Here is a 56,155-nt window from a genome sequence, read left to right on the forward strand (position 1 = left end):
ATGATCCGCAGCAAGGTGGACTTGCCGGAGCCGGAGCGGCCGAGCAGGCCGACGATCTCGCCCGAGCGGATCGTCAGGTCGACCTTGTCCAGCACCAGGAGCTGTTCGCCGCTGCCTTTCGGGAAGGATCGGCAGACACCGCGGATGTCGATGAGCGGAGAGGGTTGATCGAGCATGAGGGTCTCCTCGTCAGCCGAGCCGCAGGCGACGCTCGCCGAAGGCATAGAGCGGCCGCCAGACCAGACGATTGAACAACGTCACCAGAATGCACATCGTTGCAATTCCGAGCACGACGCGCGGGAAGTCACCGGCTTCCGTGGCGGAAGCAATATAGGCACCGAGCCCGGTGGCCTTCAGATGCGTGTCGCCCCAGCTTGCGACCTCCGCGACGATCGACGCATTCCAGGAGCCGCCGGACGCCGTGATCGCGCCGGTGATGTAATAAGGAAAGACGCCGGGCAGTATCACCTTGAACCACCATCGCCATCCCCGGAGATGGAAGCTGCCGGCGGCTTCGCGCAGATCCGTCGGAAAGGCGCTCGCGCCCGCGATCACGTTGAACAGGATGTACCACTGCGTGCCCAGGATCATCAGCGGGCTCAGCCAGATGTCTGGATTGAGCTTGAAGCTGACAATGGCGACGACAAAGACGGGGAAGGCGAGATTGGCCGGGAAGGCCGCCAGAAACTGGGCCAGCGGCTGGATTCGTTCGGCGAGCTTCGGGCGTAGCCCGATCCACACGCCAACCGGCACCCAGATCAGCGTGGCGAGGGTGATCAGGATGGCGACGCGCAACAACGTGATGAGCCCGTCCCTGATGACGACGAGAACGTCGGACATTCCGAGACTGGCCGAGAGATAGCGATAGGTCAGCCAGGCGGCATAGGCCGTGCCGGCGAGGATCAATGCGATCCAGACCGTATCGACGAGGCGTGACGTCTGGTCTTTACCTGGTGCCGCGGGCGGCAGCTTCGGCAGCGGAATGCGCAAGTTCGAGACCGCGCGGTTCAGCGCCGCGAAAGGAAGGGTCAGCGCACGCAGCGCCCGGGTCCGGCGGAACAGGTCGAGCATCCAGGAGGCCGGCGCCTCGCCTGAGGCGGTCTGCTCGAAGCGGAATTTGTCGGCCCAGGCGACGATGGGGCGGAACAGCAGCTGATCATAGGCGATGATCACGAGCAGCATCGCCAGCATGGCGTAGAGGATCGCCGGCAAATCCTGCTGCTGAATTGCCATCGCGACATAGGAGCCGATGCCCGGCAGCGTCACCGTGGTGTTGCCGACCGTGATCGCCTCCGAGGCCACCACGAAGAACCAGCCGCCCGACATCGACATCATCGCGTTCCAGATCAGGCCGGGCATCGCGAAGGGGACGTCGAGGCGCCAGAAGCGCTGCCAGCCGGACAAATGGAAGCTTTGCGTGGCCTCTTCCAGATCCTTCGGAACGTTGCGGATCGACTGGTACAGGCTGAACGTCATGTTCCAGGCCTGGCTGGTGAAGATCGCGAACACCGAGGCGAGCTCGGCGCCGAGCACCTGCCCCGGAAACAAATTCATGAAGAACACGACGGTGAAGGTGAGGAAGCCCAGGATCGGGACGGATTGCAAAATATCCAGCAGCGGGATCATCACCAATTCGGCTCGCCGGCTCTTGGCTGCGATCGCCGCGTAGATGAAGGTGAAGACCGTCGAACAGACGATGGCTAGAAGCATCCGTAAGACGGTACGCAAGGCGTAAAGCGGAAGGTTTGCCGGATCGAGCGTGACCGGTGCGCGCTCGAGCTCGGACAGCGGCACCGTGGTCTGCTCGCCGCCATAGACGATCAGGACCATGGCGCCGATCACGAGGATCAGCGCCGCGACGTCCCAGACATTGGGGAGTAGCGCCCGGCCGATCGCGGCCGTGCGGATATCTCTCGGCTTCATAGGCCCGCCCTTGGGCTGGAATTTTGGGCTAGAACTCTGCGTGCAGGCGGCCCGAGAAGATCGAGACCGGCCCGCGGTCGGCGTTATAGGCCGGGTTTGTGATCAATTGATAGTCCGCGGTCAGCGTGACGTTCTTGATCACCGAATAGGCATAGTAGGCCTCGAGAATCCGCTCGTTGTTGTAGTTGAGACGGCCGTCGCCGATCAGGAGGCCGATGCCGCCGGCGGCAAGGAAGTCGCGATGCCCGGCCGACAAGCCGTTGATGGCGCCGCCGATGCCGACCGTGTCGTCCGGCCGTCCCCAGCGGCTGCCCTTGATCGACAGGCCGCCGGAGAGACTGCGGTCAATGTCGGTGAATGACAGAATCTGGTTCTGGCCGTCGTTCCAGCTCGCGCGGGCGAATAGCCCGACGTCGTTGACGATCTGTTGCTCGAGATTGACGTAGAAGCCGTATTTGGAGCGGATGCGCTGGGTTGCGGTGGCGATGTCGTTGATGTTGAGCGCAGGGTTGGCGGCCGCCAGTGTCAGGACTTCGCGATAGTTCGCGGTGTTGCCGCCATTGGCAAAGACGCCGACACGCAATTTGCCCGGCTGCTCGAAGATCGAATGGCGCTCTTCGAATTCGACGACCGCGCCGCCCATCTTGTAGACCAGTGTATCGCTGTTGGGCGCATCGGGGACCTGGAACAGTCCGCCGCGCACCGCCCAGTCCTTGCGATTGAGCTCGACCACGGCGCCGCGTGTATAGCCGGGCAGGTCGGCGGGGAAATCGTACGCCCCCGACGACCACATCGCCCAGTTCATGAAGTCGGCGCGCGGGTCTTTTGCATATGAGTTGCCGTCGAAGAAGTCGCCGACGGCAAAGCGGCCGACGATCACGGTCACGCGGTCGATGTCGCGCTTGCCGGCGAGCTGGTTCGGCGCGTCGGCCACCTCTTCCTGCTCGCCGCCGAGGCCGAAGGTCTGCTTGAAGTAGTAGCGCTGCGGACGGATTTTCGGGAACGGTGCGCCGGCCTTCTGGGCTTCGCCGTTGGAGAAGCCGGCAAGTCCGAGCGTGCCATTGAGACCAAAGCCCTGCGCCAGCTCGGGATTGAAGTAGAATTCGCCGCCGTCCCACAGCCGCGCGCCGAGGAACGCGGTCGTCGTCCACGTCGCCTGAAACTGGCCGCTGCCGGGAAGGCTCTGCGGGCTCGCATAGGGCGAGTGGATCGGCCCGTAGCCCTGCGGCAGCACGGTCGTCTGCGCGTGGACATTCCAGTCGCCGGACTCCGGCAGTTTCGTCTTGCCGTTGATCGGCGCCATCCAGGGCGTATCGCCGAAGTGGTAGTTGAGGCCGAGCTTGAACAGGTGGACGCGTGGTTCGACATCGACATTGGCGAGGCCAAAGCCGCTGAGGTCGTAGGTTCGTCGCGACAGCGCGACGTAGTCGTATTCGGCCTTTGCGGTCCAATTGCCGCTGACGGCGAATTCAAGGCCGAGGCCCGCCGTCCACCCGGTTTGATACTTTCCGACCGGAAACAGCTCCGAGACACCGTCGGCATCGTTGATGTTGATATGCGTATGGCCCCAGGCGAAACCGCCGGTGACGAAAGGCATGAAGCGGTCGAAGGCATAGCCGATGCGGCCGCGCACGGTGCCGACATAGTCGATCGTGGTGTTGAAGGGGGTCGGTGACCGTTCATGCGCGACGACGTCGCGCGGACCGGTGAAGGTGGAGTCCGCCTCGATGCCCACCACGACACGGTTTGCGAGCTGGCGATTGTAGCCAAGCTGGTAGCCGCCGGAGAGGCCGGTCGCGCTGGACGGCAGGATCATTCCCTGCTCGGGCAGCGGGTAGGTGCCGGGCCCAAAGCTCGCATCGCCGTAGCCGAAATGGCCGCCGACATAGAAGCCGGTCCAGTCGTAGAGGGTCTTCGCCGTTCGTGCCTTCAACGGCAGATCGGCGGCAAAGCCTGCATCGGGAAGAATCAGCACGCCCGAGGCAATCGCCGCGGCCGTTCGCAAATACCGGTGTCGGTGACCTCTCAACTTCAAAACGCACGCCCCCAAACGCGAATGTGTCCCATTCGCCGCGATATCCCTGCAGATTCGCGGCGACCCTGTCACGAAGTCTTGGTTGTTCACGCGATCGGACCAGACGATCCCGATTCGACGCGATTTCTTCCCAAGCCCCTGTGCTTGTTACAAACCTTATTGCGATTAATTCGCAATAGCAACTGGCACGGATTGCCGCAGCGGATGGTTCGCACTCTTGTGTGACGGAGCTGCAACAAATTCTCAGGTGCAAAATGAATGACCCGCCCGGGGGGACAGCCGGGCGGGTCGGGGGCACGACACGGGGTGGATGAGGCGCCCGTGTCGAACGCGGGATCCACGTGAGATCGGCCTCAGGTACTCAAATCAGTAGCAAGTACGAACGCGGCCAACGTACTGGCCGAAGGCGTTGTACTGGGCGACCCAGCCGCAGCGGTGATAGCCGTAGTAATAGGGGTCGTTGCTGGCGGCGATCGCGGAGCCGACGACGGCGGCGGTGGCGATGCCGGCACCCACACCCCAGACCCAGCCGGGCTGCTTGGCTTCGGCCGAGGAGGTGGTGGACACGATGCTGCCGGTGACGGCGAGGGCAGCGAGCGCGACGGCGGCAATCCTGGTCTTGATCGACATGTGAAACTCCATCCGGGTTGAGGCGGTCCGTTGTGGTCCGCGTGCCCAGTTGGACGGAGGCTTGTCGCGTCCGGTTCGAATCCCGCAAAAGCGGGCGTGCAGCCAGGATGTTTCCTGAATGATTCCAGTCGGATGCGAGCTAGCCGAGAGGCCCTTTGGCGAGCCTGTTCACGTCGAAGTTATCGACCTCGGCCAGCAGCTCGCAGAAAGCCGCCGCGCCCTGATCGAGCAGCTGCGCGCCCTTCTCGGGGACGGCCAGCGTCGCGTTGCCGATCGCGCCGCTCGTGTGGAGATCCTGCGCCTGCCAGGCGAACGGCGCGGGCCGCTGTGTCGACAGCCAGCGATACTGCTTTTCCATGGCGATGCTGCTCGCGGGAAAATCCGCGATCGCATCCTTGCGCACCTGATCGGGATAGCGTGCCAGCATGATCGACGTCTCGACGGCGCCGCCGTGAATGCCGTGGCGCACCTCATCGGCCGGGAACAGTTTCTCCGCGCCCGACAGCCGCGACCACGACGTCGTCACCACAAAGAGCTTGTGATGCGCGCGAAGATCCTGCGCGACCAGCATCATTGCCGCGCTGTTGCCGCCATGGCTGGTGATGATGACGAGCTTCTTCACGCCGCGCCGCGCGATGTCCTCGCCGATTGCGGTCCATCGCTTCAGCGCCACCTCGGTCGGCAGCGTCTGCGTGCCCGGATAGTCGATATGCTCGGTGGAAATCCCGACCGGTTCAACGGGCAGGAACGTCGCCGGAACATTTGCGGGCAACAGCTCGCGCACGCGCGCGAGATACGCGTCCGCGATCAGCACGTCGGTCTCGAGCGGCAGATGCGGGCCGTGCTGCTCGGTCGCCGCCAGCGGCAGCACCGCGATCCAGCGCGACACGTCCGCAAGGCTCCCATCGGCCCAGTTGATGTCGATCCAGTCGCGAGACGGCGTCATCGTGGTTTCTTTGCCCGAATTTGTCGCGTATTTTGGGGTTATCAGGGGACGCGGGCCTGGCCGGCTCGCGTCCCCGAACTTCATGCGGTTCTATCGCGTTGCCTTCACATCGGCCAGCCACGATCGACGGAGTGCCATCATGACCCCCTCTCATCTGCGGCGAGCGTTAACGGCGGGCTTGATGGCCGCTTTCGTCTCTCTCGCGCCGGTGCGCGCCGAGACGCTGGACAAGGTCACCTTCGGCACCAACTGGGTCGCCGAGGCCGAGCATGGCGGTTTCTTCCAGGCGGTCGCCGACGGCACCTACAAGAAATACGGGCTCGACGTCACCATTGTTCCCGGCGGTCCGAACGAGAACAACCGGATGCTGCTGATCGCCGGCAAGATCGATTTCTTCATGGCCGCGAACACGCTGATGTCGTTCGACGCGGTGGCGAATAACGTCCCCGTCGTCACCATCGCAGCGGTCTTCCAGAAGGATCCGCAGGTGATGCTGACGCAGCCGGACGCCAAGGTCGCCAAGATCGAGGATCTCAAGCCGCTGACCTTGTTCGTCTCCAAGGAGGGTATGACCAGCTACTTCCAGTGGCTGAAGTCCGAATACGGCTTCAACGAGAAGAACGTCCGTCCCTACAATTTCAATCCGCAGCCCTTCATCGCCAACCCCAAGAGCGCGATGCAGGGCTACGTCACCTCCGAGCCCTTCGCGGTCGAGAAGGCCGCCGGCTTCAAGCCGAATGTGCTGCTGCTTGCCGATTACGGCTTCAACACCTATTCGACCCTGATCGAGACGCGCCGCGACATGGTCGAGAAGAAGCCGGACCTGGTGCAGCGCTTCGTCGATGCCTCCATGGTCGGCTGGTACAATTACATCTACCGCGACAATTCCGCCGGCAATGCCATGATCAAGAAGCTCAACCCGGAGATGACTGACGAGCTGCTCGCCTATTCCGTCGCCAAGATGAAGGAATACGGCATCGTCGATTCCGGCGAGTCCTTGAAGAACGGCATCGGCGCGATGAGCGACGAGCGCTACACGTCCTTCTTCAACAAGATGGTGAAGGCCGGCGTCGTGAAGGCGGATCTCGACTTCCGCAAGTCCTATACGCTGCGCTTCGTCAACAAGGGCGTCGGCGTCGAGCTGCGCCCGAGCAAGCCGTAGCGCAAGGTCCATGTCATCCGCCAAAAGCTCGTCCGGGGTCGAGGCCGGCCTGACGGCTCTCGCCGTCAGCCTGCGCGGCGTGACGAAGGCGTATGACAATAGCGTCATGGCGCTCGGCCCGCTCGACCTTGCTGTTCGCAAGGGCGAGTTCATCTCGCTGCTGGGCCCGTCCGGTTGCGGCAAGTCCACTGCGCTGCGCCTGATCGCAGAGCTCAGCGCGCCATCGTCCGGCATCGTGCGGGTGGCGCGCCACGAGGGCGATGTGCTGCCGGGTCATGGCATCGGCTTCGTGTTCCAGGAGCCGACGCTGATGCCCTGGACCAGCGTGCGCGAGAATGTGCGGCTGCCCTTGAGGCTCGCAGGCGTTCCGAAGGCGGAGGCGCGCGCGCGGGCCGATGAGGCGTTGGCCAGCGTGGGTCTTGCCGATTTCGCCGATGCTTTCCCGCGCGAGCTCTCCGGCGGCATGAAGATGCGGGTGTCGCTGGCGCGTGCGCTCGTCACCGACCCTGATATCCTCCTGATGGATGAGCCGTTCGCCGCGCTCGACGAGATCACGCGCTTTCGCCTCAACAACGACCTGCTTGCGCTGTGGCGAGCCCTGGGCAAGACCGTCATCTTCGTCACCCATTCGGTGTTCGAATCCGTCTATCTGTCGCAGCGGGTCGTGGTCATGACCGCGCGGCCCGGCCGCATCCAGGCCGATATCCGCATCGAGACGGTCGAGCCGCGCGGTGAGGAGTTTCGGACCTCGGCCGCCTATTCCAATTATTGCCGGAAAGTGTCGGCCGCGCTGGCGCCGTCCTATTCGGGGCAATCGATGCTATGAACGCGCAAGCTACCGTCACCGCAAAACCATCCGGCGCGCAACGCGCGATGCGCTTCGTGCTTCCCGTCATCGTGTTCGCAGCCGGACTCGCGGCCTGGGAACTGGTCGTCCGCATCAAGGACATCCCGCCTTACGTTCTGCCGGCGCCCTCCGTCATCTTCCTGACGCTGATCAAGGACTGGGCGGTGCTGTCACAATCGCTCGCGACCACGCTGCTGACCACGCTCGAAGGTTTTGTCGCTGCCAGCATCGGCGGCATCGCGCTGGCGCTGCTGTTCAACCAGTCGAAATGGGTGGAATATTCGCTATTCCCCTATGCAATCGTCCTCCAGGTGACTCCTGTCATCGCGATTGCACCGCTGCTTCTGATCTATCTGGAGCAGCAGACCGCGGTCGTGGTCTGCGCCTTCATCGTTGCCTTTTTTCCGGTGCTGTCCAACACCACGCTCGGGCTGAATTCGGTCGATCGCAACCTTGCCGGCCTGTTCCAGCTCTATGGCGCCTCGCCGCCGCAAACCCTGCGCTTCCTGAAGCTGCCGGCGGCGCTGCCCTATATCCTCGGGGGCCTGCGCATTGCCGGCGGCCTGTCGCTGATCGGCGCGGTTGTGGCCGAAATCGCGGCCGGCACCGCCGGCGCGGGCTCCGGGCTCGCCTACAGGATCGCCGAATCCGGCTATCGATTGAACATACCCCGCATGTTCGCAGCGCTGCTGCTGTTGTCGCTGGCCGGGATTGTCATCTATGGGGTGCTGGCGCTAGTTTCCCACCTCGTTTTACGGCGCTGGCACGAGAGCGCGCTTGGAAAGGAAAACTGATGACTACCGGTTCGATTTCGTCCGAAAAGATCGACCTTCTGATCTATGGGCCGGTGCGGCCAATTCTCGACAACGGTTTTTCCGATCATTTCGTCGTGCACAAGGCGGAGACCCGGGGCGATCTCGAGCGGCTGACACCGGCGATCCGCGAAAAAATCCGTGGCGTGGCGGTGACCTATCACACGGTGCGCGCCGACAGGGACTCGCTGTCGCAATTGCCCAAGATCGAGATGGTGGCGAGCTTCGGCGTCGGCTACGACCATATCGACGCCAAATACGCGGCTGAGCACAACATCATCGTCACCAACACGCCCGACGTGCTGACCGAGGAGGTCGCCGACGTCGCGATGGGCCTTCTGATCTCCACCGTGCGTGAGTTCATCAAGGCCGACCGCTACGTCCGCTCCGGCCTCTGGCAGACGCAGAACTATCCGCTCAGCGTCGGCTCGCTGCGCGACCGCAAGGTCGGCATCGTCGGCATGGGCCGGATCGGCCAGGCGATCGCGCGCCGGCTCGATGCCTCGCTGGTGCCGGTGGTCTACCACTCCCGCAATCCGTCGAAGGATGTCTCCTACAAGCACTATCCCGATCTGATCGAGATGGCGAAGGCAGTGGACACGCTGATGGTGATCGTGCCCGGCGGCGCCTCGACCAACAAGATGATCAATGCCGAGGTGCTGAAGGCGCTCGGTCCGCGCGGCGTGCTGGTCAACGTGGCCCGCGGTTCGGTGGTCGACGAGGCGGCGCTGGTCCAGGCGCTGAAATCAGGCACCATCCTCGCCGCCGGTCTCGACGTGTTCGCGGCCGAGCCGAGCGTGCCGGACGAGCTCAAGACCATGCAGAACGTCGTGCTGCTGCCGCATATCGGCTCGGCGTCGGTGGTGACGCGCAACGCGATGGATCAGCTCGTGGTCGACAACCTCAAGTCCTGGTTCGCCGGCAAGGCGCCGTTGACGCCGGTTGCGGAAACGCCGTTCAAGGGGCGCTGATGAGAGGTCTTCGGGTCGTTGCATTCGCCGTCGCGGCCGGCGTGGCCGCGATCGGCATCGCGCATGCGCAGGATGCGACGACCCTGAAGAAGACGATGCCCGGGCAGTGGGAGCTCTCGACCACCGAGCGCAGCAAGACCTGCGTCGTCACGATGAAAGGCGATGCCGCGGGGCAGGGCTTCAAGCTGGAGCTGGAGCCGGCCTGCAAGACCACGCTGCCCTTTACGAAGGACATCGTCGCCTGGAGCGTCAGGGGCCTCGACATCGTTCGTTTGCAGGACGCGACCGGTGAAGCCGTGATCGACTTCACCGAGGTCGAGGCCGGCTTCTTCGAAGGCCTGCGGCAGGGCGAGGGCGTCTACATCCTCCAGGACCTCGCCGCCGCCCGCTCGATGGCCAAGTCGATGGACCAGATGATCGGCGACTGGTCGATGGTGCGCGGCAACGGCCAGCCGGTGTGCGGGCTGACGCTGACCAACACGGAAGCCGGCCCGGACAATTTCCAGGTCTTCGTCAAGCCGAAATGCGATCCGGCGATTGCTCAGTTCAATCCGGCGCAATGGCGGCTCGAGCGCGGCCAGATCGTCCTGATGTCGAAATCAGGCGAGGCCTGGCAGTTCGAGGCCGACGACAACGCGCAATGGCGGCGCGTCCCCGATACCGCCGATCCCCTGATCATGCTGCGGCAATAATTCTTCCGGTCGATGTCGATTTAGCCAAGGCTCAATCGTCACATCCATAGCGAGCCGGTTTGCAGCCGGAGCGGCTGCTGCTCGCCAAGGGAGTTTTTCATGCGCTTCATGTACATCGTCACCTCCAGCCAGCCGATGGCTGCCCCGAGCCCGGCGCTGATGGAGGCTATGCAGAACATATCCGAGCGGGAGATCAAGGCCGGTCGAATGATCGACAATGGCGGCCTGATGCCGCTTGCGACCGGCGCACGGGTGCGAATCGTCGACGGCGAGCTCAGCGTCATCGACGGCCCCTTCGTCGAGGCCAAGGAAGTGATCGGCGGCTATGCCATTTTCGAGCTGCGCGACAAGGCGGAAGCCGTGGCCATGGCGAAGGAATTCATGCAGCTGCACCTCGATCACATGCCGGGCTGGGAGGGGACCTGCGAATTACGGGCATTCGCCACGCCGGGCGTGGAGATCGCCTGCCAGGTCGACGCGCAGTCCAGGGTGGCTGCCCACGCCTGATGGACACCACCGCTCGTCCTGGAGCGTTTTCGAGCGAAGTGGATACCGGTTCGCGCAAAGAAAACGCGTCAAAACAAGAATCTAGAGCCCCGTTCCGATTCCATCGGAACGGAAAGGGCTCTGGTCGGCGGCGATGACGACCGCCGACATCGATCGCGAGATCCGCGCCGCGATTCACGCAACCTGGCGCGTCGCGCAGCCACGGCTGATCGCCACGCTGTCGCGTATGCTGCGGGACGTGCCGCTGGCGGAGGAATTGACCCAGGACGCACTGGTCGCAGCGCTGGAAGCCTGGCCGCACAGCGGGGTGCCGGACAATCCCGGCGCCTGGCTGGTTGCGACGGCCAAGCGCCGCGGGCTCGATCATCTGCGCCGGGCAAAAATGCTCACCCGCAAGCAGGACCTGCTGACGCACGAGCTGATGCAGGAGCAGGACGCGATGCCGGATTTCGACGCCGCCCTCGACGACGACATCGGTGACGAATGGTTGCGGCTGATCTTCACGGCCTGTCACCCGCTGCTGCCGCGGCAGGCGCGCGCGGCGCTGGCCTTGCGTATGATCTGCGGCCTGACCACCGACGAGATCGCGCGCGCCTTCCTGGTCACGGAGGCAACCATCGCGCAGCGCATCGTCCGCGCCAAGCGCACGCTGTCGCGGTCGGGCCTGAGCTACGAGATCCCGAGCGGCGAGGCGCTTTCGGAGCGTCTCGCCTCGGTGCTCGAGGTCGTCTATCTCATCTTCAACGAGGGCTATTCGGCCTCGGGCGGCGAGGAGTGGCTGCGGCCGCAGCTGTGCGACGAGGCTCTGCGCATGGGGCGGGTGCTGGTCGGGCTCGCGCCTCTCGAGCCCGAGGTCCACGGTCTCATGGCACTGATGGAGCTGAGCGCCGCGAGGAAGCAGGCGCGCACGGGCATCGATGGCGAGCCCATCCTGCTCATGGACCAGGACCGCAGGCTGTGGGACCGGCGCCAGATTGGCGGCGGTCTTCGCGCGCTCGATCGCGCGCGCGAGCTCGGTGGTGCCGGCCGGTTCTATACGCTGCAGGCCGCGATCGTCGCGTGCCACGCGACGGCGGAGACGGCCGTTGCCACCGACTGGCGCCGCATCGCGGAGCTCTATGGCCAGCTCGCGGCGCTGGTGCGCTCGCCGGTGATCGAGCTCAACCGGGCGGTCGCGCTTGGCATGGCCGAAGGGCCGCAGGCCGGTCTCGATCTCGTGGACATGATCGCGGACGAACCGGCGCTCGGGACTTACCACCATCTCCATTCTGTCCGCGGCGACCTCCTGGAGAAGCTCGGTCGCTTCGCCGAGGCGCGACGATCGTTCGAGACCGCAGCGCGTCTCACGAACAATGCGCGCGAGCGCGTGTTGATGGAGCGGCGAGCGGCAGCCATTGCCGATGCCGACGGCTGAAGACGCAAACGGCTTTACGTCGTCGGCTTCGGCGGCGGCGCGGTGCCTTGCGCCCACTTCTCGAACTTGCCGAGCACGCCCCAGGCCGTGAGCGCCAGCGAGATCGGCATCGCGAACTGGCCGAGGCCCGGCACCGCCGATACGATCGTTCCGAGCAGTCCGGCAATACCGCCTGCATTCGGGCTCGCGGTCACCGAAGAGAGCAGCGCAGTGAGCACCGAGCCGCCGATGCCGAGTGCCGTCTTCTTGCCGTCGAGCAGCTTGCCGATGGTCTCGCCGAGCGCGCCGTTGACCTGGCCGAGCACCGGCTTGCCGTCCTTGTTGAGCAGCGTGCTGAGCAGGTCGACGACCTGCTTCAACTGATCGACGGGGGTTGGATTGGTCGGGCTGACCGGTCCTGGCACGGGCGCCGTCTTGTTGATGAGGGAGAAGAGCCGTTCGAACAGGCTGATCGGATCGTTGGTGGCGGGCAGCGTGTTGCCCGGTGTCGTCGTTCCCGGTGTTACGCCGCCGGCTGACGGTCGCAGCAAGTGTGCGAGGTCCTCCAGCCGCTTCAGGATCTTGGACAGATCGCCGCTCTGCACGGAACCTCCCGCCTGCGTTGCACGCGTGAGCGCCGCGACCGTGGCCCCGTCGAGAAGCCCGGTATCCCTCAGGCCGTTCTGCTGCTGAAACTGCGAAACCGCGGCCCCGGTCTTCGGTCCGCTGATGCCGTCCTCGGCGAGCGGCGGATTGGCGCCGAGCTTGTTGAGCGCCTGCTGCATCAGAACAATCGTCGACGCCGCATCGTCCTCGGGCTCAGTGCGGCCGGCGAATTGCGGGCTGCCGTCGAGGGTGATCGAGGAATCGAGCGACATCATCGCATGCAGGATCACCGCCGTGCCGAGCTGGGAATCGACGTGGTTCGAGTCGAACACGTGGTCGCGGACGAATTTGCCGGCCCTCGCCTCGGGCGGGCCGTACAGTGTCGAACCGCCATAGAGGTAAGGCGAATTGCAGCCCTTCGAGTGATAGCCGAAGCCGTTGAACGCCTCGAGCCGGAACAGCATCCGCGCGATGCCCCAGTCGTGGGCGCCGATGAAATTCTCGATTCTGAACGCGTCCACGGCGCCGTCCACGAACGTGGTAAAGGGGCCGCGCCCCTTCGGAACGATGGTCGTCACGCGATGAAGCGTTTCGCCGTTGCCGAGATAGGTGTCGAAATCGAAGTTGGATTCGCGGTAGTGGCAGAGCGCGGCAAAATACCAGGGGACTCCGGTCAACCGCTCGATCTGCTGATAGGTCGCCTTGCCGTTGATCGCCTTGCGCGCGACGCCATTCGCGTCGCCGAGGCGGGAAGGCCGGATCTCGAGATCGGCCCAATTCCGCTCGTACTCGCTTTTCAGACTCTCGAATGAGACCATCTTCCGCTCCCGAAAATTGATGAATTATCGAAATTTCGTGCAAGTCAGATATGGACCAGGTGCCGTGATCGGGTGTGACTCCAACGTGATCAACGGCAAATGTGGCAGGTTGCCGGCCCGGCGCATGTGAAATGGCTTACAGCCTGGGCGGGAAAATGTGCCGCAGGGCCGGACCCGCGCCGTCGCCGGCAGCGCGAACCGCCAGTGGGGGAACCGGCGTGTTCGTTCGTCCGTTAGCATTTTAGACGATGCGGTAGGGAGCCCTGCATGGCCAAGCGTGTCCTCGCGATCGGCATCGAACCCGGCAGTGCGGATTACAACGCATTTCCGCAGCTCACGCCGGAGCTCGTGCGCCATTACATCGAAGCGCAATTGCTGCGCCTGCGTGATCTCGGCTACGAGGTCACGAGCTGCCTGATCGATCTCGACGCGACCGCGGAAGCCGGCGTCACGGCCGCGCTGCGCGACGAGCGCTTCGACTGCATCGTGATCGGCGCGGGGCTGCGCGAGCCGAAAGAGCGCCTGCTGCTGTTCGAGAAGGTGCTCAACCTCGTCCACCGCGTGGCGCCTGACGCTGCGATCTGCTTCAACTCCACGCCGGCCGACACCGCCGAGGCCGTGCAGCGCTGGATCGATCCCTGACGTCCGATCGGCCGGCCTGTGCATCGCTCGCGGCATGGTTTGAGCCGTCTTCGCGCTGCGCCTCCGGCGCCATCGCGTAGGCGTCGCGAGCCGCGCCGCCGGCTATTTGTCTGGTCCGAATCCGCTTCCGGCGCTATGACTGGCTCATCACAGGGAGGGCGAGCATGCTTCGAGGTCTTCGCATTGGAAGTTTTGGAATCGCGGCATGTCTGACGGTCGCGATGGCGATGCCGGCGCATGAGGCTGCGGCCCAGGATGCCATCGGCGGCGCGATCATCGGCGGTGTCGGCGGGGCGATCCTCGGCGGCGCGATCGGCGGCGGACGCGGCGCTGCAATCGGCGCGGTCGTCGGTGCCGGCACGGGCGCTGCGATCGCCTCCGAGGGCGAGCGTCGCCGCTCCGGCTACTACGCCTATCAGCGCGGCTGCTACATGCAGCGTCCCGACGGCTATTACGTCCAGGTCAGCCAACGCTATTGCTATTGATCGATCAGCCGCCGGCGTCGCAGGATCGATGGCGGCCGGCAGTAGATTGGACGCGGAGGGGTGAGTATCGGCCGGCGAGCCGCTCTCCCGAGCCGGTGGTTCGCATGAGCATCCGATCTCGCATATGCCGGTGGCTGATCGCCGCGGTCGTGGCCAGCGATCTGGTCGGGGCCGGGACTGCCCGGGCGCAACAGATTCCAGCCGACGAACCGGCGTTTACGGCTTTCGTGGCCGAGCGCATCCGCGCCGAGATGCGTGACACCCCGGTCGTGATCAAGGGACCGCTGACGCTGTCGGTCGGCCCTCTGCAAACCAACCTCGACCGCATCTACGCCTTCTGCAAGGCCAACACCGGCGGCTGCGCCAGGGAGATCGGCGCCTATGTCAGCGGCGTCAAGGCAACGGCGAGCAGCCGGAACGATCCGCCGACCCGAGCAGCCCTTCGCGTGGTCGTACGCTCGGCTGACTACATGCGGCAGGCGCTTCGGGAGGTCGATGCGCGCGGCCCGGCGCTGACGCGGCCCCTGGCGGAGGGGCTGGTGATCGTCCCGGTGCTGGACTCGCCGCGGGCGGTCAAGGTGTTCAACGACAAGGATCGTGCCGCGCTCGGCTTGACGCAGGACCAGGTCTTCGACATCGCCATCGCCAATCTGCGCAGCAGCGTGAAGCCGCTCACGACGGTCGCAAAAGCGGTCCCATCAGGACAATTCGGCACGTTGACGGGGGACTATTATCAGACCAGTCGGCTCGCGCTGGTCGACAGCTGGGCGCCGCTCGCGCAGGCTCAGGGCGGTGTCCTGATCGTCGCGGCGCCGTCGGCCGATCTCTTGCTCTATGCAAGCGAAGACAGCAGTGCCGCGATCGACGCGCTGCGGACGCTGGCCAGGAACATGATGGCGCGCGCGCCGAAGCCGTTGTCCGGTAGCTTGCTGCGCTGGACGCCGAAGGGCTGGCAGTCCGTTCGGTGAGATGCTCTCTCGCGGGGCCGGCCGCTCTGCTCAACTCTTGCCGGGGTCTGCCGGCATGATCTGGAGCAGCGGCTCCGGTTGGATCGAGATCTGGCCGGCGAACGGCCGGTCGTGCGCAGCGATGAGCAGGACGGAGGTGGCGACGCCGGTGGCGAACAGGCCCATCGCGATCGCCGATCCCAGCCGGTTGTCGCAATGAACAAGGCCGATCACCAATAGCGCGCAGGCCGCCTGGAGATACAGGCACCACCATTTGACCGGGTTCACCGCGGCGAGGCTGACGATGATCCGCTGCCGCCGCGCATCCAGGGCCTGCTCCAGCGCGGCGATGAGCTCGCGCTGCACATTCGCCTGCCCGGGGCCTTGCGGCGTCATCGCAACGACGAACTGCAGGGCTTCGGCGAGCGCCGGCGGCGTGACCTTCAGCGACACCTCCTGATGCGCCATCATCGGCCATTCCACCGCGACGGCCTGCCCGACATAGTCGCGCACCAGGCCGCGCAGCTTCGTCTCCTGCTCCGCCGGCAGGCCGGCGGCCAGCAGCACGGCGCTGCGTAGCGCACTGGCCTCGCGGCTCACCGCGGCGCTGGCGCGGTCGCTGTCGCCCCAGACCTGCGCGGCGATGAAGGCGACGAACAGGCCGAAGATGATGCCGAGCACCGGCAGCATGCCCGGCGAGATCGCCTTCAGCGACTTCGCGCGCTCCTCCGTTGCAGCCCTCGCGATGCCTGCGAAGATGGCCGCGGCGAGCAGGTACGTGAATCCAAAGATCACCAGCGCCATTGCAGGCACCGGCAGATTGTGCAGCCAGTCGCTCATGCTGCTGTTGTCACTTGATTCGAAGCCCTAGATCAACCGCATCCGCGCAGGCCGGCGTGGCCGCTCGTGCCGACGACGAACCACGATGCAGCCCGGAATTGTCGTCATTTGAGCTGCGCGCAACAATTAGCACGGCGCGGCTGCGGCGCGATCAAGGGAGACGGAATGAGGACCCTTCGAGAATTTCTCGCTCCGGTCTACGGCTGGTTTACCGAGGGCTTCGACACCCGTGACCTGAGTTGAGCAAAGGCGTTGTTGGAGGAGTTCGCGACGCCGTAAGTGGAAATAGCGCCCGCTTGCTCATTTCGTAAACGGGCGCTGTCTTCCATTACAAAGATGTTAGTTCTTTGCTTCTTTGGGTGCTGGCGGATTCTGCGGAATAAAGGTGTGGGCCTTGGTCTTCCAGTTCCCGTCAGCTTGTTTAAGCAGAACGCGCAACGTGTGCCCGCTCATCGCCCGTACCTCGCCCCCGCCCTTGACTTGATTCACAGTCCAACTCGACAGGAGGTACGCGAGATTTCCATCGGCGCGGGTCTCAATTATCTCGAAGGTGTGATCCTTGAAGCCCGCTTTGATGGCACCCTCCCAAAATTGCTTGATTGCCTCAGGCCCAACTGCGACCGGGGAGCCTCCTGGTACCAAGATAGCATCGTCAGTGTACATGGCTGGAAATGCCGCGGTATTTGGAGTGTTAAATGCGTTCAGCCATTGTTGGTTGGAAACTTCCATCGCTGTACGAAGATCATCCGCCCTTGCAGATGAGCCCCACATCAGAAGCGGGAGAAGCAATGCGAAGACCAATGATTTCGCACTCATTTTCCTCTCCTATTGTCTGCCATTGAGAAAATGAAGTCAGGAAAACAGACAGAGGTTATCCCATGCCGTTGGTTCGCGAAATGCCAGAAATGTGCGGGAGACTCACCCGGTGAAGCTAGTTTATCCGGTGGCAATATAGCCGCGCGCGCCTCGTCGAGATGCAGGAACAGCTATTTCTGATCCAGACGAACAGCGCCGAAATCCCGGAAGCGGATAGCAACGTCAGCAGTTCTGACGGAGCTAGTGATCGGGTTAGTGCTTAGGCGACTGGCAGCACGAAGACCGCCGCCCGAGGCCAAGCTGAACGGTCTCAGAGAGCCGCTCCAAAGAGAGCCCCGACCGTACCAGTCGGGGCTCCAGGCCAGATCCGCGCGGCCGGGAGAGCAAGCCGCGCAATTTCGGAGTATGCCTGAGTCCATGCTGTCTCCTGTGATGGAAGTGCGGCGGTCCACAGGAAAGGCTCCTCAAAGCAATCCGCTCGCCACGAACCTGCAACGAGTGGCCGCCACCGCGTAACAAGTGAGGTGAACTCCAGAACGCCACTGCCGCGCCACCAAATCGCCTAACGACTCAACGACGCATGTTGCATCGGGCCGGGGCGATGCGCATGGGTGGTGTAGTGATGCGCAATTGGTCCAATGTTTATGTGACTGCGTCCGTGAGCGGGCTGATGGTCACGATGCTTTTGCTTGGCGCGATCCTCGCTCGAAATGTCGGACTGGCGGAGAAGAAAGGCGACCGGGTCATCGCTGTGTCAGCGCACAGCGAGGCCCGCACCCAGACGACTTCTGAGAACGGTGGCGGAGCCACGGTAGATTTTGGTGTCGCGGACCTTAGAGGGTCGCTGCCGTAAGGAAGCGATCATCGCCCTGCCGAGCCCGCTGAGAGACCTTCCGGCTGGTCAGTCATCTTGCCTAAAGCGCGATGAGATTGGGATGAATCGTCATCGCGCTTTAGGTTGTTGTTTGAGCATGATCTCCGCGCAAACGCGCTCCGCGTTTGTCGCGAGGGAAAGCCGCTGCGCACTTTTCCGGATCATGCTTTGGCCGAGACGATCGGCGCGTTGTAGGCTGCCAATCCGGGTCATTCGTGACCAAGCGAAGACGGCCGCATGGAAGCGGCCTGCCTTGTGCGCTGGCCACTTCCGGTCTTCCTCGGTTCGCGGACATTCTCAAGGTCGGTCGGCATGTCTCAAACAGGGCCGCATCCGGACATGCACATAGTGTATACGGCAGGCCGCGGAATGCGGGCCTCGCTGCGCGTAGAGATCGCAAGCAGCTTGATGGAACCCAATTCACCAGCTGTAGCGTATGCCCGCGGTGCCTTTGGCGCCTTGCGGGCCCGCGTTGACCGTGCTGCCGACCTCGAATTGATAACCGAATTGAGCATAGACGCTGTAGCTCTTGTCGAGCTTGCCGGTGAAGCCGACGAAAGTTTCGACCGTCTGCATCTTCTGCAGCAGCAGCACTTGATCGATGCCAAAAGTGGTGTCCGCTCCCGCGCCCCAGCTGCGCCAGTAATTGACGCCTGCATAAGGCTGCAAGAGCATCCCGTTGCTGCTGGCAATGTTCCACTGCCCGCGCAGGCCGAGCCGTCCGATCGGACCCGACGTCGTGCCCAGCCCGACCGGGCCCAGACCGTCATTGGCTTCGTCGAACGATACCCGTTGCCAGATGATCTGGGCCTGCGGCTCGAGCACGAAGCCTGGGCCAAGCGGCAGCGGGATTGGATAGCCCGTCTCCAGCGAGGCAACGAAGCCGGCGCCCTTGAGCGGCAATTGCGTGAATTGCGTCGTCGCGTTGCCGCGATAGAGCGTCCCCTGCAGGATCGCGTCGAGGTACCAGCCGGTCGGACCGTAGTGCGTCCAGTAGCCGCCGGCCGAGTAAGCCTGGATGTCGTTGGTCCCGGTGTGGGTGAGCATGTAGCCAGTGGCCGCCGGGTTTGTGACCAGCCCGGTCACGTCGGCCCGCGCCTGGGTATAGGCGAAGTAAAGTCCAGCAGAGTCGCGGTGACCGGGGATGGTGCTGCCGCGCCAGAGATCGATTCCGCCTTGGAAGCCCGCCAGCCAGCCATCGGTGCGCGGGTCGGCGAAGGCCTGGTAGTGGCCGTTGATCTGCTGACCGAAAACGCGCGCCCAGTCTGACCGGCCCCAGCCATCAGGGTCGGTACCCGCATTCAACAATGTCATCGTGTCGCCGACTCGCTGGTTGAGCGTACCAAGCGTGGCGAGGCCGATTTGCCGGGCCATAGGTTGAACGGACCCGTAGGTTGCAAGTCCAGGCCCGATGATTGGGTAGGAGCCGGGCGGCAGCCCGTCCGGAGGCGGATCGGGCGGCAGGATCGGCGGCGGGATAATCGGCGGGTCCGGGGGTGTCGGCCCCGAATCGAAAGTCGAGCGCAAGAACCAATCCTGGGGCGCATTGCCGTTAATGCCGCCGCGAAACAGGAAGTAATCATAAGCGCCGCCGCGCACCTCGCCGGCGAGCGAGAAAGCGCCGGGCGCCGTGGTGGCGTTGTTGACGGTCTGCACCAAAAGGATGCCGTTCGCAACGGTCTGATCGCCGGGACCGGTCGTGTTCAATACTCTTAGCGTTGTCGAGCCCGTCGCTGCGCCGCCGTTAATAACCAGCCTGTCGGATGGCGAAGTGTCGTTGCCGAGAAATGTATTGAGCGTGATCAAGCCGCCTGCGCCCCCATAGTTATTCGCAATCAGCGTCTTGTAGCTCGACAGTTGTGTGGGGTCCGCGGTCGGCGGGGTGAAGATGATCTCACCGCTGTTGTTGGTCAGGTTGGTTGCGTTCGAATTGCCCGTCATCGTCCAGACGGTATTCTGCGCAAGGGTGACTGTGCTGATGCCGCCGGCCGCCGTCGTGATCACCCCTCGCAAGGTCGATGCCTGTGCGTTGAACGTCGTACTGGCTCCAGACACCGTTTCGAGCAGGGTGTTGTTATTTGTTACTGCGACGGTATTACTAAGACTGATGTTGGCCGCGGCGCCCTGCACCGAGAAGGAGGCGGCGCTGGCCACGATGGTGGCGTTGCTGTACTGCAACGTGTTTCCGCTACCGTTGAACAGAAAGCCGAAGCCGCCATTTCCTGACGCGGTCGCGTCGGTTCCGGTCATGGTTACGTTGCCGCCGTTCTGCAGCAGCCCGCCCGCGCCGTTGACGACGGACACCGAGCCACCACTCGTCGTAACGGTGCCGCCAGTCGTCGCATTCACTCCAGCGTTTCCACCGCCTCCCGTCACGCTGACGACCACATCGTTTGCGGTAACCAGGCTGTTCGCCCCCGTCGCCCGAAGTCCTATCTCCCCGCCGCCAATGCCCGGAACGGTAACGGAGCCGCGCGTCAACGTCACCTGCCCCCCGGACGCGGCGTTCACACCGACATCACCACCGCCATTACCTACCGACAAGCTCAGATCGGTCGCCGTGATCGAACTGTTGGCCCCTGTTGCCGATAGGCCGGTATTCCCGCCGCCTCCGGCGAACGTGATGCTGCTGCCGCTCGCAAGCTGGATACTCCCCCTGTTCTGCGCCGTAGCCGCGGTCATGCCGCCCGAAGCACCCATGTTCACGGAAAGACCATTGGCGATGATTTGGCTTGTCGCACCGTCGGCGGTCATCAACTTGCCGAAGCCACCGCTGAGATTGATCGACGAGCCAGGTGTGAATTGAATCAGACCTCCCGCCGTGGCCTGCACTACCCCGCCCACCCCGACCGCGGCGCCGCCGTTCCAACTCACGGTCGTGCTATTCGCGATGATCGTGCCGGTGGTGGCGATCATGGCCGCGCCGCCGCCGCCAGAATTCGCCAGGGTGATCGCATTAATGATGATCGTGCCGCCGGTGTTCGCAATCAGGCCAGTGCTGGCGGCGGTTACATTTGCGTTTGCGGTGACCGTGGCGTTGGTGGTGGCCTGGATTCCTGTTCCACCACCATTGGCCGTCACCGTGCCATTGGTCGTCACGTTTGCGCCGTTCAACGCGCTGACCGCGATGTTGAAACCGGTGCTCACCGGATTATTGGCTACGCAGGTTCCGCCGTTCTGAAGGATGCCGCCGTTGACAGGATCAGTTGTACATTGAGCGCGGGCCGCTTGCGGTGCGCCGATGATAATCACGCAAGGCAGAACAACGGAAAGCACCCGTGCTCGCAGAGGGTGCCGACGCGGCGCCTGACCGGCAAGTAATCGCAAAGGCTTGCGCAGTTCCATTTTGTTGCGCCCGATCACACGCGATCACGAAAGGCAACGAGCACCAGAATTGTTGTGCGAAGACGCCGCATCTGTGGCGATCGCGGCAGCAATCCATTATCCCGACCGCTGTCGCTTACGAGTCACGCATGGGACAACAATGCTGATCCAACGGATCCACGCCGTGCTCTCTGGACAACCTCGAGTTGCCAGCGGGATTGATGACTGCTCTGGGGCAATCGCGTCGTTTTGCGAGGTTCGCGGTAAGGTCCGCTTTAGCCCCCAAGAGGCGACGTCGTTTAGATCAGCTTCAGTCCCTTCAGACTCGCATGGCCATGCTTGCCCACGATGATGTGGTCATGCACGGCAATGCCGAGCGGCTTGGCGATGTCGATGATCGCCTTGGTCATCTGGATGTCGGCCTGCGAGGGCGAGGGATCGCCTGAGGGGTGGTTGTGCACCAGGATCAGCGCGGTCGCCGACAGCTCCAGCGCGCGCTTGATCACCTCGCGCGGATAGACCGGGGTGTGGTCGACGGTGCCGGTCTGCTGCACCTCGTCGGCGATGAGCTGGTTGCGCTTGTCGAGGAAGAGCAGGCGGAATTGCTCCTTGTCGGCAAAGGCCATGCTGGAGCGGCAATAATCGATCACTTCGTTCCAGGACGACAGCGCGTTGCGGCTGTTGACCTCGCCCTTGGCGACGCGGTGCGTCGCCGCGGCGATCAGCTTAAGCTGGTGGATCGCGGCTTCGCCGATGCCGTCGACCTCGCGTAGGCGTGCCACCGGCGCGTGCACAACCTCGGCGAACGAGCCAAAGGTCTTGATCAGCATTTTCGCCAGCGGTTTGGTGTCGCGCCGCGGCAGCGCCGGAAACAGCGCCATCTCCAGCAGCTCGTAGTCGCTGAGCGCATCCGCGCCGGCGCTGTAGAAGCGCTCGCGCAGCCGCTCGCGATGGCCGTGATAGTGCGGCGCGTCCTCGGGCTTGCTCTTGTCGTGGTCGGTCTTGGCGGGCATCAGGCCTAACCATGCCGTACGGAGCGCGTTTTGCAACCGGGAAGTGTCCGGCCCCGGCGGCTCGCTCATTGGCGCGACCGTCGGGGCTCTCGTCGTCTGCCTACGGCGAAAACCCTCCCGGCGGGGTGCAGACCTCAACCAGGACATGGCCCGGCGCGGTGACATAGAAGTGCGAGACGCGGTCGCCGCCGCCACGATCCATGGAGGCGATCCTGCTCGGGTTGAGGCCCGCGGCCTTTAGCTCGGCGTGCTTGGCTTCCACCTCGGCGGTCTCGTCGTAGTAGAAGCCGATATGGAAATTGGCGGGATAGTCGGCCGGCTCGCCCGTCCTGCCGCGCATCACGGTCAGGACGAAATCCTCCTTGTTGCGCAGGACGACGAGGGCTTCGCCGCGCGAGGCATAGGGTGCAAAGCCGAAGAAGCGCTCGAAGAAGGCGGCAAGCGCGGTGACGTCCGAGGTCACGAGGTTGAGATGTTGCAGTCGCATAGGTGGTCTCCGTTCAGGTGAAGGAACGGACGGAACGAGATTCCACACTGAGCGGCGGCCGAGTTGACACGACGACATGACCCGCCGAGCATCGTGACGATCGCGTCACTCTGTCCGGCCGTGGGTCCTACCGTGGAGACGGTGGCAGAATTCCTGGCAAGTCAGGAACAGGCCGGGCTTACCAATCCGGCCATGCCTTTTTCGGCGCGCTCCGGGGTAGCAGAGTTCGCGCGCATCGGCAACGCCGGGAGCCGGTCAGGATGTTGCCGGCCCGGATTTACGGTCGGGGCGAATGAGCCGTTGGAAAAAAATTTCACACCAGCTGTCTTCGTTCTCCTGCCTCGTTCGTCTCAGCGCTGTTGGCCGGTCGAGTGGCCAGCCGATCTTCCGCAACAGGAGAACATCAATGTCCCGGACCAGACCTGAGCCGTCGCGTCGTGCCTTCGTTACCACCGGCCTCGGAGCCGGCGTCTTGCTCGTCGCGCAATCGGCGCCGTCCCACAGCCAGAACAGGAGCTCGAAGATGGAGGCGACCATTCGCACCGGTAGCGACGTCACGACCCTCGTCAACGTCTTCACGGTCGAGCCGGACAACCAGCAAAAGCTGGTTCAGTTGCTGAAGGAGGGCACCGAGACCTTCTTCAGCAAGCAGCCCGGGTTCATCTCGTCCAGCGTCCACGCCAGCAAGGAGGGCCGGCGCGCGATCAATTACTCGCAATGGGCAAGCGCGGGGGACATCGAGAATTTTCGCCGGGATCCGCGATTTGCGCCGTACATCCGGAGCCTTGCGGCGCTGTCGAAGGCCGAGACGATCCTGTGCGAGGTCGTCGAGGTCAATCATGCCTGATCGGTAACGGCGGCTCGGGGCGGTCCAAAAGACCGCCCCGCGGGCGCCGTCACTGTTCGAGACCACGGCGCCGCGCCGGCGGGGGTATCGTGATGGCGATGACCCCGGCGAGAATGAGCGTCATGCCTGTAAGGGCCGACCAGGTGAAGCGTTCGCCGAGCCATGCCGTGCCGAGCGCCACCGCAAAGCCCGCGCGCAGATAGCTGCCGCTGGTCGTGCCGAGTGGGCCGAGCGTGCGGATCAAGCGGAAATAGATCACCATCGCGAGCGCCGTGCAGATCACCGCGAGGCTGACGACGGCCGCGACCGCGTGCGAAGTCGGTGCCAGCGTCCAAGGTTGCTCGAGGACGAGTGCGGCAGGGACCATGAGGATCGCGGCACAGCTCATGGCGCCGGCCGCCGTGACGGTGGCGGGAAAGCCGGAGAACCGCTGCCCCCATATCGGTGCGAGCGCGTAGCAGAGGCTTGCGCCGAGCACGGCGGCCTGCGCCAGCGGGGCCGTCGTGCCCAAGGCGGACAGCGCATCGATGCCGATCGTCACCGCGACGCCCGCAAGACCGAGCGCGACGCCGATGATCTTCCGGCTGCTGATCGCCTGTCGCCCGCGTCCGGTCATCATCGCGATCGCGAGCACGAACATCGGCGGGGTCGCATTGAGCACGCCGGCGAGACCGCTTGCGATATGCAGCTCGCCCCAGCTGATCAGGGTAAACGGCAGCGCGCTCTGTAGCAGCCCCTGCACGAAGAAAGCCGCCCACACCGGTCCCCGGGCGGGAAGAGCGTGCCCCTGAGCGCGAGCGATCGCGATCAGGAGAATGGCCGCGATCGTCACGCGCGCGGCGACCATCGTGAACGGCGGGATCGTCGGGATTGCGACCTTGATCAGCGTGAACGAGCTGCCCCAGATCAGTGAGAGGAGGAGCAGGAGCCCGATCTCGAATGTGAGCGTGGTTTGTCCTGACGTTGTTTGTTGCGCCTGCGTGTGCATTGCGAATCTGCTCCGGGATGGACCGGGACCATGATCCGGCGCGGTGGCGCAGGCTGGCTGAATTCGGACCTCATCGCCCGATCGAGTCCGATTCCAGCTACTCGGCGAGCTGCATTGAAACTATTCTTCCGCCATGGCAACAGGCTCGGCACATCGGCAGACGCTGCCACCGCATCTCGACTGGGACACCTGCGATCGGGCGCGGCTGGCGCGGGCACGCGCGTTCGACGGGCTGTTTTTCTCCGGCGTTCGCTCGACGCGCATCTATTGCCGGCCGGTCTGTCCGGTTCGCCCCGCTCGCTCCGAGAACGTCACCTTTTATGCGACCGCCGCTGCCGCCGAGCGCGCCGGCTTTCGCCCATGCCTGCGCTGCCGGCCGGAAACCGCGCCGGGATCGCCGGCCTGGATGGGAACGGCTACCACCGTCGCGCGCGGGATGCGCCTGATCAATGACGGATTCCTGGATCGCGCGTCGATGATGGACCTTGCGGAAGTCCTGGGCGTCGGGCCGCGCCATCTGCTCCGCCTGTTCATGCGCCACGCCGGTGCGAGCCCGAGCGAGATCGCCGCGACCCGCCGTGTGCAGGAAGCCAAGCGTCTGATCGACCAGACCAGCATGACATTGGCGGAGATCGCCTTCGCCGCCGGTTTCGGCAGCGTTCGCCGCTTCAACGATGCCTTTGCTGCAACCTACAAGCGGCCGCCGTCGTCATTCCGGCGTCGCCACTAGGCCGCCGAGCCAGGCATCACCCGATCTGCTGCCCGCCATGTCGCGGGCAATGCCGCCGCATTTGATAATTGACTATTCGTTCCATAATAACTATTGTCGTGTCATGGCAAGGACCAAGGAATTCGATCAGGACGAGGCGCTCGATGCCGCGATCGGTGCGTTTCGCGAGCACGGTTTCGAGGGAACCTCGACGCCGATGCTTGTTGACGCCATGGGGATCGGCCGCCAGAGCATCTACGATACGTTTGGCGACAAATGGCAACTCTATTGCGCCGCGGTGCGCCGCTACGCGGCCAGCGAGGTCGAAGCCCATCTTGCCGCGCTGCGGGCGCCGCCGCGCGCGATTGACGGCCTCAGGGCGATGATCGACCGCGTCGTTCGCGACGCGAATAAGGCTTGCCTGGGCATCGGCTCGATCAGCGAGTTCGGCCGCTCGCGGGATGACCTCACCAGCATCCATGCGGCGTCAGGCCGTGCGCTCCAGGGCGCCGTTTCGAAACGCTTGCGCGAAGCGCAGGCCGACGGCGACGTGGCGCGGGATCTCGACGCCGACGACGCAGCCGAGTTTCTGCTGGCGAATGTTGCCGGTATTCGAATCGCCGCGCGCGGTGGCGCCAGGCCGCGCCAATTACGGGCGCTCGGCGCCATCGCATTGCGCGCCCTCGGGTAATTTTTTTTGGTCAAATTTGGAACGATCGTTCAAAATAAGGAGAGAGAAAATGAGCAGCAAAGTCGCGTTGGTGTTTGGTGGAGCGCGCGGCATTGGCGCCGCGCTCGCGGTCCGTCTCGCACGGGACGGGTTCGATATCGCGCTAACCTACGTGTCGCGACCGGACAGTGCCGCCGAAATCGTGGCCGCGATCGAGAACGCTGGCCGCAAGGCCGTCGCGATCAAGGCCGATAGCGCCGATCCCGCCGCGATCCGCGCGGCCGTCGCCGAGACCGTGAGCCGGCTTGGGGTGCTTGATGCGGTCGTCGTCAACGCGGGCATTCTCCGCCTCGGTCCCGTCGAGCAGTTCAGCCTGGAAGACCTCGACCTCATTCTCGATGTGAATATCCGCGGCGTCTTTCTGGCCATCCAGGCGGCAGCCGGGCAGATGCGTGACGGCGGCCGCATCATCACGATCGGGAGCAACACGGCGATCCGGACAGGGACGCCGGGAGGCAGCGTCTATGCCATGACCAAGGCCGCCGTTGCCTCATTGGTCCGCGGCGTTGCGCTCGACCTGGCGCCTCGCCGGATCACGGTCAACAACGTCCAGCCGGGCCCGACCGAGACCGACATGACGGCCACGATGGTGTCGCGGCTGAAAGAGATCGTTCCGTTGAAGCGCGTCGGTGAGCCCGGCGAGATCGCCGCGCTGGTGTCATATGTGGCGGGCCCGGAATCCGGCTATATGACCGGCGCCAGCCTCACCATCGATGGTGGCTACGTGCTGTAAGAGGTCCGCCTCTGACGACGGATCATCGCCGGCGAACAGGATGGCAGGATCGCATCGCGGTCCTGCCGGCCCATCACCCGATCTGCGTCTCGCCGTGCCGCTTCGACAGCGTGAAGATCTCGACGCCCGTCGCGGTCACCCCGACGGAGTGTTCGAACTGCGCCGACAGCGAGCGGTCGCGGGTCACTGCGGTCCAGCCGTCGGAGAGGATCTTCACGTGCGGCTTGCCGAGATTGATCATCGGCTCGATGGTGAAGAACATGCCGGGTTTGAGTTGAACGCCTTCGCCGGGCCGGCCGATATGGATGATGTTCGGCTCGTCGTGGAACATGCGCCCCAGGCCATGGCCGCAGAAATCGCGCACCACGCTCATGCCTTGCGGCTCGACGAAGCTCTGGATGGCGTGGCCGATGTCGCCGGTGGTGGCGCCCGGCTTGACCGCGGCGATGCCGCGCATCATCGCCTCATACGTCACCTCGATCAGCCGCTCGGCCTTGCGGGCGATCGGGCCGACCGCATACATCCGGCTGGAATCGCCGTACCAGCCGTCGACGATGAAGGTGACGTCGATGTTGACGATGTCGCCTTCCTTCAACGGACGATCGCCGGGCATGCCGTGGCAGACCACGTGGTTGAGCGAGGTGCAGGTCGAGTAGCGGTAGCCGCGATACATCAGCGTCGCCGGATAGGCGCCGTGGCTGAAGGCGAAGTCGCGGACGAACTGGTCGATGCGCTCGGTCGGCACGCCGGGCCCGACGATATCGGTGAGCTCGTCAAGGCACTTCGCCACCAGCGCGCCCGCCTTGTGCATGCCGGCGAAGGCGCTCGGCCCGTGCAGCTTGATCTGTCCGGTCTTGCGCAGGGAGGTATCGGAGGCTTCGACGTAGCTCATGCGGGGCTGGTCTCGATGTCGGCGGAAGGGCTTGATTTCAGGGCCATAATCTAATGATCACGGGCCTTCATGCAAGTCAGGCGTCGCTCTTGCGCCCGAAACAGGGCCTAATTCGGGACTTCTACGGTGGTTTCCACCGGCAGGGCGCCGCCCCGGACGCGAATCTCGCGGACGGGATAGGGAACCCGGATGCCCTCGCGCTTGAAGGCCTCCCATAGCGCCAGCATCACGTCGCTCTTGACGCCATCCATGCCGTCGGGGTCCGCGATCCAGAAGGTCAGCGAGAACTTCATCCCGGCTTCCGCGAACTCGGTCAGGATGCTGTTCGGCGGCTTGCCCTTCTGCGCGCGGGGATGGGCGGCCGCGGTCTCCGCGGCGAGCTTGCAAACCAGCCGCGGGTCGGCGTCGTAATTGGTGCCGAAGGCGATCTTCACCAGCGTGTTCTTGTCGGTATAGGTCCAGTTGACGACCTTCTGCGTCACCAGGTCCTCGTTCGGCACCAGGAATTCGCGGCCATCGCCGGCGGCGACGGAAATATAGCGCGTCTTCATCGCGCTGATGCGCCCGGTATTGTCGCCGATGGTGACGAGGTCGCCCGGCTTCACCGACTTGTCCGCAAGCAGGATGATGCCCGAGATGAAGTTGGCGACGATCTTCTGTAGGCCGATACCGATGCCGACGCCGACTGCGCCGGAGAACACCGCGAGCGCCGAGAGATCGATACCGACCGCGCCGAGCGCGATGACGATTGCGATGGCCAGCAGCCCGATCCGGATGATCTTGACCAGCAGCACCTGCACCGACGGGGTCAGATCGGTGGTCGAGTTGATCCGGCTCTCGGCGAAATTGCTGGCGATGTTGGTGGCCCAGAGCGCGATGAGCAGGAGCGCGCCGGCCTTGATCACCAGCAGCGGCGTCAGCCGCAGGCCGCCGAGCACGATCGCAAAGGAATCGAGCAGGTCGACCGTCGTGTCGAGCTGTCCGATGATGGACAGCGCCGCGACGAACCACGCCGAGATCGACACCAGCTTGACGATGAAGGCGTTGCGCAGCACCGAGGTCACGAGCCGGATCGCAAGCCAGGCCAGTCCCAGCTTGGCGGCGACCATCAGGAGATAGCTGCGGCTCGGCCAGGTCGCGTGATACATCACCACGCGGGAGAGGATCACCATCAGGGTGAACACCGCCGTCGAGGCGCTCGAGACCATCACCCGGGCGAAGTGCCGGAGCGGCAGCGGCCAGTGTATCGCCAGCGATGTCATGTCGATGCGGTTGCGAACCCCGGCTTCCGCGGCATAGGCGATGCCGGCCGCGGCCAGGATCAGGCCGAATTGCAGGTAGAACCAGGGCGAGGAGATTTCCGCCCCGACGCTGCGCGCGGTGGTCTGCACGAACTCCATGAAGTCTTTGAGGTCCATGTCCATCAGTCTCGTCGGGAAGCGGGCGGCAGGGATTGATTCGAGGGCGCCGCAGATTCCCACAAAGGGAGCGGCCCGGCCATCGATACACCGCTAAGTGAAGTGCGTTAAGGCCGCAAAATACGGGCAGATTGCCGCGAGCGGGAGAAAATGGGTTGGCGCGGGAGTCTGCCGACGATAAGGATGCAATTCCAGTGATTTGTACCCGGAAGGTGGATGGCTTCCCTCGACTCTGTCAGCCTCGCCATATTGCTCGGCGCCGTCCTCGTCATGGCCGGTATCCTGTCGAGCCTGCTTGCTCTGCGCTTCGGCGCGCCCTTGCTGCTCGTCTTCCTTGCCATCGGCATGCTCGCGGGCGATTCTGGCCCCGGGCAGCTTCAGTTCGACGACGTCCGCACCACCTATCTGGTCGGCTCGGTGGCGCTGGCCCTGATCCTGTTCGACGGCGGCCTGAAGACGCGCTTTGCCAGCATCCGCACCGTGCTCGCGCCGTCCGTTGTGCTCGCGACCGTCGGGGTGCTTCTGACCGCGCTGATCACGGCGCCGTTCGCCAAATACGCGCTCGATCTCAACTGGACGGAATCGCTGCTGGTCGGTGCCGTCGTGGCCTCGACCGACGCGGCCGCGGTGTTCCTGCTGGTGCACACCCAGGGCCTGCGCCTGCGCCCGCGCGTCGGTGCGACGCTGGAGGCCGAATCCGGCACCAACGATCCCTTCGCGATCTTCCTCACCCTGATGCTGGTCGAATACATCTCGCTGGGATCGAGCTCGGCGGGCCATGTGGCGATGGAGTTCATCCAGGAGGCGGTGCTGGGCGCCGTCGTCGGCTTCCTCGGGGGACGTCTCGTCGTCGTCGCGCTCAACCGGGTTGCGCTGCCGCAGGGCCTGCATGCGCCGTTTGTCACGACCGCGGCGCTCGTGATCTTCGGCGGCTCGCAGATCATGCACGCCTCCGGATTTCTCGCGGTCTATCTCGCCGGCATCATCATCGGCAACCGCCCGACCCGCGCGCATAATTCCGTGGTGGCATTCCTGGATGCCGCGACGTGGCTGGCGCAGATCGTGATGTTCGTGCTGCTGGGCCTGTTGGTTTCGCCGAGCCGGCTCGGCACGAGCGTGCTGCCGGCGGTCGGGGTTGCGTTCGTCCTGATGCTGGTCGCGCGGCCGATCGCGGTGTTCGTGTGCCTGGCGCCGTTCCGCTTCAACTGGCGCGAAAAGATCTTCATCGCCTGGACCGGCCTGCGCGGTGCCGTCGCGATCTTCCTGGCGTCGATCCCGATGCTGGTCGGCCTGTCGAAGGCCTATCTTTATTTCGACGTCGCCTTCGTCGTCGTCATCATCTCGCTGCTGCTGCAAGGTTGGACGCTGGCGCCGGCAGCGCGCAAGCTGCACGTGGCGCTGCCGCGCGCCGAGCGTGGTCCGCGCCGTGTCGAGCTGGATCTGCCCGGTCAGCTCGAGCAGCAGCTCGTCGGCTATCCGGTGCGGCCCAAGAGCCTGTATTTCCGCCGCGGTCTGATCCCGTCCTGGTCCAAGCCGACGCTGGTCATCCGCAATGAGAACATTTTGACCCCGACAGAAGCCGATCCGATCGCGCCCGGCGACTACATCTATCTGCTGGCCCCGCCGGAAAAGGCCGAGTCGCTCGACCGCTTCTTCGTCGACATGCAGCCGAGTTCGGCGCCGGATCCGCATTTGCTCGGCGACTTCATGGTCTCCGGCGAGCACACGCTGGCCGAGCTTGCCGAGATTTACGGCGTGAAGGTCGGCGAGGATGACGGCAAGCTGACCCTCGCCGACTATTTCGACGTCCATCTCGACCGCGCGCCGAAGGAGGGCGCCGAGCTGCCGCTGGACGAGATCGTGCTGGTTGCGCGCAGCATCTCCGGCGGCCGCGTCAACGTCGTCGGCCTGCGTTTGCCGGAGGACGAGGAAACGCCAGCGCCGCTGACGCGCCGGCAAGCGCTGCGGCGCAAGCTCGCGGATTTGTGGACGTCGGTGGCGGGGGTTTAGCCACGGGCTCTCCGTTTTCAGTTTGGCGGAACGGAGCGGCCGCAAGCTCGTCATTGCGAGCGTAGCGAAGCAATCCAGTCTGCCTCCGCGGAAAGATTCTGGATTGCTTCGCTACGCTCGCAATGACTGGGATGGACCACGGTCCTGCTACGTCAGCACCTTCACCCCGCCGAACGATGTCACCCGCCCCTGCTTCAGCATCACGATCTGCGTCGCGAGCTGGCGCAGTTCGGCGACGTCGTGGCTGACATAGACCATGGGGACATTGGCTTCATCGCGCAGCCGCACCAGGTAGGGCAGGATCTCCAGCTTGCGGCCCTCGTCGAGCGCGCCGAGCGGTTCGTCGAGCAGCAGCAGGCGCGGCCTCGACAGCAGCGCGCGCCCGAGCGCGACGCGCTGGCGTTCGCCGCCGGAGAGTTTTCCCGGGCGGCGGTCGAGCAGGGCGCCGATGTCGAGCAGCTCGATGATGCGCTTGTGCTGGGCAGGATCGGGCGTGAGGCCGTTCATCCGCCTGCCGTAGTCGAGATTCTGCGCGACGTTGAGATGCGGAAACAACCGCGCGTCCTGGAATACATAGCCGATGCGGCGGCGATAGGTCGGCACATGGATGCCGGCCGCGGTGTCGTCGACGGTCTCGCCGTCGATCACGATGGTGCCGCGGTCGGGCCGCAGCAGGCCTGCGATCATGTTGACCAGCGAGCTCTTGCCGGCGCCCGACGCGCCGAACAGGCCGATGACGCGGCCTTCGCTGGTGAAGGTTGCGGAGAGCGAGAATTCGCCGAGTTGTTTTTCGATGTCGACGCGCAGCATGGTCAGTTCCCGTGCAAACGCTGTGTGGCGCGGCGGGCGAACCATTCGGCGGCGATCAGCGCGCCGAGCGCGAGCACGATCGAGATGATCACGAGTCGTCCCGCGGCCGCGTCGCCATCGGGCGTCTGGATCAGCGAGTAGATCGCCGAGGAAATCGTCTGGGTTTCGCCGGGAATGTTGGAGACGAAGGTGATGGTCGCGCCGAACTCGCCGATCGCCTTGGCAAAGCCCAGCACCATGCCGGCGAGCACGCCGGGCAGCGCCAGGGGCAGCGTCACCGTGAAGAACACTTTCCAGGGCGCCGCTCCCAGCGTCTCAGCCGCCTGCTCGAGCCGGCGATCGATCGCCTCGATCGACAGCCGCATCGGGCGCACCAGCAGCGGAAACGACATCAGGCCGCAGGCGAGCGCCGCCCCGGTCCAGCGAAACGCGAAGACGATACCGAGATAGTCGGCCAGAAATCCGCCCACGAGTCCCTTGCGACCAAAGGTGAGGAGCAGGAGATAGCCCGTAACGACAGGCGGCAGCACCAGCGGCAGATGCACGAGCGCATCGAGCACCGATTTGCCCCAGAAGTCATGGCGGGCAAGCAGCCATGCCAGCGCAATGCCGAACGGCGTTGCGACCAGCGTGGCGATGACGGCGACCCTGAGCGAGAGCAGGATCGCCGTCCATTCGGCGGGAGAGATGTCGAGCATCAAGTCGTGGATATCAGGTCGTGGGGCTAACCAGGAACTTGAAGCCGTATTTTTCCAGGATGGTCTTGGCGGCGGTCGAGCGCAGGAAGGCGAGATAGTCGTTGGTCTCGGCCTTTGCGGTGGTGGTCGCTGCGACGGGATAGATGATCGCGGGATGCGAATCCGCCGGGAAGGTGCCGACGACCTTCACGCCCGGTTCGACCTTGGCATCGGTCGAATAGACGATGCCGAGATTGGCCTCACCACGCGCCACCAGCGTCAGCGCGGCGCGCACGCTCTCGGCCATGGCGAATTTGGGCTCCGCAGCCTGCCAGGCGCCCAGCTTCTCCAGCGCCGCCTTGGCATATTTGCCGACCGGCACGGACTTGACGTCGCCGGTCGCGATCTTGCCGTCGCCCGCGAGCTTGGCGAGGTCGAAGCCTTGCGCGATCGTGACGTTGTCGATCTTGGAGTCCTTCGGCGCGATCAGCACGATGCTGTTGCCGAGCAAATTGACGCGGGTCGGCTCGTTGATGGTCTTCTTGGAGATGGCGTAGTCCATCCAGTCGGTGTCGGCGGAGACGAACACGTCGGCCGGCGCGCCCTGCTCGATCTGCCTGGCGAGCACCGAGCTTGCGGCATAGCTGACGCTGAACTTGACGCCGGTCTTGGCGGTGTAGGCGGCGTCGATCTCGTCGAGCGCGTTCTTCATCGAAGCGGCGGCGAATACGGTGATGGTCTTGTCCTCAGCGGCGGCAGGCGAAAGGCTCGCGCTCGCGAGGAGGACGAAAGCGGTGAAAAGTCCGGCAATACGAATCATGGAATGCGCTCCGTGCGAGTTCGCGCGCGCGAATGCACGCGCAAATCTGGCGTTGGGTGGGTTGGCGTGCGACGGGCGGAAAGCGCTGTTCCACGGGACCTTGCGACGGCTTACGGCCGGCAGGGATATCGCAGCTGCGAAGATAGCAGGCCGGAGCCCGAGGTCAAAGGCGACCGTTTGGCCTATTGTGCCGGCAGGATCGCGATCGACAGCGAATTGTCCTTGGCGCCGCTGACCTGGAGCACGAAAGGCTGCGCCGACAGCTCGTATTTCATGGTCTTGCGGATGCCGTCGCAATCGGTCGCGCCGCTGAAGGCCACGGGCTTGAGGAAATGCCCGTCCTGGACCACGTCCACCCAGGCCCCGCTGGACAGGCTGACGGTGTAGAGCCCGGCCTTCGGCGCCTTGATGCTGGTGAAGCCCGCGAAGGTGCCGTCCTTCGGCGCCCTTTCGGGCGACGTCGGCAGCTTTGCGTCCGCGGGGGCCACCAGCCCCAACGTGATGGCCGACGACGGCAACGCCGCCTGCTCGCTCCCCGAGACGAGCTTCGCGCGGTCCGGCGCGGTGAGCGCGGCGCGCTCACGCTCGATCGGCCATTTGAACTTGTCGCAGCCGCTGGCCTCTTCGGCAGCCAGAGCGGAGGTCGCACTGAGCGAAAGCGCAGCGAGGAAGGTGAGGACGCGCATGTCAAATCTCATCGTTGGCCACGCGAACGAGGCGGGGCTTGCGGTCATTGCTGAAAGGCGGGATGCGCGTCCCGACAGGGCCGCTCGGCTTACGGCAGAGCGGCAAGGCGATCCTAGCGCATTTCAGAGGATGGGAGCCAGTCATGACTCTGTCATCCCGGACAAGCGCAGCGAAGCGGAGCGCAGATCCGGGATCCATAGCCCCAGGGAGGAATTTGACGAAGACTCGGAGTTACCGCTTCGCTCAACCACCGCTCCCTGTGGTTATGGATCCCGGGCTCGCGCTTCGCGCGCCCCGGGACGACAGCGGTGGGTGAGGCGGCAGCTTGCCCAGCCAGCCGCCTATTGCTTCGCATCCACCGCGTGCAGCACCGCTTTGCAGGCCGCCGGCATCTGCGCCAGCGTCATCGGCGGCTTTGGCTTCGGCGGCTCCGGCGGAGGCTTCGGATGCAGCACGGCGTCGCTGAACCAGTAGGCGAGGTCGGACGGCTTGCAGCCTTCGTCCTCGGATTGCGACGACTGGCCTTCGCATTCGCTCGAGCCCGCAGGGCAGCGCATGCGGATGTGGAAGTGATAGTCGTGGCCCCACCACGGCCGGATTTTCGACAGCCACGAGCGGTCGCCCTTGGCCTCCCGGCACAGCGCCTTCTTGATCGCGGGATTGACGAAGATGCGCTGCACTGCCGGCTCCTGCGCTGCGTCGCGCAGCACCAGCACATGAGCAGGCGTGAACACCTTGGGGTCGATGTCTAGCCGGTCCTGGCGCACCATCATCACCGCCGACATGTCCTCGCGCTCCTCGCGTGACAAACGACGGTCCGGCATCGGCGTCAGCCAGATGTCGGCATCCAGGCCAATTTGATGGCTGGCATGGCCTGACAGTGCCGGCCCGCCGCGCGGCTGGGCGATGTCGCCGACCAGAATGCCCGGCCATCCCGCGTCCTTATGCGCCCTGGCCGCGAGCCGCTTGATCAGCGCGATCATGTCGGGATGACCGTAATTGCGTTTACGCGACAGCCGCATCACCTGCCAATTGTCGCCGTTGAGCGGCATCTGCATGGCGCCGCCGATACAGCCCTTGGTGTAGGAGCCGATGACATGAGCCGTTCCCTTCGACGGCAGCAGCTTTCGCGCGAACAGCTCCTTGGCGCCGATGCCGGGATCGTTTGGGTTGGCGAGCGGCGGTAGCGGTTTTGGGTTAACGCTGCCCTTGTCCTGGGCCAGCGCGGCGCCGGCGGTCAGGAACGTCATGACAAGCAGGAGAGGAGCGAGGCGGCGGGGACTCATGCTGTCATCCTTATAACGCAACGCGGCGTCAGGGTTAAGAAACAGTCCTTCGGCCGAAATATTGTCCGAAAGTCGCAGTTCCCTACGCGCGGCCGGCCGATTTTTAACGACACGATAACCCTCTCGTGCATTGACCAAAATTCGTGCGTGGGAGGCGTGCTCCCAGCCCTCTGTATGCATTCGCGCGCGATCTCGGAAATGATTCAAGGCAGCGCGCAATTTTGCGCCATCGCGTTCTCCGATGACGACGATGTGATGGGCTTGGCGCGCCCGGCGGCGCTGTCGCGCCGCGCAAAGCGGCAATAACGGCTGCTTTCCTGAGGCCACCAGACTGTGCGATCGATCGACAAGCCACCCAAGATTACTTTTTTTTCAGACACTTGCCCCAAAACTTGCGGCCACTGGGCGCGACTGGGACGCATAGAGTTGAGTTTGGGGTCTCGAAAAACAGCAAAGCGAAAGGGAGGCGTGCTCGCCCGGGCTCGCCGACAGCCGCGCAAGCCGCGCTTCGCGCGCGCGCCTCAACCCGTTTCCGAACGCGACGAACTCCTGCGCCGCCGCGCCGAGGCGGAAGCCGCGATCGCCGAGGCCCGCAAATCCCATGAGCGCCTGCGCCAGGCCATCGACCTCCTGCCGCAAGGCATCGTGTTTCTCGATGCCGAAGGCCGCTACGTCCTCTGGAACAGGAAATACGCCGAGATCTACAGCAAGACCGCCGATCTGTTCGAGGAAGGCGCGCGCCTCGAGGACACGCTGCGCATCGGCGTCGCGCGTGGCGACTATCCCGAGGCTGCCGGCCATGAGGACGAGTGGATCGCCGAGCGGCTGCAGAAACTCTATCAGCCCGGCGCGCGCCACGAGCAGATGCTCGCGGACGGCCGCGTCATCCTGATCGACGAACGGCTGACCGACGACGGCGGCGTGGTCGGCCTGCGCGTCGACATCACCGAGCTGAAGCAGCGCGAGGCCTCGTTCCGCCTGCTGTTCGACGGCAATCCCGTCCCCATGATCGTCTGTGCGCTCGACGACGAGCGCATCCTCGGCGTCAACGATGCCGCGATTTCCCATTACGGCTATAGCCGCGCCGAGTTCGAGAAGCTGAAGATCCGCTCGTTGCAGGCTTTCGACAGCGAGCCGCCCTGGACCACCGATCGGTCCAGCGAGGAGCAGGCCGCGCGCACCTGGAAGCACGTCAAGGCCAACGGCGCGCTGATCGACCTTGCGATCTATTCGCGCGAACTGACCTATGCCGATCGGCCCGCGGTGCTGCTCGCGCTGATGGACATCACCGAACGCAAGCGCGCCGAGGCGCGGCTCGCCTTCATGGCCCAGCATGACGGGCTGACCGGCTTGCCGAACCGCAACCTGCTGCGCCAGCAGGTGGACGAGATGCTGCTGCATATGCGGCGCAGCTCCGACAAGGTCGCGCTGCTGATGCTGGGGCTGGACAATTTCAAGGCGGTCAACGACACGCTGGGACACGCGGTCGGCGACAAGCTGCTGCGCGGCGTCGCCAAGCGGCTGCGCTCGACCTTGCGCGAGGAGGACGCGCTGGCGCGGCTGAACTCCGACGAGTTCGCGATCGTGCAGAGCGGGCTGACGCGTCCCGAGGATGCGGTGATGCTGGCCAAGCGCTTGCTGGAAGCCATCGCCGATCCCTACCTGCTCGACGGCCATTCCGTGGTGATCGGCGCCTCCATCGGCATCGCGATGGCGCCCGGCGACGGCGATGATTCCGAAAAACTGCTCAAGAGCGCCGACATGGCACTGTCGCGCGCCAAGGCCGATGCCCGCGGCACCTTTGCGTTCTTCGAGGCCGCGCTCGACGCCAAGGCGCAGAGCCGCCGCAAGATCGAGGTCGAGCTGCGCGACGCGATCCAGAACGACGTGCTGCGCCCTTATTACCAGCCGCTGATCGACCTCCAGAGCGGCCGCATCACCGGCTTCGAGGCGCTGGTGCGCTGGCCGCATGCCGAGCGCGGCATGGTCTCGCCGGCCGAGTTCATTCCGGTCGCGGAAGAAACCGGGCTGATCAATCCGCTCGGCGGCCTGATGCTGCGCCGGGCGTGCCTGGACGCCGCGACCTGGCCGGACGATGTCCGCGTCGCCGTCAACCTGTCGCCGCTCCAGTTCCGCAGCGGCAATCTGCTCTCGGTGGTGACGGACGCGCTGAAACATTCCGGCCTGCCGGCGCGGCGGCTGGAGCTCGAGATCACCGAGACGTTGCTGCTCGAAAAGAGCGCGCAGGTGCTGGCGACGCTGCATGCGCTGCGCGCGCTCGGCGTGCGCATCTCGATGGACGATTTCGGCACCGGCTATTCCAGCCTCAGCTATTTGCGCAGCTTCCCGTTCGACAAGATCAAGATCGACCAGTCCTTCGTGCGTGATCTCGGCGCCAACCGCGAGGCCCAGGCGATCATCCGCTCCATCGTCAGCCTCGGCAAAGGCCTAGGTGTCACCATCACCGCCGAGGGCGTCGAGACCGAAGCCGAGCTGAGCTGCCTCCGCGCTGAGGGCTGCGACGAGGGCCAGGGCTTTCTGTTCAGCAAGGCCCGGCCGAATGCCGAGATCATCAGCCTGCTCGCCGCCCAGCGCGGCATCGATGGTGGCGAGAAGGCTGCGATGGTGGCGTAAGGCGGGCTGCCCCTTACCTCGCCCCGCTTGCGGGGAGAGGTCGGAATGCGCGCGTAGCGCGGATTCCGGGTGAGGGGGTACAGGCCCTTCAACGATCGCCCGTGTGGAGAGATGCCCCTCACCCCAACCCTCTCAGCGCGAGCGAAGCTCGTCGCGGCCCCGTAAGAACGGGGCGAGGGAGCGCAGCGTCATTGCGGCTGTAGTTCAGCGTCCCTCCGCCAAGATCGCCTTCCCCACATCCTCATAATGCGTATCCCGTGCCTGGATCTGCTGCGCGATCGCGTGCATGTCGCGAAAGCGCCGCTCGAAGGGATTGCTGCGGAACACCGCGGTCGCGCCGGCCATGTGATAGGCGGCGTCGACTACCTTGGCCGATTGATGGATGGTCCAGGTCGCGGCGAGGCGAACGGCGCTGCGATGCGCCGGGCTGAATTGGCCGGTCGCGCAGAGGTCGTGCCACATCGCATTCGCCGTCGCATAGAGATAGGTGCGCGCAGCGCGTAAGTCGCCCTCGGTGCGGCCAATCAGGCCCTGGACCGCCTGGTTGTCGCGCATGGCGCTCGCTGCCAGCGACTGGTGCTTTGCCCGCGACAAAGCGATGGCCGCATCCAGCGTCGCGCGCGCGACGCCCAGCGAGACCGCGGCAAAGCCGAGGCTGAAGGTCGATCCGGTGCCGATCCTGTAGAGCGGACCCGTCTCACGCAGCGCGGACGGCACGTCACGGAACGCCGTGAAACGCTCGGGGATGAAGAGGTCGCTCACTTCATAGGAATCCGTGCCGGTGCCGGCGAGCCCGATCGCCTGCCAGACGTCGTGCAGCACCGCGCTCGCAACCGGAAACAGGATGGTACGAACCTCTGGCGAGCCGTCGGCATTTTTGCGCGGCGTCCCGTCGGCTCCGACGATGCGGACATGCGCCCCCAGCCAGCTCGCCTGCCGCGAGCCCGAGGCAAAATCCCAGCGCGCTGTGACGCGATAGCCGCCCTCGACGCTGCGCGCCTCATGCGCGATCGCGCCCCAGGCAAGGATGCCGGGCGGCGTGTCGAAGATCTCGTGCGCGGTGCCGGGATCGAGCGAAGCCGCGATCATCGCGCAGACGCTGCATTGGCCGAGACACCATGCGGTCGAGGCATCCGCCTTCGCGATCTCCTCCTGCATCTGCATGAAGATCTCGATGGGGGCCTCGGCACCGCCGAGACTTTGCGGCAGCAGCGCGCGATAGAGCCCGTTCTCGATCAAAGCCGAGACGACGGCGGGCGTTAGCCGACGGGAGCGCTCGATCTCGTCCGCTTCACGCGCAATCAGTGGCGCGATTGCCCGGGCACGTTCAGCGAGATCGAAGCCTTGCGGCCTGTTCATGCGTCACCTCGTCAGGCCGCGGCGCGGCTGAGGTCGAGTGCTTGCTTGCGTCTGGTCGGAAAACTCAGCGCCACTGCTACGGCGGCAAGCCCGATCGCGAAGGAGCCGGCATGCAGCCATGTGTAGCGCTGGAAATTGTCGAACACGAGCCCGCCGGCCCATGGACCCAGCGCCATGCCGAGGCTGGCAAAGGCCGATACCGCGCCGAACACGGTGCCCATGATGCGCGCGCCGAAGTACTCGCGGACCAGCACCGCATAGAGCGGCATCACGCCGCCATAGGCGAGGCCGAACACGACCGAGAGCGCGTAGAATTCGCCGAGCTGCGCCACCGCGAGAAAGGTCGCGATGCAGATCGCCTGCACGAACAGGCCGCCGACCAGCACGGGCTTGGCGCCGATGCGATCGGCTGCCGCGCCGAGCAGCAGGCGTCCGCCGAGCCCGGAGACGCCGGCGACGCTGTAGACCGTCACCGCCGTGAGCGGGGCGATGCCGCACACCATCGCATAGGACACCATGTGAAAGATCGGACCGGAATGCGCCGCGCAGCAGGCGAAATGCGCGGCTGCGAGCGCGATGAATTGCGGCGTGCGCAGCGCTTGTGCTGCGGTCAGCTCGATCTCCGGTGCGGCGTCGGTGCTTGCCGGGCCAGCCGCCTGCGGCGCCGGCCGCACCAGGAAGCAGGCCGGGATCAGCAGCGCCCACGCCGCACAGCCGATCACCAGCATCGCGGTGCGCCAGTCATAGGCCGTGATCAGCCAGCTTGCGGTCGGCGCGATCGTCACCGGCGACACGCCCATGCCGGCGGAGACCAGCGCCACCGCGAGGCTGCGGTTCTTTTCGATCCAGGCGCTCGCGAGCGCCATCATCGGCGCGTAGAAGCTGCCGGCAGCGACGCCGATCAGCACGCCGAAGAACAGCTGGAATTGCCACAGGCTCGTTGCCTGGCTCGCAGTCACGAGACCGAGGCCCAGCAGCAGGCTTCCGGCAAGCACCACGATGCGGGTGCCAAACCGGTCCGACAGCGTGCCCCAGAAGAACGCGGCAACGCCCATGCAGAGGAAATCCAGCGTCGCCGCCGCCGACACGCCCGCGCGCGACCAGCCCATCGCTTCGGAGATCGGCTGCAGGAAGACCGCAAGCGACAGCATCGTGCCGAAGCCGACACAGGTCATCAGCGCTCCCGCGGCGACCACGACCCAGCCATAGTCAAACCCTGACGGCTTGCTCATGCGTTTCCTCTGCGCTTTTGCTCTTGTTGATGGTGCGCGCGGGGATGGTGGCCCATCTGTCGGCGGAGGGCAAGGTTACGCGCAATGCGCGGGTACAGAGCGCGTTACCTTGCAGCTGCCTTGAGCATCGTCACCCGCCATGGGCCGTCGCAACGTCGGCTTAGGATGTGTTTTGTGCCGCAGTTTCGCTGCCCCCGCGTGCCCGTTCCATTTGCCCCGGCCACCCGTACGCCGAGATCAGGCTCATATAGGCCTCAAAATCCGTGCCGGTCATATTGAGGGAACGGCTGCACTGTTGAAGGGCTTCGTCATATTGACGGAGGTGCAAGTGTGCGACGCAGAGAAGCCGCGCTGCGATGGTGTCCTGCAAGACGGCCAGGTTTGCGAGGTCGCCGTCGAACCGATCCGACCAGATGTCGCGGGCGGTCTGAAGGTCAGTTAGAGATACGTTGACCCGCACCTGGTCTCCGTTGCGTCTCACCGCGCCCCGCACGGCCCAGCGGACGCGGAGATCCGTCCCGAGCTGCTGCAAATCGATTACCTTCTTCTTGTAGGTCAAGGCGGTGTCGCGTCCAACAACGAGAGTGGCGGGCGTTCGCGCGAGATCGGTGGTCAAGCCTGTCGAGATCAAGTCGGCAAAGGAGTCCTGCGCCGGACCGTCGTTGAGGCTGGCGAAGGGCAACACGACGAGAGAGAGGCGAGGCGCGATCTCGGGCCTGACTGTCGGCTGTGGCTGGATATTTTGAGCTTCCCGTTGTGCGTCGGTACGGACGGTCTTCCAGGCATTCCAGTATCCGGCAACGCCACCGGCAATTGCGCCGATGGCGGCGACCGACGCCAGCACGCTGCCGACGAGCTTCAAACGGCCCCTGAGGTCCTCCAGCCAGCCTGCGGATCGCCGTTCGCCAACAGCGTTTGCAGAGGCCACCGGGATCGTAACCGCTGCCGTGGTTCCTGGTTGCCGATCCTCATCGTGCACGGCGCCCACGAAACGAAAGCCCTTGCGTGGAAATGTCTTGATAAGACGTTGTTGCTGACCGGAGTCACCGATCGCGCGCCGGACGGCGTTCAGCCGGGTCGTCAGCGCCGCATCGGATACGATCCGGCCATTCCAAATCGCGTTGACGAGATCGTCCTTGCTGACGACGCGATCCCTGCTGCGGATCAGATGTTCGAGCAGATCGAGAACCTGGGGTGTCGTGGGCACCACATCGAGCCCGCGCCGCAATTCGCGCCGCTCGGTGTCCAACGCACAGTCCTCGAAGAAATAGCGCATGGCACCATTCTCCAAGCCTGCCCTCTATTCTCCGAGGGCGCGGGAGCAATAACCCGTGGAGAATAGGCCTTCGCTAGCAAAAATGTAAGCCGCGAACATTGGTCCACCCCGTCAGGGGGTGCCAAGGTCGTGCTTTTCCGGAAGGCCCGCTTCGCAGAGACCCTTCTCGAAGATCGCGAAGTCATCTGCCCGGCGAAACGGTGCCAGATTCTCGAGATTGGCACGAAGATCTGGATTGCATTCAAGGGCTTTCAGGAGGGATCGTTGCGCTTGTTCACGCCGCCCGGCGAATGCGTTGCTGGCTGCGGCAATGCAGGTCACGAGCAGGAAACTCGTCTGACCACGCAATGCGGTCTCGGCGCATGATACTGCCGCGTCATAGCGGCCCGCCAGAAAATGCGCATACGCCATGGCTCCCTGCGCGTCGTAGTACATGGGCGGATCGAGCGGGCTAAGTCTCACGGCATGTGCGGAGTGCTCGAGGGCGAGATCCGGCTCTCCCCTCCAAACTCTCAGCCAGGCACTGGTGGCCCAGGCTTGCGCGAAGTTAGGGTTGTCAGCCAAAGCTCGATCCACGAAAGCAGCCGCGTCGTCGAACTCGTGGGCTATGAAGGCGAGCGCATATCCACCGACGGACAGTGCAACCGGATCATTTGCCCCCAGTTCTGCGGCCTTCCGGGCCAGCCGGGTGGCTTCCGCAATTTCCTTCGCGGGATCGCTGATCCAGCCGTTCGCCTTGCGCCGGGTATAGCACCAGGCGGCCATGGCATAGCCACAAGCCAGTCGAGGGTCGAGTTCGGTCGCCTTGCAAAAGAGCTGCAACGCCTCGGTGTTTGCGTTGTTGGACCAACGGGATTTCGCCAGCCCGCGCAGATAATGATCATACGCATCCAGATTTTCGGGTGGCTTCCGCCTTGCCCGCTTGATTTCCTCACGCTGCAGCCTCGGGGCGATTGCGCCTATGACACTGGACGTCAGATTGTCCTGCAGATCGAACATGTCCTCGATCGGGCCCTCAAAGCGGTCTGCCCAGAGATGCGTTCCAGTTTCGGCATCGATCAGCTGCCCCGCGATTCGAATGCGATTTCCGGCTTTGCGCACGCTACCTTCGAGGACATAGCGGACACCAAGCTCGCGGCCGACCTGCTTTACGTCGACGACCCGGCCCTTATACGCAAAGCTCGAATTGCGTGCGATCACGAACAGCCAGCGAAAATGAGCCAGGGCCATCGTGATTTCCTCCACGATGCCGTCTGCGAAATACTCCTGTTCGGGATCGGAGCTGAGGCTGACGAAAGGGAGTACGGCAATCGAGGGCTTATCCGGTAGCGGGAGGGGCGCCGTTTTCGCTTCTGACAGGTGAGGGACGGTTGAAGGACCCGGCTCCCGTACTTCCCGAACGGCTCCGACGAAACGGAAGCCCTTGCGCGGGATCGTCTTGATCAGGCGCTGCGCTTCCCCGCAATCGCCGACTGCCGTACGGACGCCATTGATGCGGGTCGCAAGCGCTGCCTCCGATACGATGCGCCCCTTCCAGATGGCGTTCATGAGGTCGTCCTTGCTGACGACACGCTCCCTGTTGCCGATCAAGTAGTCGAGAATGTCGAAGACCTGTGGCGCAACGGAAACAGCGTCGGCCCCGCGATGCAGCTCGCGCCGATCCGTGTCGAGCACGTATTCATCGAAGAGATAGCGCAAGTTGCCACTCCCGTCGTTGGATGAAGCCGCCTCTGCACCTGCTGGGGCGTAAAGTAAGGCGCCGGTCAGGAAAATGTAAGCTGCACGTCAAGCGTGCCCGGCGAAGTCCTGACATCCTGCCCTCGGTAAAGGTATCGCCAAGGGATATCGCCGATGAGTACCATCAACGGCGTTGCGCAGGTGCGACGGACTGCCACACCCGTGCAGCAAGTGACCAGCCTTTTCCTGCGGGTCTGGAGCGCATGGCAGAAGCGCCGAAGACGACTGAAGGTACAAACCGCTCTCTGTGCCCTCAGCGATCGGGAGCTGATTGATCTCGGCGCGACGCGCGCCGAGATTGACTACATTGCCTTGCAGCAAGGCCGCGCAAGGCCCGATCGTCCGGCATCCTGGCGCATTGGTAGTGCGCTTGCGATCCTGTCGCTCTTCAACTTGCTCGGCTTGATTCCCGTGGATCGCGCCGAGGCTCAATGCACGGCGCAGGATGTCCTGCGGAGGCAGCTGGCGGTCAAGGTCGACCCGCCGGCTCGCAGATCGGAGATTCCGATCAGCTCGGCTGCAGATGTCCTGGCTTGGAAGACGATCCGGATAGGAACATTCACGGATACTTTCGCTCTTCGCAGCGCGATGAGTGCAATGGGCTGCGGCGTCGGAAACGCGGCCGATGAGATACTCGCTCGACCGGCCTTTACCCTAAGTCGCAAGAAGGCGGAGGTTGAGCTTGTTGCCGTGTCGGTTGCCGAGCTCGGGTTTCAAGGCGAGGCTTCGCTGCGGGAAATCTATGCGCGTGCACAACAGCTCGGTCTTGCTCTGGCGCCCGCCGAAATCGCGCCGCAGCTGAGACTCCAGTATTTGGACCAGCCGATCGGTGAGTTTCTCACCATCGGGATGGAGCCTATCGGGACGTGGGCGGGCGAAGCGGTCGTCCTGACGGTGGCGAATGGCGGAGCAGGCCTCATTTTGATCGGCCAGGACGGCCGTGAGGACGCGCAGATATCTGCGATATCCCGTTTTGTGTTCGTGCGACCCGGCTCATCCATGGCTCCAGAGACCGCAGCGATGGCCAGGTAGCATGCGGCGATCTCATTTGGTCTGGGCTCGATCAGGGAAACGGGTGATGATCACGCGTCGTGATGTGTTGTCAGCGGCAGCTGCCGCGTTCGCCGCTGCGCATATTTCACCGCGGGCGCTTGCACAGCCGATCGCGAAAACCGTGCATATCCTGACGGGCTTCACGCCGGGGCTGCAGGATGGGTTGGCGAGGCTCGTGGCCGGCCAGATGAGCGGCTATGCGGAAACCATCGTGGTCGAGACCCGTCCGGGCGCGGCCGGTCGCATCGCGGTGGAGGCGGTGAAGAGCGCCGACGCCGACGGATCGGTCATGCTGTTCGCGCCGCTCGGCTTCATGATGTTCTTTCCGCACGTCTACAAGACACTGAGATACCATCCGCGGGATTTCACACCTGTGTCGACTGTCGCCTCGACCCCGACATTGCTGACGGTCGGTCCCAGCGTACCGGCCAACGTCAAGACGCTGGCGGACTTCGTGGCCTGGTGCCGCGCCAATCCGAAGCACGCCACCTTTGGTTCGCCGGGCGCCGGAACCTCGCTCCATTTTCTTGGTACGACGCTGGGCCGCACCGCCGGCTTCGATTTTCTTCACGTGCCCTATCAGGGCGGTGGCGCGATTCAGGATCTGGTCAAGGGCGTGATTGCCGCGACCGTCATGCCGATCGGCAGCTCGCTCGGACTCGTCCAATCCGGAGATCTTCGCGCGCTGGCGACCACCGGACCGCGCCGCAGCCTGTTTGTTCCGGCGGTACCGACGATGCGGGAGGCCGGATATCCGTCGCTCGAGGACCTCACATGGTTTGCGTTCTTCGTTCCGGCCAAGACGCCGGCGCCGATCGTCGATAAGCTCAACACCGCGATCCAGGCGGCCTTGCGCACCGACGAGGTCAAGGCCGGCATGGCAAAGCTGGCCGTCGAGCCCGACGCGATCGCCATGGAAGACTTCGCCCGGCTGATCGCATCCGAATCCGACCGGTGGAAGGCGATCGTGCAGGCAACGGGGTTCGTCCCGACCGATTGAACCGGCATTGACAGGAGGCAACACATGAGCGGGCCGGCATCCGTGCATGATCTCGTGCAGTCGCATCGCATCACCGCGGTGATCTATGCGGCGGCGAAGCTCAATCTCGCCGAGGCCATCGGCGATGAGGCGAAATCGGTGACCGAGCTCGCCCGGCTGGTGTCCGCCGATGAAAGTGCGCTGCGCAGGCTGCTCGTTGGCCTGACGACACTTGGCCTGTGCAGGCAGGCCGACCGCGACCGGTTTGCCATGACCGAGCTCGGCCGGCAGCTCGACGAGACCGCCGACCCCTCCTTCAAGGACTGGGTTCTCTTCGAGGGCAAGATGCTCGCGCAATCCTGGATCGGACTGGTCGAATCCGTTCGCTCCGGGAAGAGCGCGGGCGAGCTGCGCGGCGATGGCGACGATCGCTATGCCGCGACGAGCAACGCGCCGGAATTCACCCGCCGCTTCAACGCCGCGATGGTCAGCCTGACGCGGAGCATCGTTCCAAGGATCGTTGCGGCCCACGACTTCGCGACCGCGCGCATTGTCATGGATCTCGGTGGCGGCACCGGCGAATTGATCGGCGGCGTGCTCCAGCACAACCCGCATCTTGAGGGCATCGCCTTCGATCTCGCGCGCTGCGAGGCGGGAGCGCGGGCGCATTTTGACCGGCTTGGCATCGCCAATCGCTGCCGGTTCGTCGCCGGCAGCTTCTTCGAGAAGGTCCTGGGCGGCGCCGACACGATCCTGATGAAGAGCATCCTGCACAATTGGCGAGACGATCGTTGCGAGATCATTCTGCGCAACTGCCGGGACGCGCTGCCGGCCAGCGGAACGTTGATCGTGATCGAACGGATCATGCCGGAGCCTGCGACGACCGAGATCCAGGACCGCTCCTGCGCCATGAGCGACCTCAATATGCTGCGGGGACCTGGCGGCCGCGAGCGGACGGAAGCCGAGTATCGCAGGCTCGGCGTGCTGGCCGGCTTCGCCTTCGTCGGCACCAGCGGTGTCGGCTCGTTCAGCCTGGTCCAATTCCGAAAGGTCGGGCACTGACTGCCGTCCGTTGGGACGCCAGTCGAGTCTCATCCCATCAGGACTTGGCGCTGGTTCGATCAGCAGCCCCGGCAGACGCCGGAGATCTTGCGATCGACGCTGGCATCCTCTTGGTCGAGCAAATCCAGCGATCCCAAACTTGCCGAGGGCACGTCGGAGGCGTGGGGCTGGCGGTGACCGACCGGTGCCGTCCACGGCCTAGTGGTCGTTTCCTTTCCGGGCAGCGACGGGTGGAAAGGTTGCGCCGAAGCTGCGCCCATCGTCGATACGATCGTGACCACAATCAGCATCTTTGAGGTAATCATAGGTGTCTCCAAATGCATCCCGCCCTGCATGTGCGGTTCAGACATTCAGATTTGCATCGAAGACCCGCTATTCCCTGTCATCGCGTAGGCGTGATACCGCCGTGGTCCGGCCTTCCGGAACGACGTTTGTCAGGCCGGCGCTTTCCTGCCGATCAGACCGAAGACGATCATGATGAGGCTGATGCCGCCGACAGCGCCCGAGACCTCTCCGACCGTGCGCATCAGGGCGGCAGGATCATTGGACCACGGCGTCATGTCCCGCATCGAGAGGAAGAACAGGACGGCGAGCACCAGCAGCACTGAGCCTACGGCAATCAATCGCCAGTTTCGCTTTCGCATGACAGACATTCCCCCGTATCGCCCACGGATGGGCGGGGCGTTTAGGACGCAGGGAGATAGTGTCGTCGAGCCCGGGTCGGGTTCAATGGCCGCGAGCCGGATCGAACAAATGTGACCCTCATCCCCAATTTGTTCGCGGTCGCTGGTGGGTGGCCAACAGACGTTTTGACTTTTTTGTGTTTTCAACGCTTTGACGGCTCGACCTTGTCGGCATGGACCAGTCTCGATCGTCCTTGGATGGACCCCGCACACGTCAGTGATGCCGTCACCTAGAAAATCGAACCAGGAGCTTATGTTCATGAGGATTACCGTCGAAACCACCGTAGCAGCCCCCATCGATCAGGTCTGGCGTGCCTATACGACACCTGCCGACATCATGGCGTGGAACGCCGCGTCCGACGACTGGCATACGACCAAGGCTACGGTCGACCTGCGGGAAGGCGGGGTCTTCTCTTCGCGCATGGAAGCCAAGGACGGCAGCATGGGCTTTGACTTCGCCGGGACTTACACGACGATCGTCGAACACAAGCTGATCGAATATTCATTCGGCGATCGCAAGGCCGAAGTCGAGTTCGTGCCCGGGGCGAAGGGCGTCGTCGTCCGCGTCGTCTTCGATAGCGAACCGACACACTCGGTTGAGCAGCAGCAGGGCGGCTGGCAGGCCATCCTCGACAACTTCGCACGACACGTGCAGGCGAAGCAGAAGACGTCGTGAAGCCGTGCGGGGGCAGGAGATGTCCCTGACGGGCGCCGTCGGCTTTCTGCGCGGAGCACCTGACGGAAACTGACAGTCGAGGAATAGCCGGCTTCGGGGGCAGCCGCGTCGGTTGACCCCTCAGCCGGCGACCTCAGGTTTGCGCCGGGCTCACCGACGCGATGGGCCAACAGGTGACGTCAAGCTGCTACGACGGCTCCACGCCCCCCGCGCGCGTCTCCGGGGGCGCGCCACGCCTCAGGGGAAGCGGCTGGTCGCCAAGCAACACCTTCACCACCACGTCACGCGCATTGCCGGGATCAAGCGAGTGCTTTGCGATCAGGTCGCTACAGTCGGCGACGATCTGGTCGGCGTCCTGCATGATCTTGAGCTCTTTGTAGCGATCGTGCCGATGCAGGCCCATGCTTTCGCCAACCACTTCAAGGATATTTACGATACGGAATGGCCAGTCGCGCTCGTGCGCGCACAGTTCGCGATGATCGGAATGATAGACCGCGACCAGTGCATCGACACCTGCATCGCGCGCCGCCTCAAGCACCATGAGTTGCAATTCGCGCTTGTACTTTGGAAGCACGCCGACATCCACGCTTTGCAAACCCACCGCCGGCTGGTTCAGATCGACGAGTTCGATACCGGGTACCGCCGTCAAGATCTCAGCGGCGGCTTCCACGACGCCGGCCACGCCGGGATGCCTGTGCAGCGCGACCCGCATTTCGACCCTGCGCTGAAGGTGCGGCTTTAGCTGCGCCAGCCGGTCGCCGAGAAAGCGCATGAACGGGCTCATCTCGAACGGGCGCGACCCGTGCTGTCGCTCCACCGTTGGCAGGATGGTCTCCGTGTACTGGACGTAGCACGACGGGCACCAGGAGATCACCTGCCCCGAGTTCGAGTGCGACAGCTTTTCCATCGTACTCGATCCCATACGACCGGCCATCTCTGCGTCGCCGGACTTGAGTTGGAGAATGCCGCAGCAATGGCTCGGCCCACCCATCACCTGGTAACTGACGCCGAGCGCGTCCATGATATCGAGCGCAAGCAAGGCGATGTGCGGCGTCTTGAGCACATTGCAGCCGGTGTAAAACACGAAATCCGGCGCCTCAACGGGCGTGGCGACCGACGCCGATCTCTGACCCAGTCGTTCGAGCACGTCCGCATCGAGTTGCAGGCGCGAAAGCATGTTCACGCCACGACTGCCGTCGCGGTACCTCTCGACACCCCGCCGGCGCCGTTCGGCAAGCTCATTGTCCGACTTCGCGATGCCAAGCCGCGCCATGCTCAGCAGGAAACGCGGATTGACGCCATAGCTGCACGCCTTGATGCATGCCCCGCTCCGCATGCAGGACTGCGCCCATTTGCGCGACGCTTCCGGGCCGTTGCCGGTACGCACCAGCTCGAGAATGCCGCCGATGATGTCTTCGGACTTTGTCGTCCGCGAGATGCCGGCCGGCTCGACACTCGGACAGGCCTCGACGCATTTCCCGCATCGCGTACAGGCGTCGAGCATGTCTTCGGCATATTCAGCCAGGGACGTCTCGAAGGGGACCTCGTTCATCGGCTGCATGACCAACTCCCAGGCCTGTTGGAGGATCAGCTACGTGCGGCATACGACAGCGCCGGAACCTAACCCACAATTGGCGAGCTGTACACGAGCAGGCCGCAATGGGGATTTGTCGCCTTCGGGTCACGAGCAGCAATACTTGCAGTGAGCAAATCAAGTCGGCTCCGCCCCTGACAGGGGACCTCGGCAAGCCTCCCACAATTGTCGCGATGGGCCAGAAGCAGACAATCACCACCTTGAGCGGCTTACATTTTGCTTACCGGCGGCATAGCTTATGCGTGGTTGACATCCCTCAGCGAGCTAGGCCACGAGGGGAATGGCTGTGCGCTATCTCTTCGAGAACTACACATTTGACACAGACCGGCGTGAGCTGTGTCGCGGCGCCAAGATGATCCCTCTCGCGCCACAGGTCTTCGACCTGCTCGACTACCTGATCCGCAACAGGGAGCGCGTCGTCAGCAAGGACGACCTGATCCGCGCCATCTGGGACAACCGCTCCGTCTCTGATGCTGCATTGACGACCCGTCTCAATGCCGTCCGAGGCGCGATCGGCGACACCGGTGAGAAGCAGCTTCTGATCAAGACGCTGCCGCGCAAAGGCTTCCGTTTCGTTGGGGCCGTGCAGGAAGAAACACAGGGGAGCCCGGCCGAGCAGGCTGGTTCGGCGGCGTGTGGTGGCGTGACTGCAGAGACGTCGTCTTCAGCACATCGCCTTTCCATTGTTGTGCTGCCGTTCGCTAATCTCAGCGGAGATCCCGAGCAAGGCTATTTCGTTGATGGCGTGACCGAGAGTTTGACCACGGATTTGTCGCGCATCTCCGGTTCATTCGTGATCGGCCGACACACCGCCTTCACGTACAAGGATAAAGCAGTCGACCTCAGGAAGATCGGGCGCGAGTTGAACGTCCGTTACGTGCTCGAAGGCTCCGTACAGCGCAGTGGGAACTGGCTTCGGGTGAACGTGCAGCTTGTCGATGCCGAAAGTGGCAACCACCTATGGGCCGAGCGTTTCGACAAGCCTATCGCTGATCTGTTCGACATGCAGGACGAAATTGTGTCGCGGTTAGCCAACACGCTGGATGCCCAGCTTGTTGAAATTGAGGCCCGACGGGCAGAACACTCTGTACGTCCCGACGCGATGGATTTGTATTTCCAGGGCATCGCTCACTTAAACAAGGGAGTGACCCTCGAGCACCTGACGCAAGCGCGTGGCTTTTTCGAACGCGTCTTGGCGCTTGATCCCGGCAGTATCGAAGCACTGGTTGGCACGGCCATAGTTGACTACTCTATGGGCGTTAACTTCTTTACCGAAGACCGAGCCGCGTCCCTGGCGGCGGCAGAGACGGCCCTAAACAAGGCTCTGTCAATGGCTCCACAGCACGCGCAGGCTCACATGTATCTGGGCGTGGTGTATATTTTCACATTCCGCGCAGCCCAAGGGATTGCCGAATGCGCGCGGGCGTTGGTGTTGGATCGAAATCTGGCTAACGCTCATGGCTGGATCGGTCGTGGCAAGTTTCATCTTGGTCGCGCTGAGGAAACCGAGGCCCACATCCATGACGCGCTCCGCCTCTCACCTCGCGACACCTTTGCTTACCGGTGGATGATGGTCATGGGCCTCGCCAAGTTCTGGCTCGGTGCCGATGCCGATGCGGTCGCATGGTTGCGGCGCAGCATTGAGGCCAACCGGAATTTTCCCTTCACGCATTTTTTTCTCGCTGCGGCCCTAGCGCTTGTCGGGCAGCTGGATGAGGCGCGCGCTGTAGCGCAAGCCGGATTGACGCTCCAGCCAAATTTCACCATTCGTCGCTTCCGCGCTAACCCATACAGCGACAATCCGAGTTACCTCGCCAGGCGTGAGCGCGTCTATGAGGGCATGCGGTTGGCCGGGGTGCCCGAGTGCTGATGTCCGACTTGGGTCAAAATGCGAAGAACTCAGAGTGAGCAAAGTCAGCCCGCTCTACTCCGCCAAGCGGACCTCAATGAAAGGTGTCGCCACTTCGCTGATCGGCCAGCAGCAGACATTGATCAGAGACGAAAACCCAACTTCACCAACGTCGTTGGGGGGCGGATTTCAGTATGCCGGAGCGCAAGCGTGAACTAGCCCACATTGGGTAGACCCGTGCGCGTGCTAAACTGCACTGTGCGCGCCAACTAACTTCGGTTCGGCAAGAACTGGACGTTTTCGCGGAGCAGGCCATGGACAAGGATCGTCGAAACGCACTTTCCACGGAATACGGCGAGGTCTGCAGCAACTTTCGGACGCTGACCGACATCCGGTTCAAGTTGCTGGGTCTGCTGCCGATCGCGACCGCCGTAGCCATTGCGCTCAAAGTCGACCACATTGATGGCCGGAGCTTTGTGTTCTCGTTGTTTGGCCTGATCGCAACGATCGGGCTCGTGACCTACAATACGAGAAATGACGAGCTGTATGATGAACTCGTGAGACGTGCCGCATACATTGAACGAAGTCTTGGTCTCGCGGATGGAGCATTTGCCAACCGCCCGCGCGCGTCGCTCAAGTTTCGTCTTTTCGGCATCCCATGGAAAGTCGACCACCGAGTAGGTATCGGCACGATTTACCTTGCGTCCATCGCTGTTTGGCTTTTCCTGGTCTTGGCGTCGTTGTCGGCTTGGCTGGCTCCGGAGGCCTCGGTATTGGCTACGCTGGCTGCTTTTGGGCTCGCAGTCATTGCGACCTGGTGGGCGAGGACGTGGATCAAGCGTAAGAAGAAAGAGGTCGATGAGGAAAAGAGATCCTTGGCCATCGAGGCCGTTCAAAAGGCGTTCTCAACCGATTTGTCGCGAGGCACGGCGGACGGGGGGCTGATAGATTTGTGCTTCAAGCTCGCGGACGAGAAGACGCGCGAAATCATCGCCAAACGGGCTCAGTTCTATGCCGAAATCGATCGCGACTCCTCAATCTACTACCCGCCGGGCGTCTCAAAGGAACAGGCTGCATGTCACTTGGTGGCGCTACTCACGGATTTGCCACCGCGGTGGCTGTTCGATTGCGCCACAAATCGAAGAGGAGACATGCCGGAGAACAGTCCCGTATTGTTCCCGCCCCGCGCTGACGAGGTAAGGTGATAGCGCATTGATTTTCCGCTTTGGGTCAGAAGCACCAGCCTGGACCTTTAGCCGACGACTTCCGGTCTGGCACCAGCTTCGGAAGTTCTCTCGCGGCGCGGAAAGTGGCGCGATGAGCCAAGGGCGACATTGTTCGCGGGCGGCTGGCGCCAGAACAAATGTGAGATAGTTCATATCGGGCGCGTCGCCGACGTGTTGCCATTCCGATGTTGCCGGCGAAACTTCATTTCTTTCGCCGCCGTGGCCGGTGCGTATCGCGCTGCGGTTCGGACTGCGCGGAGGCGTTGAATGGTCAATATCAAAGTTCCTCTTAATCCAGTGCAGAAACGCGGCTTGTGGCCGCCCAAAGGCGGGCGCGAATATCCGGTCTTGGATACGGACGACTGGTGGAAAATTGCGGCGCGCGAGCACATAGATGCGTGGGCGTTAATCGAGTTCAATTTCCAAACGCACGTTCCTGAGGAGGTGAATTGGTATTTGCGAGAGCTCGTGGGTTGCCGCCACAGCCGTGACGGGGGGCGCAATTACGCGTTCATCGGGGCTGACCCGAAGCTGCGCAAAATCTATCTTCCCGCTGTGCCGCCTCCGCCCCCACCTGCACCCATACCCTGGCCCGACAAACTCAAGAAGCTCCAGTACGAGGTGGAGCATTCGAACGACCCACAGAAGGAACGGTTCCTCTGCATGCTCAAGGCGATGGAGAACCGCCGTGATGATCGCGTGATCTTTTGGTCCACCATAGCCCCGGGCCCCGAGTGGGTTGCTCCGCTTGGCGTTGAGGGAAGAGGGATTGGGAAAGCGTTGATCGATTCGCAGTGGCTCTATAAAAATATAAAGACTGTGCGGGATGTGGACCTTCTTCCGTATGGCAACGGGTTACCGAGAAGCGATACTTTCGTGATCAGCTTCCACAAGTATCTGTTTGAAACGGCTTCGTCTTCCATCGGTATCCTGCGCGCGGCGAACGCAGAAATTGTCAAGACGCATGTCATGTTGGATCGTTGGGCGAACCAAAGCATGGGTGGAAGTGCGTCAATGCCGACGTGTTATCGCGCAATCAAGGAATTTATTCGCTTACAGGAGCAAAGTGATTACCCGTCTGTGATCAACTGCATCGTGACGACTGGCGCGTAACCAGTTCCCTGGGCGGATGACTGCACCAATCCCCACCGCTTCAGCGATTGCGGAGTCATCTGCTTCGGCGGCGTTAAGTCCACCGACACGCACCTCGCACTCGCAATTCACCACGTCAACAAAGAGATCATCGGCTGGCTGGAACCGGCGGCAAACAGCATCTCTCATTTAGTTTGATCACCTCGTCGGTGGGCCGCTGGCGATGCAACGACACGTCGAGGTCGAGCGCTTCTTGGCGGTCTTGAAGTTGATCACCAGTCAAATTTGGTCGGGGCCTGAATCGGCGGGTTGTAGCCCTTCATATTGGGTACGCTGGAACGCGACCGGTGTCTCAATTGGGTCAAAATGCGAAGAACGCAGAGTGAGCAAAGTCAGTCCGCTCCACCCCAACCAAGCGGGCCTCAATGAAAGGTTTCGCCACTTCGCTGATGGGCCAGAAGCGGACATTCCCGTTTGGAGCCTGAGTGTGCTAGCCTGAGGCACCATGCCCACACCTGCCGAAGCAGTAAGAACCTACATCTTGGCCAAGGACGGCAACCGACCGTTCTTGATGAGGCAGGCGTTCTCTGAAGAGATTGCACTCGAAATGGTCGTCAAGACCGACGCTATTTCGTTCCCCAACACGGCTTCCGGCTTGAACGCTGTGGAAGAAATTTTGGTGCGTCGTTTTGGTGTCGAATACGAGAACATCTACACGTTCTGCCTATCCCAGCCTTCCGAGACTGACCGAGCGCGCTTTCAGTGCCATTGGTTGGTGGGGATGTCCGCTAAGGCCAGCGGGCAACCGCTGCGAGTTGGATGCGGACGTTACGACTGGCATTTCAATGAGCACGGAAAAGTGGTGAGGCTGGTGATCACCATTGAAGTCATGAAAGTCTTATCGGGCGCCGAACTCGATGGCGTGATGCGCTGGCTATCTTCGCTTCCCTATCCGTGGTGCAGTCCGTCTCAGGCTCTTCTGTCATTTCCTCCGCAGAATGACCTGCGCGAGGTTGAAGCCTACTTGAAGCAGGCTCAATAATCTCGAACTATGATTGGCCAATAGGGTTGACGTCCCGAAGTTGAAGCTCGCCGTGTGTCGCCTTCGGATCAATCGCGTCACGATGGCCGCGTGCTGCTCCCTTCCGGTCTGCCGCTGTGAACGGAAATCGTCGGACTGCGCGGGCATGTCACCTGCGGGCCATAACCGGACCTGTTCACTCGATGACCTTGTCGGCACTGGCCGAGAGTGCAGGAGAGACGGAAAGGCCCAGCTGCCTGGCCGTCTTCAAGTTGATGGACAGATCGAATTTGGTCACTTGGTAGAATGGAATATCGCCAGCTTTTGCTCCGCGGAAAATTGCGTCGATGTTGTTGGCCGCGCGCATATACAATTCGACTAGATCAAAGGAGTAGGCCATTAGGCCCCCGGCTTCGACGGATTCGGTGAACGCGAAAATCGCCGGAAGTCTCGCGTCGGTCAGCAACTTGGCGATCAAAGCGCTGTTTTGAAAAGTTTCAGGGGAGTCGACCACCATGACTGCATTTGCGCCTTCGCCGGAAAGGCTCTCTACCGCCGCCCGCCAGTCATTTTCTTGAGCACCAACATCCAGTAGCGACACCGCGATAGGTAGGCCAGCCTCCTGGGCCGCTGCGGGGATAGGCGAACCCTTGACGAGCCCGCTGTATTGGATGTGAAGAGCGAGCAAGCCAAGTTTTGATATTGAAGGAAAGATTTCGCGCAGCAGTGCAATCCGCTTTCCATGAATTGATGGACCGGCGTCGATGCTGGCTCCCGTAAAATTTCCGCCCGGGCGAGCCAGACTTTCGGCAATCCCCAGTCGAACGGGGTCGGCAGTTATCGTTACGATTGGAATACGCGATGTCAGTTTTTTGAAGATGAGTGCGCCAGGACCACCGAGGAGAATGACGTCCGGGTTGCTGCTAACGATTTCCGTCGCCAAGGCCTCGAGGCCGGACGTGTTTTGCTCTCGTCCATAACTTTCGACTTTGAGGTTTTGTCCCTCGATCTGTCCCAACCGTCGCAGCTCGGCGAAGAGGGCTCGAGGATATTTTTTCCCGCTAAGCTCGTGCCAGTCCGCGCTCGGCTCTGACGGGACGAAAATAGCAAGACGTTTCTTCTTGGCGCTCTCCGCCGCCGCAGCCAGCCGCGGCAATGCGACCGCACCACAAACGGCACCGAGAAAAGCACGCCGCCTCATGTTCGCCCCCTAGCTAGAGTCTAGGTCAACGCATCTTAGCGTCTAAAAGGCGATACTGAAAATCAAAGGTGGCTCTGCGATGTCCGGGTTGGGTCAAAAGCGTC

At 63.6% G+C, this 56,155-nt stretch carries 52 protein-coding genes (1 of these 52 cut by a window edge); 25 read left to right on the forward strand and 27 right to left on the reverse strand.

What is annotated here, in order from left to right; translation table 11 throughout:
- From ABIA90_RS09515 to ABIA90_RS09535, 5 genes are all read right to left on the reverse strand, one after another.
- Positions 1-176: the 5' end (the start) of an ABC transporter ATP-binding protein gene (locus ABIA90_RS09515; protein WP_354118640.1), read on the reverse strand. The gene continues 1,138 nt to the left of window position 1, outside the view; the window shows 176 of its 1,314 coding nt (coding positions 1-176); the start codon lies at positions 174-176; its stop codon lies off the left edge, out of view.
- Between the two features lie 13 nt (positions 177-189).
- A complete protein-coding gene (locus ABIA90_RS09520; RefSeq protein WP_354118641.1) occupies positions 190-1,923 on the reverse strand; it encodes an ABC transporter permease in 1,734 nt (577 codons plus the stop codon).
- A gap of 28 nt (positions 1,924-1,951) precedes the next feature.
- On the reverse strand, positions 1,952-3,898 hold the full coding sequence (locus ABIA90_RS09525; RefSeq protein WP_354118642.1) for a carbohydrate porin: 1,947 nt from the start codon (positions 3,896-3,898) through the stop codon (positions 1,952-1,954).
- A 426-nt stretch (positions 3,899-4,324) separates the two neighbouring features.
- Positions 4,325-4,588 (reverse strand): hypothetical protein, encoded by a 264-nt coding sequence (locus ABIA90_RS09530; protein ID WP_063980696.1) that lies wholly within the window; start codon positions 4,586-4,588, stop codon positions 4,325-4,327.
- A 139-nt stretch (positions 4,589-4,727) separates the two neighbouring features.
- Positions 4,728-5,534 (reverse strand): creatininase family protein, encoded by an 807-nt coding sequence (locus ABIA90_RS09535; protein ID WP_354118643.1) that lies wholly within the window; start codon positions 5,532-5,534, stop codon positions 4,728-4,730.
- 139 nt (positions 5,535-5,673) lie between these two features.
- Between ABIA90_RS09535 and ABIA90_RS09540 the strand changes: the two genes are divergently transcribed.
- From ABIA90_RS09540 to ABIA90_RS09570, 7 genes are all read left to right on the forward strand, one after another.
- Positions 5,674-6,696: an ABC transporter substrate-binding protein gene (locus tag ABIA90_RS09540; protein WP_354118644.1), complete on the forward strand. Its 1,023-nt coding sequence runs from the start codon at positions 5,674-5,676 to the stop codon at positions 6,694-6,696.
- Positions 6,697-6,706: 10 nt separating this feature from the next.
- On the forward strand, positions 6,707-7,522 hold the full coding sequence (locus tag ABIA90_RS09545; RefSeq protein ID WP_354118645.1) for an ABC transporter ATP-binding protein: 816 nt from the start codon (positions 6,707-6,709) through the stop codon (positions 7,520-7,522).
- Positions 7,519-8,337, forward strand: a complete 819-nt coding sequence (locus ABIA90_RS09550) for an ABC transporter permease (protein WP_085402677.1) — start codon at positions 7,519-7,521, stop codon at positions 8,335-8,337. Before ABIA90_RS09545 ends, ABIA90_RS09550 begins: the two co-directional genes overlap by 4 nt.
- Positions 8,337-9,326, forward strand: a complete 990-nt coding sequence (locus tag ABIA90_RS09555) for a 2-hydroxyacid dehydrogenase (RefSeq protein WP_063980700.1) — start codon at positions 8,337-8,339, stop codon at positions 9,324-9,326. Before ABIA90_RS09550 ends, ABIA90_RS09555 begins: the two co-directional genes overlap by 1 nt.
- Positions 9,326-10,018, forward strand: a complete 693-nt coding sequence (locus ABIA90_RS09560) for an AprI/Inh family metalloprotease inhibitor (RefSeq protein ID WP_354118646.1) — start codon at positions 9,326-9,328, stop codon at positions 10,016-10,018. The genes ABIA90_RS09555 and ABIA90_RS09560 overlap by 1 nt, the downstream gene beginning before the upstream one ends.
- 99 nt (positions 10,019-10,117) lie before the next feature.
- Positions 10,118-10,525 (forward strand): YciI family protein, encoded by a 408-nt coding sequence (locus ABIA90_RS09565; protein WP_063980702.1) that lies wholly within the window; start codon positions 10,118-10,120, stop codon positions 10,523-10,525.
- Between the two features lie 133 nt (positions 10,526-10,658).
- Complete coding sequence (locus ABIA90_RS09570; RefSeq protein ID WP_354118647.1) at positions 10,659-11,939, forward strand: RNA polymerase sigma factor; 1,281 nt, start codon at positions 10,659-10,661, stop codon at positions 11,937-11,939.
- 14 nt (positions 11,940-11,953) lie between these two features.
- Here ABIA90_RS09570 and ABIA90_RS09575 read toward each other — a convergent pair whose 3' ends face one another.
- Positions 11,954-13,342 (reverse strand): peptidoglycan-binding protein, encoded by a 1,389-nt coding sequence (locus ABIA90_RS09575; protein WP_354118648.1) that lies wholly within the window; start codon positions 13,340-13,342, stop codon positions 11,954-11,956.
- 267 nt (positions 13,343-13,609) lie between these two features.
- Here ABIA90_RS09575 and ABIA90_RS09580 point away from each other — a divergent pair, with 267 nt between their 5' ends.
- The 3 genes from ABIA90_RS09580 to ABIA90_RS09590 all read left to right on the forward strand — a co-directional run bounded on the left by ABIA90_RS09580 (position 13,610) and on the right by ABIA90_RS09590 (position 15,437).
- The gene (locus ABIA90_RS09580; protein ID WP_354118649.1) at positions 13,610-13,984 is read left to right on the forward strand and encodes a hypothetical protein; all 375 of its coding nucleotides are present in this window, start codon (positions 13,610-13,612) and stop codon (positions 13,982-13,984) included.
- 164 nt (positions 13,985-14,148) lie between these two features.
- On the forward strand, positions 14,149-14,469 hold the full coding sequence (locus tag ABIA90_RS09585) for a YMGG-like glycine zipper-containing protein (RefSeq protein ID WP_354118650.1): 321 nt from the start codon (positions 14,149-14,151) through the stop codon (positions 14,467-14,469).
- A 104-nt stretch (positions 14,470-14,573) separates the two neighbouring features.
- Complete coding sequence (locus tag ABIA90_RS09590; RefSeq protein WP_354118651.1) at positions 14,574-15,437, forward strand: DUF1444 domain-containing protein; 864 nt, start codon at positions 14,574-14,576, stop codon at positions 15,435-15,437.
- Between the two features lie 30 nt (positions 15,438-15,467).
- Here the strand turns inward: ABIA90_RS09590 and ABIA90_RS09595 are convergent, their stop codons facing one another.
- Together ABIA90_RS09595 and ABIA90_RS09600 are read right to left on the reverse strand one after the other, a co-directional pair.
- The gene (locus ABIA90_RS09595; RefSeq protein WP_063980707.1) at positions 15,468-16,256 is read right to left on the reverse strand and encodes a bestrophin-like domain; all 789 of its coding nucleotides are present in this window, start codon (positions 16,254-16,256) and stop codon (positions 15,468-15,470) included.
- 339 nt (positions 16,257-16,595) lie between these two features.
- The gene (locus ABIA90_RS09600; protein WP_354118652.1) at positions 16,596-17,072 is read right to left on the reverse strand and encodes a YybH family protein; all 477 of its coding nucleotides are present in this window, start codon (positions 17,070-17,072) and stop codon (positions 16,596-16,598) included.
- Between the two features lie 607 nt (positions 17,073-17,679).
- Here ABIA90_RS09600 and ABIA90_RS09605 point away from each other — a divergent pair.
- Positions 17,680-17,925 carry a hypothetical protein gene (locus ABIA90_RS09605; protein ID WP_135215889.1) on the forward strand — a complete coding sequence of 82 codons (246 nt, stop codon included), beginning with the start codon at positions 17,680-17,682 and terminating at the stop codon, positions 17,923-17,925.
- A 441-nt stretch (positions 17,926-18,366) separates the two neighbouring features.
- Here ABIA90_RS09605 and ABIA90_RS09610 read toward each other — a convergent pair whose 3' ends face one another.
- From ABIA90_RS09610 to ABIA90_RS09620, 3 genes are all read right to left on the reverse strand, one after another.
- Complete coding sequence (locus tag ABIA90_RS09610) at positions 18,367-21,291, reverse strand: autotransporter family protein (RefSeq protein WP_354118653.1); 2,925 nt, start codon at positions 21,289-21,291, stop codon at positions 18,367-18,369.
- A 278-nt stretch (positions 21,292-21,569) separates the two neighbouring features.
- Entirely contained in the window at positions 21,570-22,283 is a 714-nt protein-coding gene (gene radC, locus ABIA90_RS09615; protein WP_354118654.1) for a RadC family protein, read from the reverse strand.
- 100 nt (positions 22,284-22,383) lie between these two features.
- A complete protein-coding gene (locus ABIA90_RS09620) occupies positions 22,384-22,770 on the reverse strand; it encodes a VOC family protein (protein WP_354118655.1) in 387 nt (128 codons plus the stop codon).
- A 406-nt stretch (positions 22,771-23,176) separates the two neighbouring features.
- On the opposite strand from ABIA90_RS09620, the gene ABIA90_RS09625 reads away from it, so the two are divergent.
- Positions 23,177-23,617 carry an antibiotic biosynthesis monooxygenase family protein gene (locus tag ABIA90_RS09625; RefSeq protein WP_354118656.1) on the forward strand — a complete coding sequence of 147 codons (441 nt, stop codon included), beginning with the start codon at positions 23,177-23,179 and terminating at the stop codon, positions 23,615-23,617.
- Positions 23,618-23,666: 49 nt separating this feature from the next.
- On the opposite strand, the gene ABIA90_RS09630 is transcribed toward ABIA90_RS09625, so the two are convergent.
- Positions 23,667-24,605, reverse strand: a complete 939-nt coding sequence (locus tag ABIA90_RS09630; protein WP_354118657.1) for a DMT family transporter — start codon at positions 24,603-24,605, stop codon at positions 23,667-23,669.
- A 133-nt stretch (positions 24,606-24,738) separates the two neighbouring features.
- Between ABIA90_RS09630 and ABIA90_RS09635 the strand changes: the two genes are divergently transcribed.
- From ABIA90_RS09635 to ABIA90_RS09645, 3 genes are all read left to right on the forward strand, one after another.
- Positions 24,739-25,335, forward strand: a complete 597-nt coding sequence (locus tag ABIA90_RS09635) for a bifunctional transcriptional activator/DNA repair enzyme AdaA (protein WP_354118658.1) — start codon at positions 24,739-24,741, stop codon at positions 25,333-25,335.
- Between the two features lie 103 nt (positions 25,336-25,438).
- Positions 25,439-26,005 carry a TetR/AcrR family transcriptional regulator gene (locus ABIA90_RS09640; protein WP_354118659.1) on the forward strand — a complete coding sequence of 189 codons (567 nt, stop codon included), beginning with the start codon at positions 25,439-25,441 and terminating at the stop codon, positions 26,003-26,005.
- 49 nt (positions 26,006-26,054) lie between these two features.
- Positions 26,055-26,777, forward strand: coding sequence for a 3-oxoacyl-ACP reductase family protein (locus ABIA90_RS09645; protein WP_354118660.1), 723 nt, complete (start codon positions 26,055-26,057; stop codon positions 26,775-26,777).
- 73 nt (positions 26,778-26,850) lie between these two features.
- Here ABIA90_RS09645 and map read toward each other — a convergent pair whose 3' ends face one another.
- Together map and ABIA90_RS09655 are read right to left on the reverse strand one after the other, a co-directional pair.
- Positions 26,851-27,669: a type I methionyl aminopeptidase gene (gene map, locus ABIA90_RS09650; protein WP_063980716.1), complete on the reverse strand. Its 819-nt coding sequence runs from the start codon at positions 27,667-27,669 to the stop codon at positions 26,851-26,853.
- A 107-nt stretch (positions 27,670-27,776) separates the two neighbouring features.
- Positions 27,777-29,093, reverse strand: a complete 1,317-nt coding sequence (locus tag ABIA90_RS09655; RefSeq protein WP_071916939.1) for a mechanosensitive ion channel family protein — start codon at positions 29,091-29,093, stop codon at positions 27,777-27,779.
- Positions 29,094-29,303: 210 nt separating this feature from the next.
- Here ABIA90_RS09655 and ABIA90_RS09660 point away from each other — a divergent pair, with 210 nt between their 5' ends.
- Positions 29,304-31,097: a potassium/proton antiporter gene (locus tag ABIA90_RS09660; protein WP_063980718.1), complete on the forward strand. Its 1,794-nt coding sequence runs from the start codon at positions 29,304-29,306 to the stop codon at positions 31,095-31,097.
- Between the two features lie 147 nt (positions 31,098-31,244).
- Here the strand turns inward: ABIA90_RS09660 and modC are convergent, their stop codons facing one another.
- The 5 genes from modC to mepA all read right to left on the reverse strand — a co-directional run bounded on the left by modC (position 31,245) and on the right by mepA (position 35,377).
- On the reverse strand, positions 31,245-31,907 hold the full coding sequence (gene modC, locus ABIA90_RS09665; protein WP_085402661.1) for a molybdenum ABC transporter ATP-binding protein: 663 nt from the start codon (positions 31,905-31,907) through the stop codon (positions 31,245-31,247).
- Between the two features lie 2 nt (positions 31,908-31,909).
- A complete protein-coding gene (gene modB, locus ABIA90_RS09670; RefSeq protein WP_028160381.1) occupies positions 31,910-32,605 on the reverse strand; it encodes a molybdate ABC transporter permease subunit in 696 nt (231 codons plus the stop codon).
- A gap of 13 nt (positions 32,606-32,618) precedes the next feature.
- On the reverse strand, positions 32,619-33,404 hold the full coding sequence (gene modA / locus ABIA90_RS09675; RefSeq protein ID WP_354118661.1) for a molybdate ABC transporter substrate-binding protein: 786 nt from the start codon (positions 33,402-33,404) through the stop codon (positions 32,619-32,621).
- A gap of 182 nt (positions 33,405-33,586) precedes the next feature.
- Positions 33,587-34,090, reverse strand: coding sequence for a hypothetical protein (locus tag ABIA90_RS09680; protein WP_354118662.1), 504 nt, complete (start codon positions 34,088-34,090; stop codon positions 33,587-33,589).
- A gap of 342 nt (positions 34,091-34,432) precedes the next feature.
- Complete coding sequence (gene mepA / locus ABIA90_RS09685; protein ID WP_354118663.1) at positions 34,433-35,377, reverse strand: penicillin-insensitive murein endopeptidase; 945 nt, start codon at positions 35,375-35,377, stop codon at positions 34,433-34,435.
- Positions 35,378-35,845: 468 nt separating this feature from the next.
- Between mepA and ABIA90_RS09690 the strand changes: the two genes are divergently transcribed.
- Positions 35,846-38,011 (forward strand): putative bifunctional diguanylate cyclase/phosphodiesterase, encoded by a 2,166-nt coding sequence (locus tag ABIA90_RS09690; protein ID WP_354118664.1) that lies wholly within the window; start codon positions 35,846-35,848, stop codon positions 38,009-38,011.
- A gap of 204 nt (positions 38,012-38,215) precedes the next feature.
- On the opposite strand, the gene ABIA90_RS09695 is transcribed toward ABIA90_RS09690, so the two are convergent.
- The 4 genes from ABIA90_RS09695 to ABIA90_RS09710 all read right to left on the reverse strand — a co-directional run bounded on the left by ABIA90_RS09695 (position 38,216) and on the right by ABIA90_RS09710 (position 43,576).
- Entirely contained in the window at positions 38,216-39,370 is a 1,155-nt protein-coding gene (locus ABIA90_RS09695) for an acyl-CoA dehydrogenase family protein (RefSeq protein WP_354118665.1), read from the reverse strand.
- 11 nt (positions 39,371-39,381) lie between these two features.
- Positions 39,382-40,602, reverse strand: coding sequence for an MFS transporter (locus ABIA90_RS09700; protein ID WP_354118666.1), 1,221 nt, complete (start codon positions 40,600-40,602; stop codon positions 39,382-39,384).
- A gap of 160 nt (positions 40,603-40,762) precedes the next feature.
- Positions 40,763-41,878: a winged helix-turn-helix domain-containing protein gene (locus ABIA90_RS09705; RefSeq protein WP_354118667.1), complete on the reverse strand. Its 1,116-nt coding sequence runs from the start codon at positions 41,876-41,878 to the stop codon at positions 40,763-40,765.
- Positions 41,879-41,989: 111 nt separating this feature from the next.
- Positions 41,990-43,576: a winged helix-turn-helix domain-containing tetratricopeptide repeat protein gene (locus tag ABIA90_RS09710; protein ID WP_354118668.1), complete on the reverse strand. Its 1,587-nt coding sequence runs from the start codon at positions 43,574-43,576 to the stop codon at positions 41,990-41,992.
- Positions 43,577-43,729: 153 nt separating this feature from the next.
- Between ABIA90_RS09710 and ABIA90_RS09715 the strand changes: the two genes are divergently transcribed.
- Genes ABIA90_RS09715 through ABIA90_RS09725 form a run of 3 tightly spaced genes read left to right on the forward strand, consistent with a single transcriptional unit; the run spans position 43,730 to position 46,709 of the window.
- A complete protein-coding gene (locus tag ABIA90_RS09715) occupies positions 43,730-44,647 on the forward strand; it encodes a DUF1127 domain-containing protein (RefSeq protein WP_354118669.1) in 918 nt (305 codons plus the stop codon).
- Between the two features lie 46 nt (positions 44,648-44,693).
- On the forward strand, positions 44,694-45,668 hold the full coding sequence (locus ABIA90_RS09720) for a Bug family tripartite tricarboxylate transporter substrate binding protein (protein ID WP_354118670.1): 975 nt from the start codon (positions 44,694-44,696) through the stop codon (positions 45,666-45,668).
- A 24-nt stretch (positions 45,669-45,692) separates the two neighbouring features.
- Positions 45,693-46,709: a methyltransferase gene (locus ABIA90_RS09725; RefSeq protein ID WP_354118671.1), complete on the forward strand. Its 1,017-nt coding sequence runs from the start codon at positions 45,693-45,695 to the stop codon at positions 46,707-46,709.
- Between the two features lie 59 nt (positions 46,710-46,768).
- Here ABIA90_RS09725 and ABIA90_RS09730 read toward each other — a convergent pair whose 3' ends face one another.
- Positions 46,769-47,014: a hypothetical protein gene (locus tag ABIA90_RS09730; protein ID WP_354118672.1), complete on the reverse strand. Its 246-nt coding sequence runs from the start codon at positions 47,012-47,014 to the stop codon at positions 46,769-46,771.
- Between the two features lie 129 nt (positions 47,015-47,143).
- The gene (locus tag ABIA90_RS09735) at positions 47,144-47,353 is read right to left on the reverse strand and encodes a hypothetical protein (RefSeq protein ID WP_354118673.1); all 210 of its coding nucleotides are present in this window, start codon (positions 47,351-47,353) and stop codon (positions 47,144-47,146) included.
- A gap of 298 nt (positions 47,354-47,651) precedes the next feature.
- Between ABIA90_RS09735 and ABIA90_RS09740 the strand changes: the two genes are divergently transcribed.
- Entirely contained in the window at positions 47,652-48,068 is a 417-nt protein-coding gene (locus ABIA90_RS09740; RefSeq protein ID WP_354118674.1) for an SRPBCC family protein, read from the forward strand.
- A gap of 187 nt (positions 48,069-48,255) precedes the next feature.
- Here the strand turns inward: ABIA90_RS09740 and ABIA90_RS09745 are convergent, their stop codons facing one another.
- Complete coding sequence (locus tag ABIA90_RS09745) at positions 48,256-49,629, reverse strand: 4Fe-4S dicluster domain-containing protein (protein WP_354118675.1); 1,374 nt, start codon at positions 49,627-49,629, stop codon at positions 48,256-48,258.
- Positions 49,630-49,942: 313 nt separating this feature from the next.
- Between ABIA90_RS09745 and ABIA90_RS09750 the strand changes: the two genes are divergently transcribed.
- The 4 genes from ABIA90_RS09750 (at position 49,943) to ABIA90_RS09765 (ending at position 54,871) form a co-directional block, all read left to right on the forward strand.
- Positions 49,943-51,532: a winged helix-turn-helix domain-containing protein gene (locus tag ABIA90_RS09750; RefSeq protein WP_354118676.1), complete on the forward strand. Its 1,590-nt coding sequence runs from the start codon at positions 49,943-49,945 to the stop codon at positions 51,530-51,532.
- A 293-nt stretch (positions 51,533-51,825) separates the two neighbouring features.
- Positions 51,826-52,716, forward strand: coding sequence for a hypothetical protein (locus tag ABIA90_RS09755; RefSeq protein ID WP_354118677.1), 891 nt, complete (start codon positions 51,826-51,828; stop codon positions 52,714-52,716).
- Between the two features lie 288 nt (positions 52,717-53,004).
- Entirely contained in the window at positions 53,005-53,850 is an 846-nt protein-coding gene (locus tag ABIA90_RS09760; RefSeq protein WP_354118678.1) for a hypothetical protein, read from the forward strand.
- A 484-nt stretch (positions 53,851-54,334) separates the two neighbouring features.
- Complete coding sequence (locus tag ABIA90_RS09765) at positions 54,335-54,871, forward strand: hypothetical protein (RefSeq protein ID WP_354118679.1); 537 nt, start codon at positions 54,335-54,337, stop codon at positions 54,869-54,871.
- A 175-nt stretch (positions 54,872-55,046) separates the two neighbouring features.
- Here ABIA90_RS09765 and ABIA90_RS09770 read toward each other — a convergent pair whose 3' ends face one another.
- Entirely contained in the window at positions 55,047-56,051 is a 1,005-nt protein-coding gene (locus ABIA90_RS09770) for an ABC transporter substrate-binding protein (RefSeq protein WP_354118680.1), read from the reverse strand.
- Between the last annotated feature and the right edge of the window lie 104 nt (positions 56,052-56,155).

This window comes from Bradyrhizobium sp. LA6.8, from assembly GCF_040547935.1.
GTDB lineage: Bacteria > Pseudomonadota > Alphaproteobacteria > Rhizobiales > Xanthobacteraceae > Bradyrhizobium > Bradyrhizobium barranii.

Bases quoted from the DNA above. Each gene is read 5' to 3' on its own strand.
- ABIA90_RS09760 (WP_354118678.1), top strand. From the start codon at position 53,005: ATGGTCAATATCAAAGTTCCTCTTAATCCAGTGCAGAAACGCGGCTTG.
- ABIA90_RS09560 (WP_354118646.1), top strand. From the start codon at position 9,326: ATGAGAGGTCTTCGGGTCGTTGCATTCGCCGTCGCGGCCGGCGTGGCC.
- ABIA90_RS09735 (WP_354118673.1), bottom strand. From the start codon at position 47,353: ATGCGAAAGCGAAACTGGCGATTGATTGCCGTAGGCTCAGTGCTGCTG.
- ABIA90_RS09565 (WP_063980702.1), top strand. From the start codon at position 10,118: ATGCGCTTCATGTACATCGTCACCTCCAGCCAGCCGATGGCTGCCCCG.
- ABIA90_RS09530 (WP_063980696.1), bottom strand. From the start codon at position 4,588: ATGTCGATCAAGACCAGGATTGCCGCCGTCGCGCTCGCTGCCCTCGCC.
- ABIA90_RS09750 (WP_354118676.1), top strand. From the start codon at position 49,943: ATGGCTGTGCGCTATCTCTTCGAGAACTACACATTTGACACAGACCGG.
- ABIA90_RS09535 (WP_354118643.1), bottom strand. From the start codon at position 5,534: ATGACGCCGTCTCGCGACTGGATCGACATCAACTGGGCCGATGGGAGC.
- ABIA90_RS09630 (WP_354118657.1), bottom strand. From the start codon at position 24,605: ATGCACACGCAGGCGCAACAAACAACGTCAGGACAAACCACGCTCACA.
- ABIA90_RS09585 (WP_354118650.1), top strand. From the start codon at position 14,149: ATGCTTCGAGGTCTTCGCATTGGAAGTTTTGGAATCGCGGCATGTCTG.
- ABIA90_RS09600 (WP_354118652.1), bottom strand. From the start codon at position 17,072: ATGAGTGCGAAATCATTGGTCTTCGCATTGCTTCTCCCGCTTCTGATG.
- ABIA90_RS09745 (WP_354118675.1), bottom strand. From the start codon at position 49,629: ATGCAGCCGATGAACGAGGTCCCCTTCGAGACGTCCCTGGCTGAATAT.
- ABIA90_RS09640 (WP_354118659.1), top strand. From the start codon at position 25,439: ATGGCAAGGACCAAGGAATTCGATCAGGACGAGGCGCTCGATGCCGCG.
- ABIA90_RS09605 (WP_135215889.1), top strand. From the start codon at position 17,680: ATGGGTGGTGTAGTGATGCGCAATTGGTCCAATGTTTATGTGACTGCG.
- mepA (WP_354118663.1), bottom strand. From the start codon at position 35,377: ATGAGTCCCCGCCGCCTCGCTCCTCTCCTGCTTGTCATGACGTTCCTG.
- modC (WP_085402661.1), bottom strand. From the start codon at position 31,907: ATGCTGCGCGTCGACATCGAAAAACAACTCGGCGAATTCTCGCTCTCC.
- ABIA90_RS09700 (WP_354118666.1), bottom strand. From the start codon at position 40,602: ATGAGCAAGCCGTCAGGGTTTGACTATGGCTGGGTCGTGGTCGCCGCG.
- ABIA90_RS09770 (WP_354118680.1), bottom strand. From the start codon at position 56,051: ATGAGGCGGCGTGCTTTTCTCGGTGCCGTTTGTGGTGCGGTCGCATTG.
- ABIA90_RS09705 (WP_354118667.1), bottom strand. From the start codon at position 41,878: ATGCGCTATTTCTTCGAGGACTGTGCGTTGGACACCGAGCGGCGCGAA.
- ABIA90_RS09755 (WP_354118677.1), top strand. From the start codon at position 51,826: ATGGACAAGGATCGTCGAAACGCACTTTCCACGGAATACGGCGAGGTC.
- ABIA90_RS09635 (WP_354118658.1), top strand. From the start codon at position 24,739: ATGGCAACAGGCTCGGCACATCGGCAGACGCTGCCACCGCATCTCGAC.
- ABIA90_RS09660 (WP_063980718.1), top strand. From the start codon at position 29,304: ATGGCTTCCCTCGACTCTGTCAGCCTCGCCATATTGCTCGGCGCCGTC.
- ABIA90_RS09765 (WP_354118679.1), top strand. From the start codon at position 54,335: ATGCCCACACCTGCCGAAGCAGTAAGAACCTACATCTTGGCCAAGGAC.
- ABIA90_RS09555 (WP_063980700.1), top strand. From the start codon at position 8,337: ATGACTACCGGTTCGATTTCGTCCGAAAAGATCGACCTTCTGATCTAT.
- ABIA90_RS09730 (WP_354118672.1), bottom strand. From the start codon at position 47,014: ATGATTACCTCAAAGATGCTGATTGTGGTCACGATCGTATCGACGATG.
- ABIA90_RS09580 (WP_354118649.1), top strand. From the start codon at position 13,610: ATGGCCAAGCGTGTCCTCGCGATCGGCATCGAACCCGGCAGTGCGGAT.
- ABIA90_RS09575 (WP_354118648.1), bottom strand. From the start codon at position 13,342: ATGGTCTCATTCGAGAGTCTGAAAAGCGAGTACGAGCGGAATTGGGCC.
- ABIA90_RS09695 (WP_354118665.1), bottom strand. From the start codon at position 39,370: ATGAACAGGCCGCAAGGCTTCGATCTCGCTGAACGTGCCCGGGCAATC.
- ABIA90_RS09595 (WP_063980707.1), bottom strand. From the start codon at position 16,256: ATGAGCGACTGGCTGCACAATCTGCCGGTGCCTGCAATGGCGCTGGTG.
- ABIA90_RS09625 (WP_354118656.1), top strand. From the start codon at position 23,177: ATGTCCCGGACCAGACCTGAGCCGTCGCGTCGTGCCTTCGTTACCACC.
- modA (WP_354118661.1), bottom strand. From the start codon at position 33,404: ATGATTCGTATTGCCGGACTTTTCACCGCTTTCGTCCTCCTCGCGAGC.
- ABIA90_RS09715 (WP_354118669.1), top strand. From the start codon at position 43,730: ATGAGTACCATCAACGGCGTTGCGCAGGTGCGACGGACTGCCACACCC.
- ABIA90_RS09550 (WP_085402677.1), top strand. From the start codon at position 7,519: ATGAACGCGCAAGCTACCGTCACCGCAAAACCATCCGGCGCGCAACGC.
- ABIA90_RS09540 (WP_354118644.1), top strand. From the start codon at position 5,674: ATGACCCCCTCTCATCTGCGGCGAGCGTTAACGGCGGGCTTGATGGCC.
- ABIA90_RS09590 (WP_354118651.1), top strand. From the start codon at position 14,574: ATGAGCATCCGATCTCGCATATGCCGGTGGCTGATCGCCGCGGTCGTG.
- ABIA90_RS09545 (WP_354118645.1), top strand. From the start codon at position 6,707: ATGTCATCCGCCAAAAGCTCGTCCGGGGTCGAGGCCGGCCTGACGGCT.
- ABIA90_RS09720 (WP_354118670.1), top strand. From the start codon at position 44,694: ATGATCACGCGTCGTGATGTGTTGTCAGCGGCAGCTGCCGCGTTCGCC.
- ABIA90_RS09725 (WP_354118671.1), top strand. From the start codon at position 45,693: ATGAGCGGGCCGGCATCCGTGCATGATCTCGTGCAGTCGCATCGCATC.
- ABIA90_RS09655 (WP_071916939.1), bottom strand. From the start codon at position 29,093: ATGGACATGGACCTCAAAGACTTCATGGAGTTCGTGCAGACCACCGCG.
- ABIA90_RS09740 (WP_354118674.1), top strand. From the start codon at position 47,652: ATGAGGATTACCGTCGAAACCACCGTAGCAGCCCCCATCGATCAGGTC.
- map (WP_063980716.1), bottom strand. From the start codon at position 27,669: ATGAGCTACGTCGAAGCCTCCGATACCTCCCTGCGCAAGACCGGACAG.
- ABIA90_RS09645 (WP_354118660.1), top strand. From the start codon at position 26,055: ATGAGCAGCAAAGTCGCGTTGGTGTTTGGTGGAGCGCGCGGCATTGGC.
- ABIA90_RS09570 (WP_354118647.1), top strand. From the start codon at position 10,659: ATGACGACCGCCGACATCGATCGCGAGATCCGCGCCGCGATTCACGCA.
- ABIA90_RS09680 (WP_354118662.1), bottom strand. From the start codon at position 34,090: ATGCGCGTCCTCACCTTCCTCGCTGCGCTTTCGCTCAGTGCGACCTCC.
- ABIA90_RS09520 (WP_354118641.1), bottom strand. From the start codon at position 1,923: ATGAAGCCGAGAGATATCCGCACGGCCGCGATCGGCCGGGCGCTACTC.
- modB (WP_028160381.1), bottom strand. From the start codon at position 32,605: ATGCTCGACATCTCTCCCGCCGAATGGACGGCGATCCTGCTCTCGCTC.
- ABIA90_RS09610 (WP_354118653.1), bottom strand. From the start codon at position 21,291: ATGGAACTGCGCAAGCCTTTGCGATTACTTGCCGGTCAGGCGCCGCGT.
- ABIA90_RS09620 (WP_354118655.1), bottom strand. From the start codon at position 22,770: ATGCGACTGCAACATCTCAACCTCGTGACCTCGGACGTCACCGCGCTT.
- radC (WP_354118654.1), bottom strand. From the start codon at position 22,283: ATGCCCGCCAAGACCGACCACGACAAGAGCAAGCCCGAGGACGCGCCG.